The sequence below is a fragment of the Xanthomonas populi genome, from assembly GCF_002940065.1.
Lineage (GTDB): Bacteria > Pseudomonadota > Gammaproteobacteria > Xanthomonadales > Xanthomonadaceae > Xanthomonas > Xanthomonas populi.
In genome coordinates this window covers 1-42,850 of record NZ_MDEJ01000020.1, presented here as the reverse complement: position 1 = coordinate 42,850, position 42,850 = coordinate 1, and the positions used below count along the sequence as shown (strand labels likewise).

Sequence of the window (42,850 nt, the reverse complement as noted above, 5' to 3'; positions counted from 1 at the left end):
GATCATGTCTGTCGTTCTCCGCTGGCAGGGCGTCAAGTCAATGATGGCAGATTGATGGGGTTTTTAGAGGCTCCTTTAAGCAGGCGTGCCGACTGACGCGATCAAACGCCTCGCGTGGCGCGAGCTGCGCCTTCAATCCAGCGGGGACATCGACGCCTTGCCTGGTTGCTCATGGAGAGCCGCCAGTAAGACTCGGCAAGCCAACATCAACGCAGGCGTTGGCTCGCATAATCCTCGCCGATCCCGATCCCGATCCCGATCCCGATCCCGATCCCGATCCCGATCCCGATCCCGATCCCGATCCCGATCCCGATCCCGATCCAGCATTCCAAATGCCAAATGCCAAATGCCAAATGCGGCGCAGGCAAGACAACCGCCGGCAGTCGTTCTACCTGCTACCTACACCCTAATGCCGCGTACGCCGCCCCGGCGAGCGCACCGCAGTTGCTTCCACCGCTAACGTGAAACCGCGCTCCTCGCCACCCTGCATCGCGCCGACATCCACGACCTGGCGTCCAATCTCTTCGCCCTTGCCATTACGCACCGACACCACCACGGTGTACTCCCATGGATCGCCATCGGCAGGATGGCGGATGGTGCCTTCGACTTTGAGCGGTACGATCGGAGCCGGCTGCGCATGTTGCACAGCCGCCGAGTCGAAGCGCAGGTGGTGCTTGCATGCAGGGCAGACGTTGGCGCTTTCCAGAATCGTCGCCTTGCAATGCGGGCAGCTGCGCGTGGCACCGGGCGTGCCCGGGCGTGGTGCACTCATGTAGCGTCGCTGTCTCCGCTGACACTGGCCTTGGTGGTGCCTGCCGGTTTGCCGGTGTCCTCGCCCCAGCCGAAATCGGCCTGGCCGCGCATGCGTGCACCCGAGGCCACGGTGAGGCTGCCGGCCTTGACGTCGCCGACCAGCACGCCGGATGTCTGCAATTCCACTTGCGCAGCGGATTCGATATTGCCCTCCAGTTCGCCGGCGATGATGACCTTGTTAGCGCGCACACCGCCGTTGAGCTTGGCGCCGCGTTCGACGGTGAGATCACCTTTGACGTTGACGTCGCCCTTAAAGCGGCCAGCCAGACGCACGTGACCGGCGCCTTCGATCTTGCCTTCGATGCTGATGTCGGCAGCGATCAGCGACTCTTTCGCGTCACTCTGGCGCGGCGAGGCCGCAGCAGTGGCGGCCGGCGTGACCGGCGTCACGCTGGGCGGGGCGGCGACAGGCACCGGCGGAGCGGGGCCGGCCTCGGCAGTGAACAGCCGCCCATCGGCGGCGGGAGGAACGTCGGGTGCGGCCGGAACGCCGTCTTTTTTGTTGGGACCTTGATCGCGCCACATCGACATCGGATTGCCTCGCTTGGGGGTCAAAGCCGACTATCGCTGCGTGGATGGATCTTTTGTGTGATGAGTTGCGCAATCCAACATCGACGGCGTGCTTGCTCAGTCCAATGTGGGCGCGGCGCCGCCGTGTTGCTCGACCCGATTGCGTCCAGTTCGTGACTGAGCGATTCTTCCAGAGCGCGCCGGTTGTAGAGGCCGGTCAGCGCATCGCGAATGAATTGCCGCCGCAGCGATTCGAGCAAGCGCCAATTGCTCAGCGCCAACGTCGATTGCGCGGCGGCGGCTTCGGCGATTTCCAGGCCCGCGGCATTGGGCTTGGGCCGGGCGAGGACAGAAACAGAAAACCGAGCTGGGTGCCTTGCGCCGACATCGGCAGGCATGCGGTGGTGATCGGCGCAGCGGTGTCGGGCACAGCGCATCCGGCTGCAGGTCTTCGATGCTGTGCGGCTGACGACAGCAATCTTCCGGTAGCAGATGCGGCGCGCTCTGCATCAAGGGCTCGCCCCATTGGCTGATCGCTTCGGCGCGATCCTGCGAAGCGCGCAGCAGATACACGCTTCCGGCCACGCCTGGCAGCAGTCTGGCCAGCGTGCGGCTGGTCACCACCAACGCCTCTTCGGCGCTGATGCAACGCTGCAGCAGGCTGGTCTAACGGCTGAGCAGATTGAGATCAGCGGTGCTGCGTTGTAGCGCGCCCACACGCTCGTCCAGTTCGCGATTAGCTTGCGCGGCCAGCCGCTCTGCCTGCGCGCGATGGCGCAATTCACGCATCAACAAACCGTAGACGGTGCCCACCACCTTCCAGCCCGAACGGAATGCCGGCCAGCGAGCAAGGCCGTACTTTGACGGCTGCTTTCGGTGCGCTGCACCAGCAGTTCCTGATTCGCGCTGCACCATGGTCGGCGACTGCTCGCGGATCGCACTGGTGGTGAGCAAGGCGTTCTGCCGGATGCTTGCGTGCCGGCTCCAGGCCACTTCGCGTAGACAGATCGAGCACATGCTGGATCTGCTGCAGGCGCGTTTCCACCAACTGCTGCAACCTGTCCAGGTGTCGTTCCTGGGGGTGTTGTCGGTCATCAGTCGGCGCAAATTGCCAAGCAGAATCGGCAGGCGCTCGACGCTGGTCTGATAGTGGAGCAAATACCCATCGTTACCGGTCAGCAGAAAGCCGCGCTGCGCCGACTCGGTGTCCAGCATGCGCGCCTGATCTCGTCGATCCGGCCGATGACTTCATGCGTGTGGGCCACCCACGCGGCGTCGGCCAGCGAGCGGCGTGCACTAACAAAGATGCCGATGCCGATGGCAACGAAGATGAGTGCAGAAAACACCAGCGCAAGCTGATTGCTGCGGCGCGAGGTAAGAGAAGGGGGGCATGCGCGGATGCCAGCCTGCCGGGCTCGACAACACGAGGTGTGTGCTAACGGCAGACGCACGCGCCGGCGCAATACGGCCGGCGCACACGCAAAGTGAAAAACGGAATCACATAGTGTTTCAGTGCTGTGGATGCTGGGCGTCGTGCTTGTCGGCGCTCTGCTCGGCCTTGTTGGCCATCTCGCGGGTCTTGTCGGCGGTGGCATCGGCGGCATTGGCGGTTGCGCGGCTGGCGTCGGCTGCCAGTTCGCGTGCGGCAACGCGTGCATCGGCGGTGGCTGCTTTGGCCTGCACGGCAGCGCGATCGGCGGCCTGCACGGTAGCGGCGGCTGCGTGCTTGGCAGCGGACGCGGCATCGCGGCGCGCCTGCTCTGCATCAGGGCCTTGGCAGGCGGCAAGCGTGAGGGCGGTAATGGCGCTCAACGACAGCATGCGGATCGTTTTCATGGGTGTTCCTGCTCCTGTTCCGGTGTTGGAAGACGGAGCTTATGCAGGAGCCGATGCAGTGCGCGTCAATGCAGTCATGGCCATTCAGCCGCCGGGCGGGCATGCGGCCCGCTGTGCCATGAGCCGGCATTGATTTGGCAATGGAAAGCGATGCAGGCAACGCGTCGGGCAGCTGCAGGAGAACTCTCCAGGCAGAGCGCAGCACAAATCCGCAAGGAAAATCGGCCGAACAAATCGCAGGCAAAGAAAAAGCCACTGGAAACCAGCGGCTTTCTCCGAACTCGCTTGTAGCTAAAAAGTAATTACTTTTTGGCTTTTTCGGCGGTGTCCTTAGCAGCTTCGGCGGTGTTTTCAGCCGTCTTTGCAGCGTCGGCAGCCTGATCAGCAGCAGCGTCGGTCGCGGCGCCGGAAGCAGCCTGGGCAGCGTCAGCAGCGGTGTCAGCCGAAGCAGCAGCGGTGTTGGCAGCAGCCTGAGCGGCGCCAGCCGACTGCGAGCCCGAGGCAGCAGCCTGGTCAGCAGCGGTCTGAGCGTCGGCAGCAGCTTCGTTAGCAGAAGCAGCAGCGTCCTGAGCCTGCTCCGGCTTCGAGCACGCGGTCAGGGCCAGGCCCAGAGCCATTGCGATCAGCAGCTTATTAATGGTCATTGTTTCAATCCTCGTCGTTAGATTAGGCAACGCGCTATTGCGTGCCCCCCGACATGATGACGGCCACAAGAATAGTGTCAAGCGTGCGCGCATTCAGTTTTGCAAAATCTCCGTTAAAAACAATTAAATCAATTCAATAGCGATGGAAGTCGCTTCGCCGCCGCCAATGCACAGCGTCGCGATTCCGCGCTTGCCGCCGCGCGTGCGCAACGCGTTCACCAATGTCACCACAAGGCGCGCACCGGATGCGCCGATCGGATGACCGAGTGCGCAGGCGCCGCCATTCACATTTACCTTGTCGTGCGCAATGCCCAATGCCTTGATCGGTGCCATCGCCACCACCGCAAACGCTTCGTTGATTTCGAACAGATCCACCTCGTCCAAGTGCCAGCCGATCTTGCCGACCAAGGTCTGGATCGCGGCCACCGGCGCGGTGGTGAACCACTCAGGTTCCTGCGAGTGGGTGACATGCCCGACGATGCGCGCCAACGGTGTGATACCACGACGCTGCGCATCGTCAGCGCTCATCAGGATGGTGATCGCCGCGCCGTCGGAAATGCTCGACGAACTGGCGGCAGTGACGGTGCCGTCTTTCTTGAAAGCCGGCTTCAAGGTCGGAATCTTGGCGACATCGGATTTGTTTGGCTGCTCGTCGCTATCCACGACGACCTCGCCCCTGCGCGTTGCCACGGTGACCGGAACGATTTCATCGACGAACGCGCCGCTGCGCTGCGCAGCCTGCGCACGCTCGACCGAGGCAATCGCAAAGGCATCCTGATCGGCGCGGCTGAAACCGAACTTCTCAGCAGTGGCTTCGCCGAACACGCCCATCGCCTGGCCGTCGTACGGATTGGTCAGACCATCCCAGACCATGTGGTCGACTGCCTGGAAGGTGCCGTAGCGATTGCCGGTGCGCGAGTTGGGCAGCAGATGCGGCGCGTTGCTCATCGACTCCATGCCGCCGGCGACGACGATGCTGGCCGAACCGGCCTTGATCAGATCGTTTCCGAACATGATCGCCTTCATGCCCGAGCCGCACACCTTGTTGATAGTGGTGGCGCCGGTCGAGTTGGGAATGCCTGCGGCAATCGCCGCTTGACGTGCGGGCGCCTGGCCGAGATTGGCAGGCAATACGCAGCCGACGATCACTTCTGAAATGTCGGCTGCTGCGATCCCGGATTGCGTCAGTGCGCCCTCGATCGCAGCGGCAGCGAGCGTGGGCGCCGGCACACCGTTGAATTGGCCAAGGAACGAGCCGATGGCAGTGCGTTTGGCAGCAACGATGACGATGTCGGACATATCAGGATATACCGTTTAAAGTGAAACGATTATCTGCCTCATGCTCAGTTCGCGCCAGCGCATGACATTGCCACGATATTCGTTACGCAATTAGCTGCGACAGTGGCGCGACGATGCGTTCTAAAAGACGGCGTTCGGGCCCGGATTGGGCCCTATCCATGGAATGGGTTCGGGGAGAACAACTCAGATGAAGAAGAGAGACGTCGCCAGGACTGTCCTGGCCTCGGCGTTGGCCGTGGCGTTGACCGCGTGTGGCAGTGAAGGTGGTGGTGGCGGCATTCGTCCGACCACATCGACCACACCGTCGCCAACCACACCGTCGCCAACCACACCGCCGCCAACCACACCGCCACCAACCACACCGCCACCACCGCCACCGCCGCCGCTGATGGTTGCGCCGCCGCCGCCGCCGGAACCCGCTTTCGACGCGCATCTGACGCTGACCAATGCACGCGCTGCGCAGACGCTGGGGTTCACCGGTGCCGGCTATCGCATCGGCGTGATCGATACCGGCATCAATACCAACCATCCGGCTTTGCAGGGGCGGGTCAGCGACAGCTTCATCTACGTTGACCCGCGCACCAACAATGTCGGTGCGGGCGATGTGGTGTGGCATGGCACCGTTGTGGCGCAGCTGGCGGCCGGGTGTGCAGTGGGCCAGTGGCCGGGTGGCATCGCCAGTAGTGCAGGCCTGGTGTCTGCCCGCATCATCAGCGACGAAGCGCCGGACGATGACGGTAGCGGCGAAGGTAACGAGGTTGATGGCCCGCTTGGCCTTGCCGGTGTGCATGCCAACCTCATCAGCTCAGGCGTGCGCATCATGAACAATTCCTGGGGCGGTCTGTATTGGACCAATCCAACTGTCACCAATCAGATCGCGCAGGAATACCGGCCGTTCGTTATCGATAATGATGGCTTGGTGGTATTCGCTTAGGGGAATGAATCCAGGTCGCAACCCTCCGATACTGCAGCGCTGCCCAGCCGATTGGGCCCCGAGTGGAACGCTGCCAGCCGCCGATCTGGAGCGCGGCTGGTTGGTTGTCGCCGCGCTGGATACTGCCAATCCCACGCAGCTGGCGCCGTACTCCAATGCCTGTGGCGTTGCGATGCGTTACTGTCTGGTGGTGCCGGGTACCTCGATGTTGCTCGACCCCGATGCTACCGCCAGCACGATCCGTTATTTCTACGGCAGCGGAACTTCGTTTGCTGCGCAGCTAGTGTCCGTCGCGGCCGCACTGGTCTGGCAGGCGTTTGCGTATTTCAACAGCGATCTGGTGCGCCAGACCTTGTTGGGAACCGCCACCGATCTGGGTGCAGCGGGTGTCGATCCGACGTTCGGCTACGGCTTGCTCAATGTCGGCAAAGCGGTGCTGGGGCCGGCACGCTTCGATTGGGGCACGGTGGATGTCACCGTCAACACCTTGCGTTCCACCTGGGCCAACGACATCAGCGGCACAGGTGGCCTGACCAAGCGCGGGACCGGTACCTTGGTATTGAGCAGCGATGCCAATACCTTTGTCGGCGACACCCAGGTGCTCGGCGGCACCTTGCAGACGGCCAGTCTGCAGAGTGCGCGCGTGGGCATCGCCAATGGCGCGAGGCTGATCGCTGCCGGCAGGATCGGTGGAACGGTGGACATCGCAGGCACGCTGCAGATCAGCAGTGCGGCGCTGTCTGTCACTGGCAATTACACCCAAGCTGGTGATCGCCGTCTGGCCTTGAACGTCGGCGATCGTTTGAACGTTGCGGGGACCGCGACGATTGCGGGCGATCTGCAGGTGCTCGGCCGGCGCGATGACGTGATCGACAACAACACCTACACATTGCTGCAAGCCACCAACGGGCGACAGGGCCGGTTCGATTCGCTCACCGGCGGGCCCGCAGTGACCTTCCTCGATGCCAATCTGACGTATGACAGCAATAGCGCGTATCTGACGTTGCGGCGCATGGATGTCACTACTATTGCTGCAGCGCTGGGCGTGATCGGCACTGCATCGATGGATTCGGCAATCCGTATCGAGCAAGCGTTCCAGAAAGTAGATGCGCAGCAACTGCAGGGTGATGGCGCAATCAGCAGCGGCTTCGTTCGTGCCGCCGCGGCCTTGCAGCAATCGCCCACTGCCAAGGCGACAGCCGATTCGTTGCGCAGTCTGTCCGGTCGTGCGCATGCGGCGTCGGCAGCGATGACCTTCGACACCATCGATCTGGGCCGGCGTGTGTTGGGTTGGCGGCGCATTTAGATGGTCTGTCGCAGCAGCCGCGCAGGCTGGGCGTCTGGCAACGTGCGCTCGGTGGGCCGTGCGAGGGTGGGGTGAGCACGGCCGGATTCGCCACCTCTGGCTGGATGATCGGCAACGATCTGCGTTTGGCGTCCGGTGCAGTGACCGGTTTTGCCTTGGGCGAGACCCGCTCCAACAGTCTGGGCGATCTGGACGGTGCGCGTGGACGCGACCGTCAGGTGCAGTGGCAGCTGTACCTGGGCACCACGCTGGGCTCGGCGTACACGCTGGGTCAGTTGGGTTTCGGCAATGTCGATCGGCAGATCGAGCGCAGCCTCCAGTTCGGCGAAGACCGCAGCAGCGCGTTCAGCGATTACAGCGGCAGTTACCTTAGCGGCACTCTGGAAACCGGGTATCGCTGGGGAGGTGCACGCGCATCGCTGACACCGTACATGGGGCTGGATTATGTGCGGTTGCGCAGCGAAGGCTTCCGCGAAAGCGAAAGCGAAAGCGAAAGCGATGGCGACGGCTTCGGATTGCGTGCCGATGCCAGCACGTCCTCACGCACGCAGGTGCTGGCCGGTGTGCGTTCAGCGTATCGCTGGCGCGGCATCCAGTTTTGGTGGTTATGCCGAATGGCAACAGGCATTGAGCAGCGAAGGCTTGATGCTCGATGCCAGCTTCATCGGTGTGGATGCATGGGCGCCGTTGCGCGGTATGCAGCCGGCGCGCTCGGGGGGTCTGTTCGGCATCGCGGCCTCTGCACCGTTCGGCAACCAGAGCCAGCTGCGTTTCGGCTACGACCAGCGGGTGGGCGAGCGCGGCGGCGACCGCGCACTGAGCCTGCGTTACAGCGCCGATTTCTGATGTGCGTCTTGCATGCCCAGGCACTGTCGCCTGTGCATGCGGATCACTCGCCTCGCAGTTTGTGCAGAAAGCGCGGTGCGGTGCGGCCCAGCGGCAGTTTGAGTTTGCTGATGGTCTCGATGCGCGCTTCGGCAATCCGATCGGCCGCCTGCTGCGGCGCCACGCCCAGCTGTGTGGACAGGTCGAACACCTTTTCCAGATTGTGATAGATGCTGCGGATCAGCCGCATCGCGCGTTCGCGGTTGTAGCCGTCGATCTCCAGCGACACATTCATCACGCCGCCGGCATTCACCACGTAATCGGGTGCATACAGGATGCCGCGCTGGTGCAGCTCGTCGCCGATGGCGGCGCTGGCAAGCTGGTTGTTGGCAGTGCCGCAAATGATCTTGGCCTTGAGCCGCGACAGCGTCTGCTCGTTGATCGCGCCTTCAGGCGCGCACGGCGCGAACACGTCGGCCGGCACTTCGTAGATTTCGTCCACACCCACCGCTTCGGCGCCGTACTCGGCCACTGCGCGGTCCACCAGCGCCGGGTTCAGGTCGGTCACGTAGAGTTTCGCGCCGCGTTCCTTGAGCAGCTTCACCAGCTCTATGCCGATATGGCCCAGGCCCTGGATCGCGATGCTTGACTTGCCGACTTCTTCGTGGCCGAGCTTGCGATTGAGCGAGGCCATCAGCGCCTGTAGCGCGCCGTAGGCAGTGAACGGCGCCGGGTCACCGGAGCCGCGATGCACCTGATGCACGCCGGTGACGTACTCGCTCTCCAGGTAGATCTGTTCCATGTCGTTGACGTCGGTGCCTACGTCCTCGGAGGTGATGTAGCGCCCGCCCAGGGTGTCGACAAAACGGCCGAACGCGCGGAACAGCGTCTCGGTCTTGTCGGTCTTGGGGTCGCCGATGATCACCGCCTTGCCACCGCCGACATTCAAGCCGGCCAGTGCGTTCTTGTAGGTCATGGTGCGGCTGAGCCGCAGCGCGTCGTCGAGCGCGGCTTCGCTATTGGGGTACGGGCGCATGCGCACGCCACCCAACGCGGGTCCGAGGCGGGTGCTGTGCAACGCGATGATCGCCTTGAGGCCGGCGTCGCGGTTGTGACAGAAAATCACCTGCTCGTGGCCGGTGGTATTGAGGGTTTCGAAAAGCATCGAAGGCTCCGCGGGGCTGCGTGATGTGCCTTCCCTGAAGCCGGGTCTGGACCCGTGCAAAGGGAAATAAAAAACGCGACGTCTGCAGACCCTGTCCGATCACCTCGCGCTGCAATATTTTAACCCACGTCGGCAGGGGCTTGTGTATGAATCTGTTCACTAATGCTGATAGCGCTGTTGCCGAAACCACAAGGTTCCCAGTCATTTGCGCCCCGTGGTGACTGGCAGGCCGGCGTGCAGCGAATCCGGATCTGGGCGGCCATCGGCATGCAGGTTGTCGAAGCGCACCAAGCTGGCGCGCACCAGCGCCTGCGCCAAGGCATTGCATTGCGGCCGGTTGTTGCCCATTGGCAGCCTGGGTCAGGTTTGCGAGTGCGTGCGGTTCCGTCGTGGCATCCTAATCCCTGCCCGGGCGATGTGCGATCAGCTGTTCGCTGACAGCGCCAACTGGGTCAGATACAGGCGCAGATCGAACTCCAGTTGGTGGTAGTCGCGTGTTATGTGGTTGCACAGCTGGTAGAAGGCCTTGTTGTGATCGGCCTCCTTCAGATGCGCCAGTTCGTGGGCGACGATCATCTGCAGAAACGGCTCGGGGGCGTCGCGAAACAACCCAGCAATGCGTATTTCGCGGCTGGCCTTGAGCCGGCTGCCGTGCACGCGCGAGATCGCCGTGTGCGTGCCCAGCGCATGCTTCACCACTTGGAGATGGTTGTCATACATCGCCTTGTGCAAGGTGGGCGACGCGCGCATGTAGCGCTCCTTCATTGCTTTGACGTACTCGTACAAATGGCGGTCGGTGCGGATCTCATGGCGGTCCGGGTAGCGTCGCGCCATCACCGTTGCGAGCTTGTCTTGCGCGATCAGCTCGCGCACCTGATCCAGGACTGCGGGCGGGGAACCGGTAAGGTAGCGAAGAGTGTCCATGCCGATCGAGTGTTGCGAAGTGCACATGATCGCCGATGCGGAGGCCGGTGGCGAATCTGCATGCGCAATGTGGCGTTATATGTCAGGCGTGTTCACGAATGCGGCACATCCGGATGCGTAGCGTGCAGCGCATGTTTCGCGGTGCTTTGCCGCAGACACACGACTGAAATACTGCACTGTGCCGGATGAGGAGACAACAACATGATGAAGTGGGCCATTATTTTCGCCATCATCGGACTGATTGCCGGTGCGCTCGGGTTTGGCGGCATGGCAGGCGCCGCGATGGGCATTGCCAAGTTCCTGTTCTGGGCCGGCATCATCATCGCCATCGTGCTGTTTTTGCTGGGTGTGACGATCGCCAAGAAAGTGACCTGACGTCCGAGTGCGTGGCTTTGGCGCGCGATGCGCACGCCAGCCGCGTCAGCCGGAATGCAAAGGAGCGGTCACTGGCCGCTCTTTTTTGCAATCTCATAAAGCAAGAACGACAAGCCAAAGACTGCAGGCGAGTAATACCGCAAGGCATTCGATGCGCTCTCGCGCAGATCAGACGCCGGTGTCTTCGGCAGTGGTGTGCAAGGCGATGTTGAGTTGATCGATGGTCACGATCCAGTCGGCATCGTCGAGGCGTTCTTCACGCAACAACTGTGCCTGTGCTGGTGTCCAGAATGGTGCTTCTTCCAGACGCACATCGCCCGGCAACGAAGAGTGCTCATCGATAAAGTCGCGAATGCTGACTTCGTCCGATGGCAGACCCAACTGGGCGAACAATTCGGAGAACGGGTGGACGGGTTGTTCCATTGCGAATTCCTCAAAGAGTGCGAATGAGCAGATGCTAGAGCACCTGATTTGAGCGCACTGTGCACGTCAGGCTTGGATTTGCCTGCGCGCATGCCCATAGTCCACTCCTAAGCCAACAAGCCGAGGCGATCATGGCGACCGGATGGGCGGGTGATGGGGCGGTGCAGGACAAGATCGATGCAACCGTCGAGGATGCGATCAAGCGTGCGCGGAGCCAGTTGCATCAGGGCCCGAGCCTGAGCCACTGCGAACAGTGCGAGGCAGCGATTCCCGAAGCGCGCCGCAACGCGGTGCCTGGTGTGCACCTGTGCGTGAATTGCCAGGAAACGCAAGACCTTGAGCAGGCGGCGCAAGGCGGTTACAACCGCCGCGGCAGCAAGGATAGCCAGTTGCGTTGACGGCCGTGGCGGGCGTCCTAGTTGGCCTTGAAGCGACTGGTCTCGCGCCAGCGACGCGTGGTGCGCTGGAAGAACAAACTATTGGGTACCTGCAGCACGCTGTCTGCGTGATCGCCGGTTTCTTCCAGCGTGGTGTAAATCACATTATTGGATATGTTCGGCACCGCCATGCCCATCGATGCCTCAGCTTGCGACAGCCCCGCCGACGGCGATGACGCAGGGTTGGCGCGCGCTGCTGCACGCGGAGATCGCGTGGCATACGAGGCCATCTATCGCCGCCATTCGCCGCGGTTGTATGCGGTGGTCTGGCGGCTGTGCGGTGGCGACGCGGCGCGCGCCGACGATGTGTTGCAGGAAACCTTCATCGCGGCGTGGAAGGCGTTGCCGCAATTCCGTTTTCAAAGCGCGCTGGGCACCTGGCTGCATCGCCTGGCGGTCAATACCGCCTTGATGGAGCTGCGCGCGCGCTGTTGCGAGCGATCACCTGGTGGACGATGCCGATGGCGAGATGCTTGCGGCGATTCCCGGCGCAGCGCATTGCCAATCGACGCAGATGGATCTGGAGCGCGCGCTGGAAACACTGCCGCTACGTGCGCGCGCAGTGGTGGTGTTGCACGATATCGAGGGCTGGAAACATCAGGAAATTGCCGACGAACTGCGCATGGCAGTCGGCAGTTCCAAGGCACAACTACATCGCGCGCGCGGTCTGCTGCGTGCGCGGCTTGGAGAAACCGTATGAATCGCGATCCGCATGATCCGCACAATGCCGATGACACTGCGTTGTCCGCGCGTTTGCGGGCATTGCCGCAACAACGCCAGCCGCCGGCACAGGTATGGGAACGCATTGCACCCGCATTGACGGCGCACTCCAGCGTGGTCGCATTGACGCCGCGGCGCCATCGCCCATGGGCCTGGCCTGCACTGGGTGTGGCGCTTGCAGCTGCGCTGGCGTTGGTGGCCGTCGTGCCTGGGTTCAATCGGCAGGCACAGACGCCAGTGCCCGCGCAGCCCCCATTGGTGGCGCAGGCGCACGCAATGGCCGGGCAGTACCAGCAGGCCATTGCTGCGTTTCCCATACAGCAGGTGCCGGCCGATCTGCGTCCTGCGCTGGATGAGCTGGATCAGAGCGCGCAGGCCATCCAAGCTGCGATCGCGCAGAGCCCGCGCTCGGCGTTTTTGTTGTCGCAACTGCAGCGCACCTATGCGAAGCGGCTGCAATTGACCCGTCTTGCCTCACAGGGCGAGGCGTCCTTCCCTAGCTGAGGAGCATGCCCATGCGTTACGCCCATCTTTCCCTGTTGCTGCTGGCTGCGGTGTGCGCCGCGCCAGCAGAGGCACAGACCACGTTGAAGCAGACCCATCTACTCGCGCGCGGCGGGCGCGTGGAGGTGGAAAACATTGCCGGGCAGATTCGCGTGCGCGGCTGGGATCGCGACGACGTGGCGCTGACCGGCAGCTTGGGCGAAGGGCAGCGTCTGGACGTGGATGAAAGCCCGGACCTCTTGCAGTTGCAGGTGATCTACCCGCGAAACAGCCGCAACAGCAACGGCGCTCAACTGGAGTTGCGTGTCCCGCGTGCTGCGTTGCTGGACGTGGAGGCGGTGAGTGCCTCGGTGGATGTCGATCAGGTCGATCTGGCGCGGTTGCAGCTCAAGTCGGTCAGCGGCGATGTGGTCGCAGGTGGACGCGCCGAAGAGGCGCAACTGTAAACCGTCAGCGGCTCGCTGCGCAGCACCCTGTCCAGTGGGCGGCTGACCCTGGGCACGGTGAGCGGACAGATCGATGTGCCATCGGGTGCCAGCGGGGTGGTATCGGTCGAGTCCGTCTCCGGCCAGATCCGGGTTGGCGCGGGGCAGGTGTCGCAGCTGCGCGCTGAGAGCGTGTCCGGGGGGACGGTGCTGACGGTGACCGGTCTGGCGTCTCGCGGCAGCATCGCTGCGGAGAGTGTCAGTGGCTCGATCACCTTGGATGTGCCGCGCACTGTGTCGGCAGCGCTGCAGGTGGATGTCTTCAGCGGCGAAATCCGCTCGGTGGCCGGGCAGGTGAAGCGGCCCGAGTATGGCCCCGGTAAGCACCTCAAGGCGAGGCTGGGAGCTGGTAAAGGCAACGTCAGGCTGGAATCGCACTCAGGTTCGGTGCGCGTCGATTACACCAATTGATGTCTGAAACCTGACGCCTGAAACAAGCGTGCCACCTCGCGGTGGCACGTTTACAAACACTTCCGGCAATGCTTAGGCGATCTTGTCGCCATCGTTGCGTGCGGGGCCGAAGTTGGTGGTGAGCACTTCAATCCTGCCGCCGGTCTTGCGGAACGCCGCAATGTCGGCAGCGATACGCTCACGACTGAGCGGTTGCGACTTGCCTTCGCTGCGAGCGATGCTGGGCTGGGATTTCTGCTTGGTCGCGGGACGTGCCATGTGGCCTCCTGTAGCGGTGAAGTGCAAGGACATCGCGTGCGGTTAGGGTGGCGCGCGCAGAAGCGATGTCGAGAGGTGCGATCGCGTTCGGTGCGCAATCGCGGCGGCACAGAGAGCGTGCCTTGCAGACAAGACGGCTGGGCGTCTGGCAGCAACCTTGCATTTTATGGGAAGTTGCGCGAAATTGCGTTAACGCTTGCTGTGCAAGGCGATGCGTCCTGTACACAGCTAACCGACCACGTGGCTGCCGCTTACCGCGCGGCAGCCCATGCCAGGCCCTGGACCACACCGAAAGACGGGTCGCCCTGCACCAGCCGCGCTTCCGGAAAGGCTGCCGCGACCGTGTCGCGGAGATAGCCGGCGCGCGACATGCCGCCGGTGAGGAACAACGTGGCCGGCGGCGCCGCCAGGTCGGTACGCACGTGGGCGAGCAGGCCTTCCAGTTCGCTCAGATAGTTGGAAGCGGACGCGACCAGCGCGCTGGCCTGCACCTCCACACCGAGCCCGCGTTCGATGAAGTCCAGCGCCACCTGGTGCTTGTCGCGCTCGCTGAGCGCGATCTTGCAGGCTTCCACGCCGCGATACAGGCGCGCGGTGTTGCCGGTCTCCTGCAGCGCCTGCAGGCGCTTGTCGAACGGGGCGGGCACGTCCTGATACTTGTGCAGGCGGAATTCGCGCTGACGGGTCATGTCCTGCACCATCGCCGCTTCCACGTAGTGATGGGTCGGCACGCGGGTGATGCCGCGGCCGAACAGCGGCATGTAGGCGGCCAGGCTTAGTGCAAGATCGATATCGGTACCGCCGCGTGCGATGCCCCATGCACGATGCACCTGCGGCGCGGCGTTGCCGCCGACGCTGGCATGCGCGATGTCGGTGGTGCCGCCGCCCATATCCACCACCACGGTGTCGTGCCGGGTGTCGTGGCTGACGTGGTAGTGCATGGCGGCGGCGGCGGGTTCTTCGAGAAAATCCACGCTGTCGAAGCCGGCGGCGATGGCGGCGGTTTGCAGGATCTCCAGCGCTTGCGCGTTGCCGGCGTCACCGATCGAGCTGCGGAACTGCACTGGGCGGCCCAGCGTAGCGCTGCGGATGTTGATGTCGAACTGGCGCGATGCAGTGAGCCGGATGTGTTCCAGCACATGCGTGGCGATGCCGGTGATGGTCTGGCGCGCACGCGGATGCAGGTTATAGCCGAGCATCGACTTGGGGCTTTGCACCAGGCTGCCTTCGCCTTCGAGGAAATACGCATCCAGCGCTTCGTCGCCGTACACCGCGTTCTGCAGCAGGGCGGCAGAGCTGCGCGGCTCGCGTACCTGTTCTTCCATCCATTGGCGCCGCACGATGCGGATCGCATCGCGGCGCAGGCTGTCGTTGCTGGAGGTGCGGCCAGCGGCGGCAGCATCGCGGCGGCCCGAATCGATCAGCCGTTCCACCTCGTACTCCAGCGCCGGGGTGAGGCTGAAGTCGTCCGGGTCGTGCATGGTTTCGGGGAAGTACACCGTGGTGCGGAACTGCAGCTCATGCCCGAACCGCACTGGCACCACCTGCCCATCGACGATCGCCGCAGCGGCGGAATTGCTGGTACCGAAGTCGATGCCGAGTTTCATGCAGGCGGGCCTATGAGCGGGCGGCGCACTTTACTACTTCTGCCGTTTGCGGCGTAGGCAAGGGGCCGCGTAGAGGTCGCAGCAGCCGAAGCGCCGCGCACCCGCAGGCGCACGGCACGATGGGTCATGCCGCAAGGTTGGCGACGTGTCCTTCGTTCAGTTCTTCGGTGGTGGCTTCGCGCACTTCGATGACTTCGACCGCGAAATGCAGGGTCTGCCCGGCCAGCGGATGGTTGCCGTCCACAGTGACATGGTCTGCACCGACGTCGGTGACCGTCACCAGCACCTGCTGGGTGCGGGCCTCGAACTGCACGCCCGGCACCACCTCGATATCGGTGGGGAAGGCATCGCGCGGCACCTGCTGGATCAACTGCGCATGGCGCGGGCCATAGCCTTGCTCGGGCGCCACATCGGCGGTGAGCGTTTCGCCCAGACGTTTGCCATCCAGCGCTTGTTCCAGGCACGGCACGATGTTCCCGGCGCCGTGCAGATAGCTCAGCGGCGTGTCTGGTGTGGAGCGGTCTAGCACCTGGCCGGTGTCGTCGGAAAGAGTGTACTGAATGGTCGCAACGCGACCCTGGCTGATTTCCATTGGAAACCTCCATGACGGTGATCGAGTGGAATGCATCGGCTGCGTCACGATGCGAAGAGATGCTGCACGCCCACCGTAGGCAATCGACTGCGATCATGCAACCGCAGCCGGGCTTGCGGTTATGGCGATGATCAGCTTGGTGGTGGTGGCGTCATGTTGAAGCGCGCATGCAGTCGCAGGTTCAATGCGTTGACGGGTGGCGATAGCAACGCGACGTGGCGCATGTGTTGCGTTGTTACCTCAGCAGTCGTTTCGCACGCCTCAACGCGCACCTCAACGCACACGCGGCGTGCTAGTCGCGCTGCGCGCCGCGTTCGATCTCGGTGCGACGTGCATGCCATGTTTCCGGCGTTTGCGGCTTGATGAACAGCGCGTTGAGCTCGGGATGCTGGCGTTTGGCGGCGGCCTCGATGCGCCCGACGCAGGCTTCGATCTGCGGCGTGGTGCGGCTGTCTTCGAACTCGGCGCTCAGCGCAGCGACCACTTGATTCGGGCCCATCTGCATGGTCAATACGCCGTTGGCGGCGCGCACGTCCGGGTCGCTGGCGGCAATGCGCAGCAGCGATTCGTTGACGTGCGCATGTGCGGGCTCGCCGATCAGCAAGCTCTTGGTTTCGCGCGCCAGCAGGAACGCGGTGACCGCGAGCACGCCGGCGATGCCGATCGAGGCGATGCCATCGAGTTCGGGCATGTCGAACAGCTGCGCGCCGGCAAGGCCAAGCAAGGCCATCGACAAGCCGATCAATGCGGCGCTGTCCTCCAGCAGCACGGTGAACGTGCTGGGGTCATTGCTCTGCCGAAACGCCTGAAAATAGTCCATGCGGCCCTTTTTGGCGCTGAATTCGCGCAAGGCCACCACCCATGAAATGCCTTCGAACACGATCGATACGCTGAGCACGATGTAGGCGATCAAATGGCTCTTGGCCGGCTCGGGATTGCGTAGATACACGATGCCTTCGTACAGCGACACGCCTGCGCCCATCGCAAAGACCAGGAGTGCGACAATGAAGCTCCAGAAATACAACTCGCGTCCGTAGCCAAACGGATGCGTGGGCGTGGGCGCCTGCGCTGCGCGCCGCAGGCCGTATAGCAGCAGCACTTCGTTGATGGTGTCTACCATCGAATGCACGCCTTCGCTGAGCATCGCCGAGCTGCCGGAAATGCCGGCGGCAATGAATTTGGCGACCGCAATGACCAGATTGCCGGCCAGCGCGACGTAGACGACCAGGTGCGAGCCGGTCTTCTTTGCGGGACTTCTCTTTGCGGTCCCTGGCTCTGTGGATTCGGGCGCTTCGTTGGGTATATTGGAGAACGATTGATTAGGCACGCGCGACCTGCCATGCATTCGACAAGCGACGCACTATCGCGCCGCCGCCGTGCCGGAGACGTGATCGCGCGGCCGTAAGGCTACAATCCATGCCAGTTTTGAGCTTAGGAATGGCATGTCCACCGTTCCCGCCTGTCCGCAATGCGGCCTGGAAAACACCTATGCCGATGGCGCGTCGCTTTGCTGGGCGGACACGGCAATAGCACCGGCAAGCGCCATCTCGTCGAGCACGTCGACCTTGTCGGCAGGATTACCGCAGATCGCATCCAAGCCCATGCCGGACACGAAGCGAATCGTTGGCACGGCTTGGCGCGGCCGGGCGCACCGTCTCGGCCGATGCAGTGGATAACGCGCAATCTAACAGTGTGCTGCCGAGCAGTACCGCAGTGAGCAAACGCATCACGCACATCATTGGCAACACAGTATGGCTGCATCTCAGGATCTGAGGTATCCCCACGTTTCGGTTTACGAATCAGGACCTTGCGTCATGAACCGATGAAACGAGTGCGCGCATGGCGCCGTCTTCAAGGTGACGAAGCAATAGATAAAGACTGGCGACCATGCGCGCCAATAAAGTGGTGCAGAGGGTGTGTTGCCGATGCAGGCGAGCCCATACATTCCCTGCGCGTGTAGGACACAGCGTCTTTGCATTGCATAGAAGGCGCCGAACTGTGACGTGCTGGGGCATGGCGCTGAACCGCTGCAAACGCCGTCCTTTCGCTCGTTGCTGCATTGCACAATAATGGGCTGCAACGTCATTCTGGAGTCGGGCATGTCCGATACCGACCTCTCACCGCCGCGTGTTTCGCGGCGCGATTACGTGCTGATCCTGTTTGCGTTGGCGATGGGCGGCTTTGCGATCGGCATCAGCGAATTCTCGACCATGGGGCTGATGACGCAGATCGCGCAGGGGCTGCAGATCAGCGAGCCGCAGGTTGGTCACATCATCAGTGCCTATGCGTTGGGTGTGGTGGTTGGCGCGCCGCTGCTTGCGATTCTTGGCGCACGCTGGCCGCGGCGCACCTTGTTGCTGCTGTTGATGGTGTTTTATGCGCTTGGCAACCTCGCCAGTGCGTTGGCGCCTAGCTATCACGCCATGTTGCTGTGCCGTTTTATTGCGGGTTTGCCGCATGGTGCGTACTTCGGCGTGGCGTCATTGGTAGCCGCGTCGATCAGCCCGCCCAATCAACGCGCCACTGCGGTGGGCCGCGTGTTGATGGGCTTGAGCATTGCCTTGCTGCTGGGCAACCCGCTGGCGACCTGGCTGGGCCAGAGTGTGAGTTGGCGGTGGGCCTACGCTGCGGTGTCGGTGCTTGCGCTGTGCACTGTCGCTGCAGTGGCCGCCCGATTGCCGCCTGCGCCGGACGAGCCGCGTCAACAGCCGCTGCGTGAGCTGCGCGCGTTCAATCAGCCGCAGGTATGGCTGGCGTTGGCGATCGGTGCGGTGGGTTTTTCCGGCATGTTCTGCGTCTTCAGTTATCTGGCACCGACTTTGACTGCGGTCACCGGTGTGGAGCCGGCGCGGATTCAGTTTGCCATGGTGGCGTTCGGTATCGGTGGCGTGCTCGGCAGCATCCTGGGCGGCTGGTTGTTCGATCGCATGCAGTTCCGCGCGGTGCCAGTGTTGTTGGTGTGGTCGGTAGTGGTGATGCTGACCTTTCCGTTGGCCGCGCACTCGGGTTTGTGGGTGTTCGTTTCCATCGTGGCGGTCGGCACCATGGGTGCACTGGCGCCTGCATTACAGACACGTTTGATGGATGTGGCGGCCGAAGCGCAGACCCTGGCAGCCGCTTCCAACCATGCGGCATTCAATACCGCCAATGCCTTGGGCCCCTTGCTGGGCGGGATGGCGATCACCGCAGGCTGGGGCTGGACATCCACCGGGTATGTGGGCGCGGCAACTGCGCTGGGCGGTTTGTTGGTGTACGCACTGGCGGTATGGCAGGAGCGTCGGCAGCGTGTGTCGGTGGCCAGCTGACAAGCGTTGCTGCGTTCGCTATCTCGTTTGTCTGTACATCATCAACGTCAATCGGTAACAAGTCGCAGCACAGACGCGCTGCGTATCCACAGCCAACTCACGGCGTGGCATCGAGACTGCACGCTTGGACATAAGCGGACCGAACAGCGCCATGACCGAGTTCACTCCACCGCCGTGGAAGCGCCCCAATCCCAGGCGTAAATCCGCATCCACACCACTGACCGATGCGCAGAAAGCTGCAGCGAAACAGCGCGCGCAAGACGCCGGGCGGCCATACCCCAACCTGGTCGACAACATGTGGGCAAGCCGGCAACCCAAGTGAGTGTTGACTTGGCGTTGGCATCGATAAATCCCTATTCATCGCCTGCATGATCGCGTGAGGACACTTCCCACATCGCTCACATGCGGATTATGGTCGCGCCACCACTATGGAGCCGCACACAACGCCAAGGCAGCGCAATCACTCCATCGATTGCCTCATCCCCCGAAGCTAGCGCGACCGCAATGCACTAACGCGCAGCGCCGGCTCATCGCAACAAGGAGCGACACATGAGCATTCAAAGAAAAACCGAGCATAGCCTCAACGACCTCATCGCCATTTCCCGCGACGGCAAAGAGTTCTACGACGAAGCCGCTACCAAGGTAGGTGATGCAGAACTTGCAACGCTGTTCCGCCGCATCGCCGGCGTCAAGTCCGACATCGTCAGCAATCTGAGCAACGTGGTCGCCGCAGCTGGTGGCACGCCTGAAACCAGCGGCACCATGGTCGGCACCATGCAGCAGTTCTACTGCAAGGTGCGTGCGACGCTGGGCGACGCCAAATACGGCTATGTGGCAGAGCTGGAAGAGTCCGAAGACCGTCTGTTGAAGGCCTTCGACGAAACCATCGCCGACCAGGACACCCCGGCTGCCGCACGCGACGCTGCACTGCGTCTGCTGCCGGGAGTGCGCGCATGTCACGACGTGATGCGTAGCCGCAAGCACGCGATGAAGAGCGCTGCATAAGTTGTGTGCGTGACCCAAGTGCATCCGCGTGATGCAGCTTGCGGAGTAAGAGCGGCTAACAAAAATACTGCGCAGCCGCCAGGCGGGCGCGGCCGGTGCTCGGAATCCTCATGTATCACTCGTACACTCCGGTTCCTGCGCGCCGTCCGCACCCACCTGACGACTGCTCGCTACGTTTTGTTAGCCGCTCTAAACCGATAAAGGCGGAAACGGGTAGCGCGAGCTGCCCGTTTCCTTTTGTGTCGCGCATGCAGACATGGCGCACGATTGCTGTTCCAAGCAACCATGCGCGTTCCACCTTGCGATCTGTATTTTTGCGTGTGCAGGACCCCGTCCGGTCTGCTAGTATCCGCCGCCTTTCCCCAGGCAGGCCCGCGTGCGCGGTCGTGGAATCACCGCATGAAACAGCAGTTCCTGTACCTGTCATCGGCCGAGGCGCAGTTGTCATTGGGCCTTGGTGAAGAGAAAACCATCGAGCGTCTGTTTTTTGCGGTGATGGTCGATGCGCGCATTGCCGAGCATGCTGCAACCATCGCCGAAGGTTTGCTTGGTAGCGGTCAGGTCGATGGCAAGCCGCTTGCGCGCGAACGTTTGCATGTGACCTTGCATCATCTGGGCGATTACGCCGGCGGTTTGCCACCGTCGTTGGTGAGCCGTGCCAGTCAGGCGGCCGAGCGCGTGGTGCTGGATGCTTTCGATGTGGAGTTTGATCGGGTCGGCACCTTTGGTGGACGACGCTCGCAGTTGCCGTGCGTCTTGCGCGGCGAAGAGCAGGTGCGCGGGTTGTATGCGTTGCAAGGCGCACTGGGTCGGCAACTGGCGCACGTGGGCATTGCCGGCGATGCGCAGTACACGCCGCATATGACGCTGCTGTATTGCAATCAGTCGTTGCCGCAACGGCGCTGCGATGCGCTTGCCTGGACGGTGCGCGAGTTCGCGCTGGTGCGCAGCTTTCTCGGTCAATCGCGTTACCAGATCGAGGGGCGCTGGTCGCTGCGCTGATGTGCAGGCGGGGGCGCACGCGGTAGCCTGGGTGCATGGACGCCACCGCATCATTGCTATTGCTGCAGGCCGATTAGCTGGCCGCGCTCGAACAGGCCTATGCCACGCCGCCACGCGCGTACCATCACTTCGGTCACGTGCGCGCGCTGCTGGAGCATTACGCCGAGGTCGCTGTTGGACCGGGCTGGCAGCAGCCGGTCGAGATCTGGTTGGCGGTGCTGTTTCACGATGCGGTGTATCAGCCCGGACGCAGCGACAACGAGGCAGAATCGGCCAAGTTGGCGGCGCAGTGCATTGCGCGCTGGTGGCCGCATGCGCAGGTAGATCTGCAGCGCGTACAGACATTGATTCTGCTGACCGCACGTCACGGGCAACTGCAGCCGCAGGATGTGGATGCCGAAGCAGCATTGTTCCTGGATTGCGACATGGCGATTCTGGCCGCACCGGCAGCGGTGTTCGATGCCTATGACGATGCCATTGCCGCTGAATACCGCAGACACGTGCCCAGCCTGTTGTTTCGGCTCAACCGCAGGCGTTTCCTGGCCGGCCTGCTCAAGCGCCCGCGCATTTTCTTGAGCGACTACTTCCATGCGCGCTGTGATGCGGCGGCGCGGGCCAATTTACGTCGGTGGCTGGGTCGCTGATCCGGCGCAGTTGATCTGAGCGTTTCATTCAGGCGCAGCAACAGCACACGCTACAATGGAGTATGTACGACAGCGCCGTTTCCATCCCCGACCCACGCCCGCAGGCGCCTCAGGCGCCTGCACCCAACGAGTGCTGCGAAAGCGGTTGCCCCTTATGCGCGCATGATCTGTACGCCGAGGAACTGGCGCGCTACCGGGAGGCACTGGCAGCCTGGGAAGCGTGTCATCAAGCGGGTGCGCCATAAGCGAAGCGTCGCGGTTCGCGCTGCAGCCTGGAACGATTATCTTTGAACCACTTTTTTTCCCGACGGTGCGACATGCGACGACTTGAGATGTGGAGCGCTCTCTGCGGCGCGGTGGTGGTGACGCTATCGGGCGTGGTCGCCGCACAGGCACCGCAACCGGTGAGCCACGGCCGCTTCGAACAGGTGCCGGTGCTGATGCCTCAGGACGAACCGCAGCGCGTGGTGATCTGGCTGACCGGCGCCGGCAACGCTGCCAAGCGCCAGGCGCAGGCGGAACGCTTGCGTGCCGATGGCGCGCTAGTGGCGATGGTGGACACCGCGCATCTGCACGCTGTGCTGCGCAAGGCTGGCGGCACCTGCACGTTCTCTGTCGGCGATGTGGAGAACTTTTCCCGCTATCTGCAGGCCTTCTATCACATCCCCACCTACCGCCTGCCGCTGCTGGTCGGCGACGGCGAGGGCGCCGCATTGGCCTATGCCATCGGCGCGCAAGCCAAGCCGCATGTGCTGGCCGGCGTGCTCACAGATGGGCTGTGCCCGGCAGCTGTCTCCGACCAGGCGATCTGCCAGCCGGGCGTGCGTGCGGGCGGCAATACGCTGCTGCCGGTGCAGTTGCAGATTCCGTGGGTGCTAGCCGGTAGCCAGGACAAGCGTTGCCCGGCCGCTGCCGAAGACGCTTTCCTGAAGCAGGTGCCGCAGGCGCGCATCTTCACCCGTTCTGCGAAGGGTGACATTCTGCCGGGCCTGCGCGCAGCCGCCCGCTCGTTGGGCGAGCAGAAGGGCGTGGCCCTGCCGCCGCCGCCAGGCGGTCTGGAAGATCTGCCGGTGGTGGAAGTGGCAGCCAACCGCGATGGCGACGGCGACGACGACACCTTCGCGATCTTTGTCTCCGGCGACGGTGGCTGGGCAGGGCTGGACGAAGAAGTGGCCGATGCGCTGGCCGCGCAGGGCATTCCGGTGGTCGGCCTGGATTCGCTGCGCTACTTCTGGACCGAGCGCACGCCCGAAGGCTTCGCCACCGATCTGGACCGCATCGCGCGCTTTTATGCGCAGCGCTGGCAGCGTCGGCGGGTGGTGTTGATCGGCTTTTCGCAGGGCGCGGACGTGTTGCCGGCAGCGATCAACAAACTGCCGGCGCAGACCAAGCAGAACCTGCGCATGATCGTGCTGTTGTCGGTGGGCAAGCTGGCCGATTACGAATTTCACGTCAGCAACTGGCTTGGCTCTGACGATGATGGCCTACCGATCGCGCCGGAAGTGCAGCGTCTGCCGGCCGGCACTACGGTGTGCATCTATGGCCAGGACGATCAGGACGCGCTCTGCCCGAGCCTGCCGGCGCAGGCCGCCAAGCAGGTCGCTCTGCCGGGCGATCACCACTTCAAGGGCGATTACGCCACCTTGGCCAAGGTGATCATGGAGCAGTTGCACGGGCTGTCGAAGCCATGAGCGAGCGCTGCATCTTTTGAGCTGATTCGGCCTGACTCTCGGCCGACGCACGTCAGCAAGCCAGTCGTCGCTTTTTGCTTCAGCCGCCGACTAGGACCGGTGTTTCTTGCGCACGTGCCGGCGTGGAACCTGATGCCGCATGGATGCCGTATCAGCGCCTACAGAGATGGACTTGCGGCGTGTCCCACGCTGGTACGCGTGCACGCGACCCCCAGTGACCGAAGCGTTCGGACAAGACCGGCAGACGTCATGAGCAGTGGGGGTTGGTCGATGCGCAGCGCCGCATCAGGGAGCGGGACACGTCGTAAATCCACCCAGGAGGCTCAGTGGCGGCATCCATGCCGCCACATGGTCACGTTCCCGGGCACGACACCGCACTTCCACTCTGCGCCGACGCTGATCGGCAAGCAGTGGTCTCAGCGACGAGGAGTGCTCCTGGAGTTCCGCATTCGATCTGGTGAGCCCTAGTTAACGCCCGCCAGACCCGGGCAGGTCTACGCGGCCTCACTCCTGCCGGCCAGGATCCACCGAGATCAACCGGGTCACATCCAGCAATGCCGCCGGCAAGTGCATGCCGCCCGGCGCGACCAGATAGCGCGGGCGCCAGGTCGGCGAGAACTTCGATTTGAAGCGACGCAAGCCGCTGAATCCATAGAAGCGTTCGCCATGCCGTGCGACCAGGCTGGCGAAGCGGTTCCAGCGGCCGGCCAGCCGATGCTCGGCCATGCCCGACAGTGGCGCCATGCCCAGCGAGAAGCGCGTGTAGCCGTTGGCCTGGCCCCACAGGAACAGCTCGATGAACAGGAAGTCCATGGTGCCCTTGGGAGCCTGCGCGCGATGCCGCATCAGATCCACCGACAACTCGCCGCCGGCCGGCGCCCACCACACATTGGCGAAGGCCATGATCTGTCCTTCCGCCTCGGCCACCGCTACCGGAAACCGGCGCAGGTAATCCGCATCAAAGCTGCCCAGCGAAAAGCCTTTTTCTTCGCCGGCTTTTTCTTCCAGCCACTGTTCGGAGACCTCGGCCAGCTGCGGCAGCACTGCCTCCACTTGTTCGGGCTGCAGCATGCGGAAGGTCAGGCCGCCGCGCTTGCCGCGGTTCCAGGCCTGGCGCAGGTCGGCGCGGTCGCGGCCTTCCAGGGTGAAGCCTTCCAGCGGCACCACCGCTTCTTCCCCCAGCTTGACCAGGGTCAGGCCCATGTCGAGGTAGGTCTGCCAGTATTTTTCGCCGACCTGGTAGAACACCGGGCGCAGGCCCATGTGGTCGGCCTCTTCGCGGAAACGCCACATCAACGCGCGCGCAACCTCCGGCGGGCCGACCGGGTCGCCCATCGAGATCAGCGAGCCCCCGTAGCGCTGCATCATCACAAAACCACGCCCCTGCTCATCAAGCAAAAACGCCTTGTCGCCCGTCAACGCCAGGCAGGCCTGGGTGTCGGTGCTGATGGACAGAATCGGCGCCAGCGTCTGCAGCGTCTGCGCATCGGCGGCCGGCATCGGGCGGCGCCCGCCACGCAGCAGGCGCGCCATGCCGAACACGATCAGGCCCACGCACAGGATCAACGCGGCGCGCAATGCACGCGGCGCATTGGCCGAGGTGGCGAACTCCCACCACAGGTCGTTGCTGTATTCGACATGGCTGTAGACGAAGAACAGCAACCAGAAGGTAGCCACCAGCACCAGGCCCAGATTGCTCAGCCAGCGCCATGACCAGGCTTCGTCCAGCAACGCGCCCTGACGATAGAACTCGCGGCGTGCGGCCCACAGCGCAATCGCCGCCAATGCGGCCGACAGCGACACCGAAATGTGGCTGCCGCGCAGCAGCGACAGCGGCGGCAGCAGGATGCACACGCCCAGTGCCAGCATCCAGGCCGCATGGCTGCGGCGCTGCAGACCCTGGCCGATCAGCAGCAACACCATGCCGCCCAGGCTGACAAGTAGATGCGAGGTTTCGATCAGCGGCAGCGGCGCCACGTCCTGACGCGCGCGTGGGGTCGGCAAGGTGCCGTCGATCATCAGCGCCGCACCCACCGCAAACACCGCCAACGCCAGAATCTGTGGTAGCCATGGGCGCAGTGCTTTCCACACCGTGCGTGCGGTGCTGGCACTGGCGCGCACCGGCGCGCCCAGGCCCGAGGCCGCCGCCATCGCCACCGAGATCAGCAGCGGCACGATGTAGTAGGTGACCCGGTAGGCCAGCGCCGCAGCCAGCACCGCGGCGGGGGTGACATGCGGCAGCAGCTTGAGCAGGCTCCACTCGAACACGCCCAGGCCGGCTGGCACGGTGGAGATCAGGCCGGCGACCACCGCCACCAACCAGATGCCGATAAAGCCGAAGTAGCCGGTGCCCGGATCCGACGGCAGCAGCACGTAGAGCGCGGCGGCGGCCAGCCCCAGTTCGACCACGCTCAGCGCGGTCACACCGAGCACTGTGGTGCGGTCGGGCAACCAGAAGCGATGACTGCGGATGCCAAATTCGCGGCCTTGTTTGCCGATCAAGACCAGCATCGCGACATAGCCGACCAGCAAGGCGATACCGGCGATGCGGATGCCTTCAGCGGCGATCGGCAAGGCGCGTGCGGCAGCTTCCGGTTCCAGCATCAGGGCCAGGCCAAGCAACACCCAGGCACCGAAGATAAAGCCAAGCGTGCTCATCAGCACCACTTGGCCGATCTCGGCCAGGGTCAGCCCCACGCTGCCGTAGCCGCGCAGGCGCACTGCACCGCCGGTAAGTGCAGCAAAGCCAAGCGTCTGCCCGACCGCGTGTGCCATGAAGGCTGTGATGCCTACCCGTGCCGGGTGCAGCCGCTTGCCGGTGCGCTTGAGCCCCACCCAGTCGAAGCCCACCAGGCAGGCGTAGCTGGTCAAGCCCAGCAACAGAGTGAGCGCGATCTGGCCGGCGCCAAGCGCACGGAACGCCTGGCGGATCTGCCGATAGCCGTGGTCGGTGAACTGCGCCGACAGCGCGTGCAGCGCCATCGCCAGGATCGCCAGGCTGATGATGACCGGCAGCGCGCGGCGCCAACCGCGGGGTGGCGCTTCGGAAGACACGGGGGTATCCGTCATGAGGGCAACGGGATCTGCTTGAAGGGAAGGAGGATGCATGCACGGAATGTGCTGCGCGCGCGGATGGTCTGCATGGGCTGGTCGAGTTGAAGTGCATGCAGCGTGACCGCATCAATGCCGAAGCGAGGTGAACACGTGGTTCGTTGCGCCGACCGGTGTCGGCTCTTGACGGCCGCGCGCATCATAGGGCAGAGCCAGGCGGACGTGCCGCAGAGGAGCGCTATGGGTCAGATGACAGTTGGAAGGGAGACAGGCTGTTGATGGGGAATGCATGCGATCACCGCGCTGCTGTGCGAACCCTGCAGCCATGCCCGCCACGCTGGAGCGGGCACGCTGGCGCGATCGCCGCAGGTGCAGGCGTGGCCTTCATGGGGCTGGTGGTGTTGCTGCAATGGTTGCGCGGCGATCTGGACTGGATCGACGCACAACTGAGCGCATACCTGCACGGTGGCTACGGTCTGCTGCTGCGCACGGCCTATTGCCTGCTGGCCGCAGCCATGGCGTGGCTTGCGCTGGGCCTGTACGCGGCGTTCGCGCCGGTGGCTTGCAGCCGCACGGTGGTGGGCTTGTTCTGGATGGCCGCACTGGGCTTGAGCGCTGTGGCGATCGGCGACAGCTGGGTGCCGGTGCTCGCACCCGACGCGGCGAAGATGGTGCACGTTCTATCGGCGGATACCGCATTTCTATGCGTGATCGCAGCGGTATTGCTGCAATCGTGGTATTTCCGGTGTGATCGTTTATGGCGACAGCACTTCGCGCTATTGTTCGGTTTGGGACTGACCGCATTTGCGCTGTTGTTGTTCCACGTCACGGTGACCAGCGCGCCGCCCGGCATCAGCCAGAAGAGTGCCATCGTGTCGATCGTGGCCTGGATGGTGCTGGTTGGGGTGTGGCTGGCGCGTTACGTACGTGCGCAGGCTGCACGTTTGCCGCATTCGCGTGACAATGCTCGGGTCAATCAACCGTAGGAAGTCTGAAATGGTGCAGCGATTCGATACAGGTCCGCGGATGTCCGAAATGGCCGTGCATGGCGGCGTTTGCTATCTGGCCGGCCAGATTGCCGAGGACACCAGCGAGGACACCAGCGAAGACATCACCGGGCAGACCCGCCAGGTGCTGGGCGAAATCGACAAGTTGCTGGCGCATGCGGCCAGCGACAAGACCAAGATCCTGCGTGCGGAAATCTTCCTGGCCGACATCGCCGATTTCGAAGGCATGAACAAGGCCTGGGACGAGTGGGTGCCGCACGGCTTTACCCCCGCGCGCGCCACCGTCGAAGCCAAATTGGCGCGGCCGGAGTGGAAGGTGGAGATCGTGATCACCGCTGCAACGAGCTGATCGCAAGGCGGCGCGCGGATCTGGTCGACCACGCGTTGCCCTACGATCAGCAAACCATTGCAGCTCTGCTAGCAGCCAGTTGCCAAAAGCTGGTTGCGCGCCGGGATGGCATTGCCAGCCAATGCGCTGATCTGTATGCCAGCGTTGTTGAAGAGCTGAGTTGAAGCTGACACATCGCGGCCATCTGCTGGCCGCGCAGTCGTTTTGACGCTCGCTCCTGCGTCGATCAGCCTTGGCTTGATCAACGCTTGACGAAGCGATAGTGCGCCACGCCCCATGCACGGCCCTGGTCGTAACCGAACAGCTCCGTGCAGGCCAGCCAGAACATCCGCCAGCGCTGCCACCAGCGCTGCGCATCGTCGCCGTAGGTCTGTTTCAGCAGCGGCATGATCTGCTCGCGGTGGCGGTCCTGATTTTCCAGCCAGGCATTGGCGGTCTTTTCGTAATGCTGCCCCGACAGCACCCAACGCTGTTCGATGAGCACGTCCTGCTGAAAATGCAGCAGGGTGTCGGCCGCCGGCATCAGCCCGCCGGTGAAAAAGTGCCGCCCCATCCAATTGTCTTCGCCAGCCACTTCGAATGGATAGGCCAGATCGTGATGACAGAACACGTGCACGAACAATTTGCCACCCGGCGCCAGCCAGCTGCCAACGCGCGCCAGCAGCTCGCGGTAATTGCGCATGTGTTCGAACATTTCCACCGACACCACGCGGTCGAAATTGCCCGGCGGCAGCGCCAGCGCGTTGACGTCGGCGGTGATGACCTGCACGTTGCTCAAGCCGCGCATGCGGCACTGTTCCAGAATATGCGCGCGCTGCGGGCGCGAATTGGACACCGCCGTGATGGTGGCGCCGGGATAGCGTTCGGCCATCCACAAGGTCAACGAGCCCCAACCGCAGCCCAGCTCCAGAATGCGTTGACCGTCCGCCAGTTCGGCGCGCTGCCCGTATAGCGCCAGCATGCGTTCTTCGGCCGCGTCCAGGTCCGGCGTGGTTGCGTCCCAATAGCAACTGCTGTACTTGAGCCGGCGACCCAGGCACAGGGTGAAGAACTGCGGCGGCAATTCGTAGTGCTGGCGATTGGCGGCATCGGTTTCGATCGCGATCGCGCTGGCACGCAGGCTGTCGATAAACGCGCGCTGACGTTCGCCGCTGGCATCGGCACCGTCGCCACGCTCATCGCGCAGGCGCTGCGCGCATAGCCGGCGGATGCCGTAGCGCAGCGCGGCATCGGGCAGCACGCCGGATTCGGCAAGCCGGGTGGCGAAGGATTCTTCGGGCAGCGAGGAGGGCGGAATGGTGAGGGTGGACATACGACTCTCCAGGCGACTCAGGACGAAGGGGGGAACGGGAAAAATGCGCTGGTGGCGCGCTGGTAGCGGGCGTAGTCCTCACCACGCGAGCGCAGCGCCTGCTGCTCGGTGTAGGGAATGCCGGTGAAGCGATACAAAAATACGAACATCAGCACCGGCCCCAGTGCACACACCGCCACCGGCCACGGCCCGGCGCCGACGGCCAATGCTAGATAGGCGAACCAATGCACGAACTCGAAGAAATAATTGGGATGGCGCGAATACCGCCACAGCCCGCTGCGGCAGGTGATGCCGCGATTGGCCGGGCTGGCCTTGTGCGCAGACAGCTGCCGATCCGCCAGCGCTTCGCCACCGACCGCGAGTAACCACACCACGATCGCCAGGCTGCTCCACACGCTCCAGGCCGGACTCGGATTGCTGGCAGCGGCCAGAAACGGCACCGAAAACAGCACCACCACCACCGCTTGAGCCAGGAAGAAACCCAGGAATTTGCGCTGGTTGCCATTCCAATGCTCGCGCAGGGCGCGATAACGCCCATCTTCATGCGGATCGCCGAACACGCGCACGCCCAGATGCAGCGCCAGGCGCGCGCCCCACGCGCCGCCGAGCACGGCCACCAGCGCGCGCGGTAGCAGCGCGCCATCGGACATCCACGCGCAATACGGCGCAGCGATGGCAAGGCATGCAGCCCACAGCACATCGACCGGGCCAGCATTGCCGCTACGGCGTTGCCATAGCCAACCGAGCAGCATCACCAAAATTGTAAACACGCCTACATGCAGTAGCGGCCAGGCAGTCATTGCAGTTCTCCGGTGATGTGCTCAGGCAATGGTCGCGCCAGGCGGCGTGCATACAGCGACAACACGCCGCAGGCCAGACCCCAACCGATGCCAACCGCCACCACCGCGTGCAGCTGAGGCGGCTGAAATTCCACCGCATTCCAGCTGCGCTGCGCCAACCAATACGAAAACGGCCCGAAAATGGCGCCCAGCAGCACCGCCAGCCACGGCCGTTGCATCACCGTGGCTAACGAATGATTGAGCGTGAGCGCAAAGCCCAGCCACAACGCCAGAATCCATGGCGGCGCCAACAAGGTGCCCGGCCACGGCGCGGCATAACGCACCCACCCGCCTGCAGCGAGCGTGGTGTCCAGCAGCAAGCCCAACGACAACGCAGCGATCAGCAACTGGAGATCGCCTGGCGCACGCCGCGACGGCCACAGCTGATACAGCGCCAATAGCCCTAACGCCAGCAGCGTCGGCCAGATGCGCGCATGTGACGCAGCGCTGACTGCTACCAGCCAAAGCACCTGCAAGCCGAGATAATTGCCTAGCTGCTTCATGCGTCGGCAGCAAGGCCTGGCACGAATTGCGGCGGACGCGCGCCTGGCTTGCTCAGCCACAGATGCACATCGCCGATCGAGCGCTCCAGAAAACCGGCTTCGCAATAGGCCAGATAGAACTCCCACATGCGGATGAAGCGCTCGTCGTAACCCAGCGCACGTACCTGCGGCAGCTGCGCCATGAAGCGCTGCCGCCAGGCGCGCAGTGTCAACGCATAACTCGGCCCGATATCTTCGAGATTGAACAGACGCAGATCGCTGGCCCGTGCGATCGCACCAGTGATCGCCGCCACCGACGGAATGAAACTGCCGGGGAAGATATGCCGCTTGATGAAGTCCACCGAGTGCAATGCCTGCGCATAGCGATGGTCTTCGATGGTAATGGCCTGGATCAGCGCCTCGCCATCGTCAGTCAGCAAGCTGCCGACCTTGGCGAAATAGGTCTCCAGATACTGGTGGCCGATCGCCTCGATCATCTCGATCGACACCACTCGGTCGTAGCAGCCTTCCAGATCGCGATAGTCGCGCAACAACACTGTCACACGATCGCTCAAACCGGCCGCAGCGATGCGTTGTGTCGTCAGCTCGAACTGTTCGCGCGAGATGGTGGTGGTGGTGACGCGGCAGCCGTGCTCGCGTGCGGCATGCAGGGCAAAGCCGCCCCAGCCGGTGCCGATTTCCACCACTTGGTGCTGCGGGCCTAGCCGCAGTTTTTGGCAGATGCGTTCAAGCTTGCGCGTGGCCGCGCGTTCCAGTGCCGCGTCGCCTTGCGCCTCTTCGCCATCGACGAAGATGGCCGACGAATACATCAGGTTTTCGTCGAGAAACAGGCTGAACAACGGGTTGCCCAGGTCGTAATGCGCGGCGATATTGCGGCGGCTGCCGCTTCGGGTATTGCGCGCCAAGCGGTGCAGGCTGCGCATCGCCCAGCCACCCAAACGCGCGGTGCCGGTCTCCATCGCGTCCAACCGGTCGCGATTGCGCAACAGCAGTCGCATCAGGCCGACCAGGTCGTCGCACTGCCACTGCCCATCCATGTACGACTCGCCGGCACCGACGCTGCCATTGAGTGCGGCTTGCCGATAGAACCCGGGATCTGTGACGCGCACATGCAGTTGCAAGGCATCTGCGCCCCTGGCGTTGCCGAGGGTGGTGATGCCATCGGCCTCGTGCACTTGCAATTGCCCATCGCGCAAGTCGCCGAGCGTGGCCAGCAGGCGCTTGCGCAACAGGCGATCCGTCCAGGAAGCCGCGCGCGGCGCGGTGGTGTCGGGCAGGGACGTGGCGTTCATCGGCGTTCTCGCACAGGCAGATGGGGGTTGTCGTGCACAGGGTTGCCGCGCAGCCACAGACGCAAGGCCTGCCAGTGGATGGCGACCACGACCTGCACGGTCATCATGGGGTAGGCCAACAGCGCGCGCGCTAGGGTGCGCGCAGTCAGCGGCTGGCGCTGCAGCACCACGGTGGCGTCAAAGCGGCGTGCGCCGACGTCGTTGCTTGCCGTGTCGGTGTCGGCGACAGGTGCATCCAGTACGTCCATATGCACCCGCAATTGCGCATCCGGCACGCTGAAACGCCAGTCGTAGCGCTGCTGCATGCCCATGAAGGGCGAGACGTGGAAGCGCTTGTCGAAGCGCCAGGCATGTATGTCGCGATGCGTGCGCGCCTGCGCGACCGGCAGCACATACGTATGGCGCTGCTGCCAGGGCGTGTTGGTGATCTCCGCAACGATCCAGCGCAAGCCGTCATGACGGTCGAAGCAGTAGTAAAAGCTGACCGGATTGAAGACGTGGCCGAAGTAACGCAGATGCGTGAGCAGGCGGATCGCCCCGTCGGGACGCTCGCCGGTATGGCTCTGCACGCAATCGCGCACCGCCTCATCCAGTGGAATCGTTGGATCGCCGAGATAATCGCTGCGACGGAACTGCGCCAGATTCGCGCGCCCTACCGACCACAGCCAACGCTGTGCGAAGACCCGGTCCAGCTCTGACAGATCCAGATACATCAAAAACAGCCGGTAGCGAAAATCCAGGGGTTTTGGCGCAAACCGGCGGTGCCGCATCCAACCGGTATAGATCGCGCTGCGCAACGGGGCCGCCCCGCTGCCGGCGCCACTGCCCTGGATCGGGGGCAATGACACCGCATCGGTGCTGGCTTCGCGCAGCCGCTGCATCACCAGGGCACTCCCAGGCCGTGGGCCACGTCCACGCCGCTGCGCAGGCCGTCTTCGTGGAAGCCGAAGCCCCATGCGGCGCCAGCGAACCAGGTGTGCTGCACACCTTGGATGTCGGCCTTGCGCGTCTGTGCAGCGAGTGCCGCCGCGTTCTGCACCGGGTGGCGATAGCGCATGCGCCGCAGTACCTTGTCCGGGTCGATATCGCGGTCGCGATTGAGGCTGACGATGAACGGCTGCGGCGCATCGATCGACTGCAGCGCGTTCATCCAGTAACTCACCGTGCACGGCGCCTGCGGGTCGGCCGGCACATGCGCGTTCCATGCGGCCCAGGCGCGGCGATTGCGCGGCAGCATGCGCGCATCGGTGTGCAGCACGGTGTCGTTGTTCTGATAGGTGATGCCGCCCAGGACCTGCTGCTCGGCCGGTGTGGAGTCGCTGAGCAGCGCCAGGGCATCGTCTGCGTGACAGGCCAACACCACTTCGTCGAAATGCTCTTCCCCCCGCAGCGAGCTGAGTACGACGCCATTGCCGACGCGCCGGATCGCATGCACCGGGTTGGACAGCCGCTCGAGCACCTGCCAGCGCCGGCGCAGCGCACGCACATAACTGGACGAGCCGCCACGCACCACCTGCCACTGCGGTCGCCCGCTGAGTTGCAGCATGTGGTGATTGGCCATGAATCCGATCAGCTGCCCCATGGGAAATTCGAGAATGCGTTGCGAGGGCGAAGACCACAGCGCCGAGGCCATCGGTACCAGGTGCTGGTCGCGAAAGGCCGCAGAGTAGCCATGCCGCTGAAGATACTCGCCTAGCGTGCTGAATTGCTCGTCGGTCCCCAGCACGGCCGGTGCCTGCCGGTAGAAGCGGCGCAGGTCGGCCAGCATGCCCCAGAAGCGCGGGCTGAGCAGATTGCCGCGTTGGCAGAACAGCCCACCCAGGCTGCCGGCGTTGTATTGGAGCCCGCTGCGCGCATCATGCACGGAAAAGCTCATCGTGGTTGGCTGCGCGGCCACGTCGAGCTCGGCGAACATGCGCGTGAGCAGTGGGTAATGCTGCGGATTGAACACGATGAAGCCGCTGTCCACCGCATAGCGCTGGTCTTCCAGCTGGATGTCGTGGGTGTGCGTGTGCCCGCCGAGATAGTCAGCGGCCTCGAACAGGGTGACTTCATAACGACGCGACAACAGCCACGCCGCGCCCAGGCCGGCGATGCCACTGCCGACCACGGCAATCATGCCCTCACTCATCGGCGCACCCGCTCTGCACGTTGCGTGAGAAGCTTCGGCATCGGCTTGAGGTCCCACACCAGGCCCACCCACGACATCGCGGTGAGTCCGTACCAGGTCATGTCGTACTCCCACCAGCGCAGGCCTTGGCGCGCCGAGCCGGGGAAGAAATGATGGTTGTTGTGCCAGCCTTCGCCAAAGGTGAACAGTGCCAGCAGCCAGTTGTTGCGACTGTCGTCGCGTGTATCGAAGCGCCGGCTGCCGAAGCGATGCGCCAGCGAGTTGATGGTGAAGGTGGCATGGAACAAGGCCACGGTGGAGATCACAAAGCCCCACACCAGCAATTGCGCGCCACTGGTCTTCAAGGCGGGGGCCGCAGCGGCCAACCAGTCGCCGAGCAGGTACAGGCCCAACGCCAGCAGCACTGGCATCACGATGTCGAAGCGGTCCAGAAAGCGCAGCTCGGCAAAGCGGCGCAGATCGGGGATGACTTCCCAATCGGTGCGGAAATGACGCGGGGTCAGGAACCAGCCGGTGTGGCTCCACCAGAAGCCGTGCTGCGCTGGCGAATGCGGGTCGCGGCCGGTGTCGGTATGCCGATGATGATTGCGATGATGCGCGGCCCACCACAGCGGCCCGCGTTGCACGCAGGTAGAGCCAATCGCGGCGAACACGAACTGCAGCACACGCGAAGTCTTGAAAGCGCGGTGCGAGAAGTAGCGGTGATAAAAGCCGGTCAACGCGAACATGCGCAGCGCATACAACGCCACCGCCATGCCCACCGCAAACCAGGATGCGCCCACCCAGAACACCGACAGAAACGCCACGTGCAGCGCGATGAAGGGCAGGGCGCGCAGCCAGTCGATGCGGTCGGCGCGCACTGCGTCCAGCGGTTCGTCGGTTTGCGAATCCACCCAGCGACGCAGGCTGCCGATGCGCGCGGCCAGCCAGCCACCGCGATGCGTGGTAGCGGGCTGAGGCGCCGCAGCGTTGGGGTCGATTCCGGTACTAGGCACGCGTGGTTCTCCGTCGTTGGTCGTTACACTTTACGAACGCAGCCTGCAAACAGATGCACTAGGTCGCTTGATCGTCGCATGCGCGTCTACGCTTGACGCGATCCTACGTATAAATCGCGCATTCGCGCACACAAATAACCGCGCACAGTATCGTTGGCGCGGATGAGGCTGTTCGTGAAAGAACGTGCCCTGCGAAGATCTCACAGGCAACGTCAGCGCGCTTACTCAGGGCGCCATCGCCAGCGTGCTAATGCCGCCCTTCGCCACCACGGTGCCTGTGGGGATGCCACCCGGTGCACCGCCCAACGGCTCCAGGGTGACGGCCAACAAGGCCTCGTTGCTGAGCATAGGCATCAACTGATCGGGAATCTGCGCGCGACGTGCGCGTTGATCGTCGAACGTGCCCATCGAATGCGGCGTGCCGTCTGGAGTGATCAACCACACCTCGGGCACCTTGCTGGCGGTGGCGGTGCGATCCAGCGGCGTGACCGTGATGGTGTGCTTGTCGGCATCCATCAAAGCCACATAGCCCGGCCGGCCGTCTTCGGTGGCCAACGTGGCGGTCATCGCGATGCCGGTTGCGGCCGGTGTGGTCGAAGGCGCAGGCGGCGTGACCGCCGGCGTCTGCACCACCGCACCTGCGCCTGCTGTCTGCACCGGTGCGTGCGGCGTGCCCACGTTCAACAAGGCAAGCACGCACACTGCAGCAGTCGCTAACCCGCCGGCACTGGCCCAGCGCCAGAAGCACACGCTGTTCCACAGCGGCGTGGCCGGTTTGGTGGTGGCGGTGTGTGCGGATGGCACTGCGGGCAGTGGCGTGTCGAAGCCCAGCGTCTGGCGAATGTGCGGCCAGAGCTGATCGGAAGGGGGCACCGCAGTGATTTCGTCCAGCAGCGGCATCAAGTGTTCCTGCCATTGCAGAACTGCCTGATCGAACTGGCTGTCGGTGGCGATGCGTTGTTCGGCCGCCAGGCGCTCGTCGGCGCTCAGCAGGCCCACCACGTACTCGCCGGAAAGAACGTCGCGCGGCGGTTCCTGGGCGATGGGAAATGGCGTGCTCATCGTTCCAGACATGCCTTGAGTTTGGCCAGTCCACGACGGATCCAGCTCTTGACCGTACCGATCGGCGTGTCGGTACGCGCCGCCAGTTCTTCGTAGGTGATGCCATCGAAAAACGCGGTGCGGATCAACTCGCTGCGCGGCGATTCGAGTTCGGCCAAGCAATGGTCGATGCGTTGGCGCGTGCTGGCGCGCTCGGTGCGTTCCAGCGGTGAAGCATCGCTGGAACGCAGGTCGCCGGCATCGTCCAGGGTCACGTTGCGACGCTGCGGTGCGGTGGCGCGCAGATGGTCGATCGCCTTGTTGCGCGCGATCATCGCAAGCCACGTGAGCCCGCGGGCACGGGCGGGATCGAACTGCCCGGCCTTGTGCCAGATCAGCGTGAACACGTCCTGCAGCACTTCTTCGGCTTCGGCACGTTGCGGGATCATGCGCAGGCACACCCCGAACAGCTTGGCCGAGGTCTGCCGGTACAGCGCTTCGAAAGCATGCCGGTCGCCGCCCGCAGTTGCTGTGAGCAGGCGTCCGGCTTCATCGTGGTCGTGGCCAGGAATGGCACTCATGCGGTCGGGCGTTGGCGAAGGTGGCGCAGATCCTACCCGACTGGCTACAACGTGTCTTTCACTTGCGCTGGAACCACAGCAGCACTGCGGCGAGCAGTAGCAGGATTTCCACGCCTGCCAGCGCAACAGTCGGTGCCGAGACCGGCCACAGCCGAGAGAGCGCGACAGTGCGGAACAGCGCGATCGGGACATAGAACGCGAGTGCGACCAGCAACCCGGTGCGGGGCTGATCGATCCAGGCAAAGTAGCCGAACAAGAACGCCATGCCCAACTGCAGGCCACCGTAGATGACCAGGTATTCCGACTGCCCGGCCGGAGAGAGCTGTGTGTAACCGACTGCATGTGCGGTCTTGGCCGGCGAGAGCGTGCACCAGATCGCCAGGACGACATAGAGCACTGCGTTGATCCAAAGATAGGCCTTGGCCATGAGGATGTTCCTGCGTGGGGGAAGGGTGCCCGGGCCGTTGTACGCAACGGCGCGTGGTCGAACGTGAAGATGGCCCGTGCCGGGTTCACGGGGCGCTGCAGCTTTTGGCCAGCGGCTGCTCGCGCGCCTGGCGCAGCGCGTCCGCACTGGCGGCACGCGCAGCGGTGTCTGGGAAGACGATGCGCACGCGCGGATAGCGGCCGCGCGCATCGCGCAGATTGCCGACGCCGCGGAATTCAAGCAGGCGCTTGTCGGCGATGGAATAACGTACTTCCAGCGATGGCGCGGCCGCGCCGTACCAGGCATCCAGGCTGAGCCGATAGCGCCGTTGGCCGGCGCTGTCGCCGACCCGTTCGACCTTGAAGGCCAGCTGGCGTTGCAGACTCGGCAGCACGAACTCGACGCGCTGCGTTGCGCTAGCGAGTGCGTCCCACTGGGTGCGCAGATAGGCATCGAAACCTGCATCGATCACGCGCACGCCCCCGCTGGCGGGAAGTGCGGTGTGGCGTTCGGCCTTGCCGGGTTCCTGCTGAAACATTTCGCGCACCCCATCGCGTTTGCGCACGCCTTCGCGATAGCCGTCGCGCCCATCGAGCAGGCTGAAGTTGGGTGCGGTGCCGCCGCCATCGACCTGTTTGCGCGCGAACGGGCGCCCGTCCGTGCAGCGATACAGCACCACCCTGCCGCCATCGTCGAGCAGCCAGTGCGACTCGCGGTAACGCAACGCACCGCTGTCGCCATCGAAGGCATCGCCATCCACACGGGTGACGGTTGCTGCGCTGAGCGGCGAGCAGCCAAGCACCAGCAGCAACAACGACGGGATCGGCCGGTAGCGGGTGGCGAGCGCGACAAAGGGGGCGGCGAATGGGCGCATCGGCCGATTCCTCGATGGGAGTAAACACAAGTACGAGCGCGTCCGCAGCACGGATGCGCAGGATGCGTCAGGGCGTTCCTGATCGAATGTAGGAGGTGGAGGCCTGCGCCGATGATGTTGGGGGCACCGAACGCTGCTGAGGCTCAGAAAGCGGGGGCGTGCAGGCCGCCAGCCGTTTAGCTGCTTGCGCGCAGCGCGATGCAATCCACCGGGCAGGCCGGCAGGCAGAGCTCGCAGCCGGTGCACAGCGGTGCGATCACCGTGTGCATGTGCTTGGCGCCGCCAACGATGGCATCCACCGGGCAGGCCTGGATGCATTTGGTGCAACCGATGCAGTCGGCTTCCACGATCCAGGCCACTTGCGGCAGTGTGTGCGTACCGCGGGTGCGGTCGTAGGGGCGTGCAGGAAGCTGCAGTGCATGCGCCAGCGCACGTGCACCGGCGTCGCCACCGGGTGGGCAATGATCGACGTCGGCGTGTCCCTCTGCCATCGCTTGCGCATATGGGCGACAGCCGTCGTAACCGCACTGGCCGCATTGGGTCTGCGGCAGCAGGCGGTCGAGGCGTTCGACCAATTCGGGCGTGGCAGCGGGGGTTGCACTGTGCATGTCAGTGCAACAGCTTGCCGCGATACCAGCGCTGCTGCGCCAGCGCCAGCAGCGGTTTGTCTTCGCGACTATCGCTATAGGCATGCACGCAGTCGTACTGCGACAGGTCGTAGCGCATGCGGATCTGCGCTGCCTTGTGCGGCCCGCAATCGCCATCGGCATAGCGGCCGCTCAACACGCCGGCAGTGTGCTCCAGCCGATTGCAGATCAGCGACAGACCATGTTGCGTGCACCACGGCTGCAGATACAGATCCAGCGACGCTGACACCAGCACCACTTCATGCCCTTGCGCCTGGTGCCAGTCAATGCGCTGCATCATCCCTGTGCGCAACATGCTGGGCAGATCGTTGCGTGCATACGCCGCGCCGTGCATAGTCATTTCTTCCAGCGAGCGAGTGCTGAAGACTAGGCGCGTGACGCGTGCGCGCAAGGCCTGCGCGGAGACCAAGCTGACCCGATAGCCCAACACCCACGGACCCGCCCACCATTTCGCCGCAGCCAGCTGCGCCGGCGTTGCCACCTTGCGCAGGAAGCGCGTGTAGGTGTCGCAGGTCGTGATGGAGTGATCGAAATCGAACAGGGCGAGGTGCATGGGGCGGAGATTGGGGGAGTTGGGATTGGGGATTCGTTAAAGGCGCGGTGTTTTTTCCTTTTCCCACCGCACCTGGAGATTGGTCCCTTTATGGCGTGAAGGTGCCTCGAAGGGGCGGATGAAGTCACCGGAGAAGCATTTTTGAAAGTTCGCGATAGTCAAACCTCGCTTACCAATCAGATCTGGTTTCTACGAAGTCCAAATCCCAGCCGCTTAATCCCGCTTCACCGAACCGGCATCCCCGGCTGCGCACCGCCATCTGCATCCAGCAGCGCCAACGCGCCGCCGTCAAAGCCCGCCGACAGGATCATGCCTTCGCTGATGCCGAAGCGCATCTTGCGCGGGGCCAGATTGGCGATGAATACCACGCTGCGGCCGACCAGGGTTTCCGGTTCGCCGTAGCTGGCGCGGATGCCCGAGAAGATCTGGCGCTTGCCCAGTTCGCCGGCGTCCAGTTCGAAGCGCAGCAGCTTGTCCGAGCCTTCCACGCACTCGCACACCAGCACCTTGCCGATGCGCAGATCGAGCTTGGCGAAATCGTCGATGCCAATAAGACCTGGATTCGAGACGGAGGCGGGGGGATTGGCCGGCGTAGCCGCTTTTGCATCGGTTTTGGTCACCTTTGCAGCGCTGACGGTGGCCGCAGCCGGTGCTGCGGGCGCGGAGAGAGTGTCTTTTGAAGCGTCGGTCATGGCGTCGATCAGTTTGGGGTCGATACGAGTGAACAGGGCGGTGTAGGTCTCGATCTCTATGCTCTGGAAGCGTGGGTAGTCACCGATTCTTTCAAATGGGATGGCTTCGTCACCCATTGTGAGAAATCGAAGAGCGAGTGCCGCTGTCTCGGGAAGGATGGGTTGGAGTGCGATTGTGATATCTCTAAACATCGTCAAGGCTGCATACAGAACAATGCCTAATTCTTCCGAGCGGCTTGGATCTTTAGCCAGGTTCCAAGGCGCTGCTCTGGCGATAAATTCGTTTGCACTGTCTGCAGCAGCCATCAATTCCCGGCATACGCGGCCAAAGTCATTGCGTTCGTAGTGTTCGGTGGCCCTCTTTGCCTGATTCGAAACAGAGACGAACGTAAAAATTGCGTCAGATTCGATATCGGCTGGTTCGACCTTCGATTGCCAGTCAGGACTGGAAGCGCTCACAAATGTGGCGATTCGATCCTGTTGTAATTGAGAAGTCCGAAGCCGGCCGTGGAAAGCTTTGTTGGCTATGCCGGCGCAGCGGCTGGCCAAATTGACGAACTTGCCGACCAGATCCGCGTTCACCCGCGTGACGAAGTCGCCCAGGTTGAGGTCCAGATCGTCCACGCCGCCGGAGGACTTGGCCGCGAAGTAATAGCGCAGCGCTTCCGGCTCCAGGCCCACGTCCAGGAAGGTCCGCGCCATCACGAAGGTGCCGCGCGACTTGGACATCTTGGCGCCGTCCACCATCAGATAGCCGTTGACGTGCAGACGGGTCGGCGCGCGATGGCCGGTGCCGTGCAGCACCGCCGGCCAGAACAGGCCGTGGAAATTGACGATGTCCTTGCCGATGAAGTGATGCAGCTCGGTCTGGGCGCCGGCGACCAGATGCGCTTCGAAATCCTCGCCCATCTGCGCGCACAGCGTCTTGAAGCTGCACAGGTAGCCGATCGGCGCGTCCAGCCACACGTAGAAATACTTGCCCGGCTGGCCGGGGATCTGGAAGCCGAAATACGGCGCATCGCGCGAGATGTCCCACGCGCGCAGGCCGCCTTCGGTGTCCAGCCATTCCTTGAGCTTGGCCTTGACGCCGGGCAGTGCCACATCGCCGGCCAGCCACTCGCGCAGAAAGCCGTCGAAATGGCCCACTTCGAAGAAGAAATGCTCCGAATCGCGTAGTTCGGGCGTGGCGCCGGAGATCACCGATTTGGGCTCTTTCAGCTCGGTTGGCGCATAGGTGGCGCCGCAGACTTCGCAGTTGTCGCCGTATTGGTCGGCGCTACCGCAATTGGGGCAGATGCCCTTGATGTAGCGATCCGGCAGGAACATGCCCTTGGCCGGGTCGTAGAACTGCGCTACCGAGCGACGGCTGATGTGACCGGCGGCTTCGAGCTTGGTGTAGAAGGCTTCGGTGAGCGCGCGATTGACCGGCGAATTGGTCGAATCGTAATGATTGAAGGTCACCCCGAACGCGGCGAAATCGCGCTCATGGCTGGCCTGGATGTTGGCGATGAAGGCTTCCGGGGTCACGCCGGCCTTTTCGGCGGCGAGCATGATTGGCGTGCCATGGGTGTCGTCGGCGCAGACGAACCAGGTCTTGTCGCCGCGCAAGCGGCGCGCGCGCACCCAGATGTCGGCCTGGATATAGCCGACCAGATGGCCGAGATGCAGCGGGCCGTTGGCGTAGGGCAGGGCGGTGGTGACGAGTGCGGTGCGGGTCATGGCAGACGTAATGCGGGAGACACGTGAGTATCGCACGGCTGCGCACGGGGCCATGCCGGCGCCTCATGCGCCTAAGCGGCAGTCCCGACCACCAGCGCCCCAGGCGACATGCCTGGGGCGCTGGTCCTTCCGGCTGCTAGAAGCGATGATTCATGGTGAACATGTAGCGCCGGCCCAGGCCGTCATAAACGTTGGGGAAGGCGACCAGCTTGTCGGTCACATTCAGCGCCGCCAGATTGATGCTGGTGTGCGCATCGAAGGCGTAGCCCACGTTGGCGTCGTAGGACGTATAGCTGGGGATGCCCAGGGGGGCACGGGTTTCGACGGTATCGTTGAGGTCATACACCGCGCTGCTGGTGTAATTGGCACTGAGGCCGAGATTCCAGTGCGTACTGATATAACGCGCGTTCCATTGGAACTGACGCTTGGAGGTATTGATCTCGCCAACCGATTCGTCCGGCGGGATCCCGGGCGCTGCAGCACTGTTCAGTGTCTTGGGGGAATAGCCGTAGAAACTCAAATCGACGATTCCCTTACCCCAGTTCACGTCGGCCAGATCGAAGCGATAGTTCACCTCGGCGGTCCAGCCGCGGAAATTGGTATAGGGGCCATTGGTGTACTCGGTCCGGATACTGTTGGCGACACCGGTCTGCGGATTGCGGGTGATCAGGCTGCAGAAGTTGTTCGCGTTGGGCACGTCATTGACATTGAAGGTGTCGCTGTCGAAGCAGCCTGAGGTGATGTCTTCTGCTGACAGGGTGGTGATCGAGTTGGTGATCTGGATGTCGTACCAGTCTGCCGCGATCCGCAGACCCTTGACCCACTCCGGCTGCAGCACGATGCCGGCGGTCCACGATTCTGCTTGCTCGTTCTGCAGACGTGCGTTGCCGCTCACTGAGCCGAGCTGGCTGCTCGGTGCCTCCTCGAACGAGGCAGGATCGGAATCAGTGTAGTAATCGAAGAAGGCCTGGCAGTTGCGCGCACGCACGCCCGGGCGAGGACCGCTGCCAATCTGTGCAGCGCTGCAGGGCTCGGGAATGAAATAAGGGCACCTCGAACAACCAAGTCGTAGCCGTGGTGACACGCACTGGATGATGACCATACCTTCAAAAAATCAGCGAT

General features: G+C 63.5%; 44 protein-coding genes, 1 other RNA gene and 5 pseudogenes. 18 read left to right on the top strand and 32 right to left on the bottom strand.

Annotated features, from left to right (window positions below; translation table 11 throughout):
* The first annotated feature begins 218 nt into the window (after positions 1-218).
* On the top strand, positions 219-410 hold the full coding sequence (locus tag XpopCFBP1817_RS22065) for a hypothetical protein (protein ID WP_208619543.1): 192 nt from the start codon (positions 219-221) through the stop codon (positions 408-410).
* Here the strand turns inward: XpopCFBP1817_RS22065 and XpopCFBP1817_RS05235 are convergent.
* The 6 genes and pseudogenes from XpopCFBP1817_RS05235 to XpopCFBP1817_RS05210 form a co-directional block, all read right to left on the bottom strand.
* Positions 407-772, bottom strand: a complete 366-nt coding sequence (locus XpopCFBP1817_RS05235; protein ID WP_128416295.1) for a hypothetical protein — start codon at positions 770-772, stop codon at positions 407-409. The two genes, XpopCFBP1817_RS22065 and XpopCFBP1817_RS05235, sit on opposite strands and share 4 nt — an antisense overlap.
* Positions 769-1,344 (bottom strand): bactofilin family protein, encoded by a 576-nt coding sequence (locus tag XpopCFBP1817_RS05230; protein ID WP_128416294.1) that lies wholly within the window; start codon positions 1,342-1,344, stop codon positions 769-771. The genes XpopCFBP1817_RS05235 and XpopCFBP1817_RS05230 overlap by 4 nt, the downstream gene beginning before the upstream one ends.
* 146 nt (positions 1,345-1,490) lie before the next feature.
* Positions 1,491-2,723, bottom strand: a pseudogene (locus XpopCFBP1817_RS05225) (CHASE3 domain-containing protein); the annotation flags it as partial.
* A 109-nt stretch (positions 2,724-2,832) separates the two neighbouring features.
* Positions 2,833-3,159 carry an XAC1346 family secretion chaperone gene (locus XpopCFBP1817_RS05220; protein ID WP_128416293.1) on the bottom strand — a complete coding sequence of 109 codons (327 nt, stop codon included), beginning with the start codon at positions 3,157-3,159 and terminating at the stop codon, positions 2,833-2,835.
* A gap of 302 nt (positions 3,160-3,461) precedes the next feature.
* Complete coding sequence (locus XpopCFBP1817_RS05215) at positions 3,462-3,803, bottom strand: hypothetical protein (RefSeq protein ID WP_128416292.1); 342 nt, start codon at positions 3,801-3,803, stop codon at positions 3,462-3,464.
* Positions 3,804-3,926: 123 nt separating this feature from the next.
* Positions 3,927-5,102, bottom strand: a complete 1,176-nt coding sequence (locus XpopCFBP1817_RS05210; protein ID WP_128416291.1) for a thiolase family protein — start codon at positions 5,100-5,102, stop codon at positions 3,927-3,929.
* A gap of 187 nt (positions 5,103-5,289) precedes the next feature.
* On the opposite strand from XpopCFBP1817_RS05210, the pseudogene XpopCFBP1817_RS05205 reads away from it, so the two are divergent.
* Positions 5,290-8,188 (top strand): annotated as a pseudogene (locus XpopCFBP1817_RS05205) (S8 family serine peptidase).
* A 43-nt stretch (positions 8,189-8,231) separates the two neighbouring features.
* On the opposite strand, the gene XpopCFBP1817_RS05200 reads toward XpopCFBP1817_RS05205, so the two are convergent.
* From XpopCFBP1817_RS05200 to XpopCFBP1817_RS05195, 3 genes and pseudogenes are all read right to left on the bottom strand, one after another.
* Complete coding sequence (locus XpopCFBP1817_RS05200) at positions 8,232-9,332, bottom strand: Glu/Leu/Phe/Val dehydrogenase dimerization domain-containing protein (protein WP_128416290.1); 1,101 nt, start codon at positions 9,330-9,332, stop codon at positions 8,232-8,234.
* A 201-nt stretch (positions 9,333-9,533) separates the two neighbouring features.
* Positions 9,534-9,626 (bottom strand): annotated as a pseudogene (locus XpopCFBP1817_RS22590) (2OG-Fe(II) oxygenase); the annotation flags it as partial.
* Positions 9,627-9,755: 129 nt separating this feature from the next.
* Positions 9,756-10,283 carry a YgjP-like metallopeptidase domain-containing protein gene (locus XpopCFBP1817_RS05195; RefSeq protein WP_128416289.1) on the bottom strand — a complete coding sequence of 176 codons (528 nt, stop codon included), beginning with the start codon at positions 10,281-10,283 and terminating at the stop codon, positions 9,756-9,758.
* Between the two features lie 174 nt (positions 10,284-10,457).
* Here XpopCFBP1817_RS05195 and XpopCFBP1817_RS05190 point away from each other — a divergent pair, with 174 nt between their 5' ends.
* Complete coding sequence (locus XpopCFBP1817_RS05190; RefSeq protein ID WP_128416288.1) at positions 10,458-10,631, top strand: DUF1328 domain-containing protein; 174 nt, start codon at positions 10,458-10,460, stop codon at positions 10,629-10,631.
* Between the two features lie 168 nt (positions 10,632-10,799).
* Here XpopCFBP1817_RS05190 and XpopCFBP1817_RS05185 read toward each other — a convergent pair whose 3' ends face one another.
* Positions 10,800-11,054, bottom strand: a complete 255-nt coding sequence (locus XpopCFBP1817_RS05185; RefSeq protein WP_128416287.1) for a DUF2789 domain-containing protein — start codon at positions 11,052-11,054, stop codon at positions 10,800-10,802.
* Positions 11,055-11,185: 131 nt separating this feature from the next.
* Here XpopCFBP1817_RS05185 and XpopCFBP1817_RS05180 point away from each other — a divergent pair, with 131 nt between their 5' ends.
* Positions 11,186-11,452 (top strand): DksA/TraR family C4-type zinc finger protein, encoded by a 267-nt coding sequence (locus tag XpopCFBP1817_RS05180; protein WP_128416286.1) that lies wholly within the window; start codon positions 11,186-11,188, stop codon positions 11,450-11,452.
* Between the two features lie 17 nt (positions 11,453-11,469).
* On the opposite strand, the pseudogene XpopCFBP1817_RS05175 reads toward XpopCFBP1817_RS05180, so the two are convergent.
* A pseudogene (locus tag XpopCFBP1817_RS05175) lies at positions 11,470-11,607 on the bottom strand (mechanosensitive ion channel family protein); the annotation flags it as partial.
* Here XpopCFBP1817_RS05175 and XpopCFBP1817_RS05170 point away from each other — a divergent pair.
* The 4 genes and pseudogenes from XpopCFBP1817_RS05170 (at position 11,606) to XpopCFBP1817_RS22580 (ending at position 13,611) form a co-directional block, all read left to right on the top strand.
* Positions 11,606-12,191: pseudogene (locus XpopCFBP1817_RS05170) on the top strand (RNA polymerase sigma factor). The pseudogenes XpopCFBP1817_RS05175 and XpopCFBP1817_RS05170 sit on opposite strands and share 2 nt — an antisense overlap.
* Positions 12,188-12,715: a hypothetical protein gene (locus XpopCFBP1817_RS05165; protein WP_128416285.1), complete on the top strand. Its 528-nt coding sequence runs from the start codon at positions 12,188-12,190 to the stop codon at positions 12,713-12,715. The pseudogene XpopCFBP1817_RS05170 and the gene XpopCFBP1817_RS05165 overlap by 4 nt, the downstream one beginning before the upstream one ends.
* 11 nt (positions 12,716-12,726) lie before the next feature.
* Positions 12,727-13,161 (top strand): hypothetical protein, encoded by a 435-nt coding sequence (locus XpopCFBP1817_RS22585; RefSeq protein WP_244171063.1) that lies wholly within the window; start codon positions 12,727-12,729, stop codon positions 13,159-13,161.
* A gap of 57 nt (positions 13,162-13,218) precedes the next feature.
* A complete protein-coding gene (locus XpopCFBP1817_RS22580; protein WP_244171062.1) occupies positions 13,219-13,611 on the top strand; it encodes a DUF4097 family beta strand repeat-containing protein in 393 nt (130 codons plus the stop codon).
* A gap of 72 nt (positions 13,612-13,683) precedes the next feature.
* Here XpopCFBP1817_RS22580 and XpopCFBP1817_RS05155 read toward each other — a convergent pair whose 3' ends face one another.
* The 5 genes from XpopCFBP1817_RS05155 to XpopCFBP1817_RS23530 all read right to left on the bottom strand — a co-directional run bounded on the left by XpopCFBP1817_RS05155 (position 13,684) and on the right by XpopCFBP1817_RS23530 (position 17,680).
* Entirely contained in the window at positions 13,684-13,869 is a 186-nt protein-coding gene (locus tag XpopCFBP1817_RS05155; RefSeq protein ID WP_010366034.1) for a hypothetical protein, read from the bottom strand.
* Between the two features lie 251 nt (positions 13,870-14,120).
* Complete coding sequence (locus XpopCFBP1817_RS05150) at positions 14,121-15,476, bottom strand: Hsp70 family protein (RefSeq protein WP_128416284.1); 1,356 nt, start codon at positions 15,474-15,476, stop codon at positions 14,121-14,123.
* Between the two features lie 124 nt (positions 15,477-15,600).
* Positions 15,601-16,068: an FKBP-type peptidyl-prolyl cis-trans isomerase gene (locus tag XpopCFBP1817_RS05145; protein WP_128416283.1), complete on the bottom strand. Its 468-nt coding sequence runs from the start codon at positions 16,066-16,068 to the stop codon at positions 15,601-15,603.
* A gap of 292 nt (positions 16,069-16,360) precedes the next feature.
* Positions 16,361-17,395 (bottom strand): cation diffusion facilitator family transporter, encoded by a 1,035-nt coding sequence (locus XpopCFBP1817_RS05140; RefSeq protein ID WP_425479060.1) that lies wholly within the window; start codon positions 17,393-17,395, stop codon positions 16,361-16,363.
* A 159-nt stretch (positions 17,396-17,554) separates the two neighbouring features.
* On the bottom strand, positions 17,555-17,680 hold the full coding sequence (locus XpopCFBP1817_RS23530; RefSeq protein WP_279627096.1) for a hypothetical protein: 126 nt from the start codon (positions 17,678-17,680) through the stop codon (positions 17,555-17,557).
* Between the two features lie 487 nt (positions 17,681-18,167).
* Between XpopCFBP1817_RS23530 and XpopCFBP1817_RS05130 the strand changes: the two genes are divergently transcribed.
* The 8 genes from XpopCFBP1817_RS05130 to XpopCFBP1817_RS05095 all read left to right on the top strand — a co-directional run bounded on the left by XpopCFBP1817_RS05130 (position 18,168) and on the right by XpopCFBP1817_RS05095 (position 23,715).
* Positions 18,168-19,373 carry an MFS transporter gene (locus XpopCFBP1817_RS05130; protein ID WP_128416282.1) on the top strand — a complete coding sequence of 402 codons (1,206 nt, stop codon included), beginning with the start codon at positions 18,168-18,170 and terminating at the stop codon, positions 19,371-19,373.
* Positions 19,374-19,524: 151 nt separating this feature from the next.
* Positions 19,525-19,695 carry a hypothetical protein gene (locus tag XpopCFBP1817_RS05125; protein WP_128416281.1) on the top strand — a complete coding sequence of 57 codons (171 nt, stop codon included), beginning with the start codon at positions 19,525-19,527 and terminating at the stop codon, positions 19,693-19,695.
* Positions 19,696-19,922: 227 nt separating this feature from the next.
* Positions 19,923-20,378: a PA2169 family four-helix-bundle protein gene (locus tag XpopCFBP1817_RS05120; RefSeq protein WP_128416280.1), complete on the top strand. Its 456-nt coding sequence runs from the start codon at positions 19,923-19,925 to the stop codon at positions 20,376-20,378.
* A gap of 110 nt (positions 20,379-20,488) precedes the next feature.
* Positions 20,489-20,564, top strand: a non-coding RNA gene (locus XpopCFBP1817_RS05115) — sX9 sRNA.
* 213 nt (positions 20,565-20,777) lie between these two features.
* Positions 20,778-21,380 (top strand): RNA 2',3'-cyclic phosphodiesterase, encoded by a 603-nt coding sequence (gene thpR / locus XpopCFBP1817_RS05110; RefSeq protein ID WP_128416279.1) that lies wholly within the window; start codon positions 20,778-20,780, stop codon positions 21,378-21,380.
* Positions 21,381-21,457: 77 nt separating this feature from the next.
* A complete protein-coding gene (locus XpopCFBP1817_RS05105; RefSeq protein WP_128416278.1) occupies positions 21,458-22,024 on the top strand; it encodes an HD domain-containing protein in 567 nt (188 codons plus the stop codon).
* A gap of 62 nt (positions 22,025-22,086) precedes the next feature.
* Complete coding sequence (locus tag XpopCFBP1817_RS05100) at positions 22,087-22,269, top strand: oxidoreductase-like domain-containing protein (protein ID WP_128416277.1); 183 nt, start codon at positions 22,087-22,089, stop codon at positions 22,267-22,269.
* Between the two features lie 72 nt (positions 22,270-22,341).
* Complete coding sequence (locus tag XpopCFBP1817_RS05095; protein WP_128416276.1) at positions 22,342-23,715, top strand: virulence factor; 1,374 nt, start codon at positions 22,342-22,344, stop codon at positions 23,713-23,715.
* A 504-nt stretch (positions 23,716-24,219) separates the two neighbouring features.
* On the opposite strand, the gene mprF is transcribed toward XpopCFBP1817_RS05095, so the two are convergent.
* Complete coding sequence (gene mprF / locus XpopCFBP1817_RS05090) at positions 24,220-26,784, bottom strand: bifunctional lysylphosphatidylglycerol flippase/synthetase MprF (protein WP_128416275.1); 2,565 nt, start codon at positions 26,782-26,784, stop codon at positions 24,220-24,222.
* A 260-nt stretch (positions 26,785-27,044) separates the two neighbouring features.
* Between mprF and XpopCFBP1817_RS05085 the strand changes: the two genes are divergently transcribed.
* Positions 27,045-27,752 (top strand): DUF998 domain-containing protein, encoded by a 708-nt coding sequence (locus XpopCFBP1817_RS05085; protein ID WP_128416274.1) that lies wholly within the window; start codon positions 27,045-27,047, stop codon positions 27,750-27,752.
* A 10-nt stretch (positions 27,753-27,762) separates the two neighbouring features.
* The gene (locus XpopCFBP1817_RS05080; RefSeq protein WP_128416273.1) at positions 27,763-28,122 is read left to right on the top strand and encodes a RidA family protein; all 360 of its coding nucleotides are present in this window, start codon (positions 27,763-27,765) and stop codon (positions 28,120-28,122) included.
* 241 nt (positions 28,123-28,363) lie between these two features.
* On the opposite strand, the gene XpopCFBP1817_RS05075 is transcribed toward XpopCFBP1817_RS05080, so the two are convergent.
* The 15 genes from XpopCFBP1817_RS05075 to XpopCFBP1817_RS05005 all read right to left on the bottom strand — a co-directional run bounded on the left by XpopCFBP1817_RS05075 (position 28,364) and on the right by XpopCFBP1817_RS05005 (position 42,716).
* Entirely contained in the window at positions 28,364-29,434 is a 1,071-nt protein-coding gene (locus XpopCFBP1817_RS05075) for an SAM-dependent methyltransferase (protein WP_128416272.1), read from the bottom strand.
* A 17-nt stretch (positions 29,435-29,451) separates the two neighbouring features.
* The gene (locus XpopCFBP1817_RS05070; RefSeq protein WP_128416271.1) at positions 29,452-30,234 is read right to left on the bottom strand and encodes a DUF1295 domain-containing protein; all 783 of its coding nucleotides are present in this window, start codon (positions 30,232-30,234) and stop codon (positions 29,452-29,454) included.
* Positions 30,231-30,776: a DUF2878 domain-containing protein gene (locus XpopCFBP1817_RS05065; protein WP_128416270.1), complete on the bottom strand. Its 546-nt coding sequence runs from the start codon at positions 30,774-30,776 to the stop codon at positions 30,231-30,233. Before XpopCFBP1817_RS05065 ends, XpopCFBP1817_RS05070 begins: the two co-directional genes overlap by 4 nt.
* A complete protein-coding gene (locus XpopCFBP1817_RS05060) occupies positions 30,773-32,068 on the bottom strand; it encodes an SAM-dependent methyltransferase (protein WP_128416269.1) in 1,296 nt (431 codons plus the stop codon). The genes XpopCFBP1817_RS05065 and XpopCFBP1817_RS05060 overlap by 4 nt, the downstream gene beginning before the upstream one ends.
* On the bottom strand, positions 32,065-32,949 hold the full coding sequence (locus tag XpopCFBP1817_RS05055; protein ID WP_167393834.1) for a DUF1365 domain-containing protein: 885 nt from the start codon (positions 32,947-32,949) through the stop codon (positions 32,065-32,067). Before XpopCFBP1817_RS05055 ends, XpopCFBP1817_RS05060 begins: the two co-directional genes overlap by 4 nt.
* On the bottom strand, positions 32,949-34,199 hold the full coding sequence (locus XpopCFBP1817_RS05050; RefSeq protein WP_128416267.1) for an NAD(P)/FAD-dependent oxidoreductase: 1,251 nt from the start codon (positions 34,197-34,199) through the stop codon (positions 32,949-32,951). The genes XpopCFBP1817_RS05055 and XpopCFBP1817_RS05050 overlap by 1 nt, the downstream gene beginning before the upstream one ends.
* Positions 34,196-35,194: an acyl-CoA desaturase gene (locus tag XpopCFBP1817_RS05045; RefSeq protein WP_128416266.1), complete on the bottom strand. Its 999-nt coding sequence runs from the start codon at positions 35,192-35,194 to the stop codon at positions 34,196-34,198. The genes XpopCFBP1817_RS05050 and XpopCFBP1817_RS05045 overlap by 4 nt, the downstream gene beginning before the upstream one ends.
* A 225-nt stretch (positions 35,195-35,419) precedes the next feature.
* On the bottom strand, positions 35,420-36,256 hold the full coding sequence (locus XpopCFBP1817_RS05040; protein WP_167393833.1) for an anti-sigma factor: 837 nt from the start codon (positions 36,254-36,256) through the stop codon (positions 35,420-35,422).
* Positions 36,253-36,816 (bottom strand): sigma-70 family RNA polymerase sigma factor, encoded by a 564-nt coding sequence (locus tag XpopCFBP1817_RS05035; RefSeq protein WP_128416264.1) that lies wholly within the window; start codon positions 36,814-36,816, stop codon positions 36,253-36,255. Before XpopCFBP1817_RS05035 ends, XpopCFBP1817_RS05040 begins: the two co-directional genes overlap by 4 nt.
* 58 nt (positions 36,817-36,874) lie before the next feature.
* Positions 36,875-37,243: a DUF4345 family protein gene (locus XpopCFBP1817_RS05030; RefSeq protein WP_128416263.1), complete on the bottom strand. Its 369-nt coding sequence runs from the start codon at positions 37,241-37,243 to the stop codon at positions 36,875-36,877.
* 85 nt (positions 37,244-37,328) lie between these two features.
* Positions 37,329-38,117 carry a hypothetical protein gene (locus tag XpopCFBP1817_RS05025; protein ID WP_128416262.1) on the bottom strand — a complete coding sequence of 263 codons (789 nt, stop codon included), beginning with the start codon at positions 38,115-38,117 and terminating at the stop codon, positions 37,329-37,331.
* 176 nt (positions 38,118-38,293) lie between these two features.
* Entirely contained in the window at positions 38,294-38,725 is a 432-nt protein-coding gene (gene rnfB, locus XpopCFBP1817_RS05020) for an Rnf electron transport complex subunit RnfB (RefSeq protein ID WP_128416261.1), read from the bottom strand.
* 1 nt (position 38,726) lies between these two features.
* Positions 38,727-39,317 (bottom strand): HAD family hydrolase, encoded by a 591-nt coding sequence (locus XpopCFBP1817_RS05015; protein ID WP_128416260.1) that lies wholly within the window; start codon positions 39,315-39,317, stop codon positions 38,727-38,729.
* 224 nt (positions 39,318-39,541) lie between these two features.
* A complete protein-coding gene (metG, locus tag XpopCFBP1817_RS05010; protein ID WP_128416259.1) occupies positions 39,542-41,728 on the bottom strand; it encodes a methionine--tRNA ligase in 2,187 nt (728 codons plus the stop codon).
* 136 nt (positions 41,729-41,864) lie between these two features.
* Positions 41,865-42,716 carry a TonB-dependent receptor gene (locus XpopCFBP1817_RS05005; protein ID WP_244171061.1) on the bottom strand — a complete coding sequence of 284 codons (852 nt, stop codon included), beginning with the start codon at positions 42,714-42,716 and terminating at the stop codon, positions 41,865-41,867.
* Between the last annotated feature and the right edge of the window lie 134 nt (positions 42,717-42,850).

Bases quoted from the DNA above. Each gene is read 5' to 3' on its own strand.
- XpopCFBP1817_RS05235 (WP_128416295.1), bottom strand. From the start codon at position 772: ATGAGTGCACCACGCCCGGGCACGCCCGGTGCCACGCGCAGCTGCCCG.
- XpopCFBP1817_RS05230 (WP_128416294.1), bottom strand. From the start codon at position 1,344: ATGTCGATGTGGCGCGATCAAGGTCCCAACAAAAAAGACGGCGTTCCG.
- XpopCFBP1817_RS05220 (WP_128416293.1), bottom strand. From the start codon at position 3,159: ATGAAAACGATCCGCATGCTGTCGTTGAGCGCCATTACCGCCCTCACG.
- XpopCFBP1817_RS05215 (WP_128416292.1), bottom strand. From the start codon at position 3,803: ATGACCATTAATAAGCTGCTGATCGCAATGGCTCTGGGCCTGGCCCTG.
- XpopCFBP1817_RS05210 (WP_128416291.1), bottom strand. From the start codon at position 5,102: ATGTCCGACATCGTCATCGTTGCTGCCAAACGCACTGCCATCGGCTCG.
- XpopCFBP1817_RS05200 (WP_128416290.1), bottom strand. From the start codon at position 9,332: ATGCTTTTCGAAACCCTCAATACCACCGGCCACGAGCAGGTGATTTTC.
- XpopCFBP1817_RS05195 (WP_128416289.1), bottom strand. From the start codon at position 10,283: ATGTGCACTTCGCAACACTCGATCGGCATGGACACTCTTCGCTACCTT.
- XpopCFBP1817_RS05190 (WP_128416288.1), top strand. From the start codon at position 10,458: ATGATGAAGTGGGCCATTATTTTCGCCATCATCGGACTGATTGCCGGT.
- XpopCFBP1817_RS05185 (WP_128416287.1), bottom strand. From the start codon at position 11,054: ATGGAACAACCCGTCCACCCGTTCTCCGAATTGTTCGCCCAGTTGGGT.
- XpopCFBP1817_RS05180 (WP_128416286.1), top strand. From the start codon at position 11,186: ATGGCGACCGGATGGGCGGGTGATGGGGCGGTGCAGGACAAGATCGAT.
- XpopCFBP1817_RS05165 (WP_128416285.1), top strand. From the start codon at position 12,188: ATGAATCGCGATCCGCATGATCCGCACAATGCCGATGACACTGCGTTG.
- XpopCFBP1817_RS22585 (WP_244171063.1), top strand. From the start codon at position 12,727: ATGCGTTACGCCCATCTTTCCCTGTTGCTGCTGGCTGCGGTGTGCGCC.
- XpopCFBP1817_RS05155 (WP_010366034.1), bottom strand. From the start codon at position 13,869: ATGGCACGTCCCGCGACCAAGCAGAAATCCCAGCCCAGCATCGCTCGC.
- XpopCFBP1817_RS05150 (WP_128416284.1), bottom strand. From the start codon at position 15,476: ATGAAACTCGGCATCGACTTCGGTACCAGCAATTCCGCCGCTGCGGCG.
- XpopCFBP1817_RS05145 (WP_128416283.1), bottom strand. From the start codon at position 16,068: ATGGAAATCAGCCAGGGTCGCGTTGCGACCATTCAGTACACTCTTTCC.
- XpopCFBP1817_RS05130 (WP_128416282.1), top strand. From the start codon at position 18,168: ATGTCCGATACCGACCTCTCACCGCCGCGTGTTTCGCGGCGCGATTAC.
- XpopCFBP1817_RS05125 (WP_128416281.1), top strand. From the start codon at position 19,525: ATGACCGAGTTCACTCCACCGCCGTGGAAGCGCCCCAATCCCAGGCGT.
- XpopCFBP1817_RS05120 (WP_128416280.1), top strand. From the start codon at position 19,923: ATGAGCATTCAAAGAAAAACCGAGCATAGCCTCAACGACCTCATCGCC.
- thpR (WP_128416279.1), top strand. From the start codon at position 20,778: ATGAAACAGCAGTTCCTGTACCTGTCATCGGCCGAGGCGCAGTTGTCA.
- XpopCFBP1817_RS05100 (WP_128416277.1), top strand. From the start codon at position 22,087: ATGTACGACAGCGCCGTTTCCATCCCCGACCCACGCCCGCAGGCGCCT.
- XpopCFBP1817_RS05095 (WP_128416276.1), top strand. From the start codon at position 22,342: ATGCGACGACTTGAGATGTGGAGCGCTCTCTGCGGCGCGGTGGTGGTG.
- mprF (WP_128416275.1), bottom strand. From the start codon at position 26,784: ATGACGGATACCCCCGTGTCTTCCGAAGCGCCACCCCGCGGTTGGCGC.
- XpopCFBP1817_RS05085 (WP_128416274.1), top strand. From the start codon at position 27,045: ATGGGGAATGCATGCGATCACCGCGCTGCTGTGCGAACCCTGCAGCCA.
- XpopCFBP1817_RS05080 (WP_128416273.1), top strand. From the start codon at position 27,763: ATGGTGCAGCGATTCGATACAGGTCCGCGGATGTCCGAAATGGCCGTG.
- XpopCFBP1817_RS05075 (WP_128416272.1), bottom strand. From the start codon at position 29,434: ATGTCCACCCTCACCATTCCGCCCTCCTCGCTGCCCGAAGAATCCTTC.
- XpopCFBP1817_RS05070 (WP_128416271.1), bottom strand. From the start codon at position 30,234: ATGACTGCCTGGCCGCTACTGCATGTAGGCGTGTTTACAATTTTGGTG.
- XpopCFBP1817_RS05065 (WP_128416270.1), bottom strand. From the start codon at position 30,776: ATGAAGCAGCTAGGCAATTATCTCGGCTTGCAGGTGCTTTGGCTGGTA.
- XpopCFBP1817_RS05060 (WP_128416269.1), bottom strand. From the start codon at position 32,068: ATGAACGCCACGTCCCTGCCCGACACCACCGCGCCGCGCGCGGCTTCC.
- XpopCFBP1817_RS05055 (WP_167393834.1), bottom strand. From the start codon at position 32,949: ATGCAGCGGCTGCGCGAAGCCAGCACCGATGCGGTGTCATTGCCCCCG.
- XpopCFBP1817_RS05050 (WP_128416267.1), bottom strand. From the start codon at position 34,199: ATGAGTGAGGGCATGATTGCCGTGGTCGGCAGTGGCATCGCCGGCCTG.
- XpopCFBP1817_RS05040 (WP_167393833.1), bottom strand. From the start codon at position 36,256: ATGAGCACGCCATTTCCCATCGCCCAGGAACCGCCGCGCGACGTTCTT.
- XpopCFBP1817_RS05035 (WP_128416264.1), bottom strand. From the start codon at position 36,816: ATGAGTGCCATTCCTGGCCACGACCACGATGAAGCCGGACGCCTGCTC.
- XpopCFBP1817_RS05030 (WP_128416263.1), bottom strand. From the start codon at position 37,243: ATGGCCAAGGCCTATCTTTGGATCAACGCAGTGCTCTATGTCGTCCTG.
- XpopCFBP1817_RS05025 (WP_128416262.1), bottom strand. From the start codon at position 38,117: ATGCGCCCATTCGCCGCCCCCTTTGTCGCGCTCGCCACCCGCTACCGG.
- rnfB (WP_128416261.1), bottom strand. From the start codon at position 38,725: ATGCACAGTGCAACCCCCGCTGCCACGCCCGAATTGGTCGAACGCCTC.
- XpopCFBP1817_RS05015 (WP_128416260.1), bottom strand. From the start codon at position 39,317: ATGCACCTCGCCCTGTTCGATTTCGATCACTCCATCACGACCTGCGAC.
- metG (WP_128416259.1), bottom strand. From the start codon at position 41,728: ATGACCCGCACCGCACTCGTCACCACCGCCCTGCCCTACGCCAACGGC.